The following is a 57,671-nucleotide window of genomic DNA, read 5'->3' as shown; positions in this document are numbered from 1 at the left end:
CGCCCATACGCCCTTCGGATTACGCAGTATCGACACGTTTTTTGCATGCAAATCACCATTGCCAGTTAACCATGCAAATAGAAATTGAAGGTAAAGATTACGAGTTGCAATAACGGGTGCTTGCGTTCGGCTTGCTAGCGCAGTCACAACATCCTCAGAATCAACCGCATATTTACGCGCCGGTGAAATTTGTAGAATCTGCGATGCATCTTCTTGGGCTAGCCGCAACAACGTACCATCCTCATTCGTTACACGATCGAATCGGCGAACAAGCAGTCCTTCTACCCCTCGCCTATCTGTAACAATTTCGGCCTGAGCTACTGGTATTTTCAACCCGTTTGCACAACATAAATGAAGATACTCGTTTTGGACCAAGTGCGGAAAATTCGCAGGATCTATCTTCAGAATCGCATGATCTGTTCCAGTAGCGATCGGAGCACTCATCATTGAAGACGAGGCTTTGTTTTGCACCCCTGGCACTGCGTGCCGATCTACAGTATCGATTACGGTAGCAAAGTCCCAGTCTGCTACATCACCAATAAGCGGTGGTTGCTCAGCAGGAGTCACCCCGGCAGGAAAGACTCGGACATCTCCCGGTGTATCAGCACCGACCGCAAGGAGCATGGTCAATTCATCGTCCATTGAGGTTTTGGTGTATTGCTTTAATACTGTTAGCCGGTGGCCCTCTGGTAGCAGCCCGGCAAAGAATGCCGGAAGAGCTCCCCCCGGGCGCACAGTCTTTGCACCTAACGGCAACGAAAATGAAACCGGTTCGCCACTATAATCGGGAAGGTAGGAAAACTCGACATCTCCGTTAGGTAGCCGAGTTAGTGTTCCTGCATGCAGATCTCCTTTATATACATCTGCGTTTTCAACGAACCGTAAGTCAGCAAGTTCCATAGCCTGTGTTTGTTTCATGGTAGTACCACCTGAACCTCTAAACCAAGGGTTGCTGCAACAGCCAAAAGAGCTTTCAGACTCGGGCTTGTCTCGCCTTGTTCGAGCTTACGAACAGTCCGATCTGACACGCCCGCAAGATCGGCTACCTGTTGCTGAGTAAGTCCATATTCTTTACGAGTCGTTTTCAGTTTCTGGGCGATCGACGTCGGAGCACCAGCAGCACTGACAGCGGAAGCTTTTTTCGGAAGGATATTTCCGGTTAAGGTATTCATGACCATAAGAATACCCTAGGTTCACTACTTTCGGAACAATTTTTCCGAATTCCTATTTTTTATCAACATCGTGGACATACAGACAGTTTTTCGGAAGGATATTTCCGAAGTGGATCCACCCGGATGAGTAACGCTAGCCCAGCAACCGTGCGTAAGGAAAACTTGGCAATAGCGCAAACCTAGCTCATATACGCCTTGATTTGCGCTATTGCCCAGATTCGCGGACGCGGGTCACGAACCGATCGGCTTAGTAGCGATAACACCAACGGCACACAAGTTATCGGCATACTCGGTAAAGATTGCCCGCATCGCAAGCATACGTTTACGACCTGCCGGATTAGTGATCATGTTTTTAACGATCCGAAGCGCCCCTACTACCCCTTCGTCAGCAAGCAGGCGTTTGGGTTCCAGCAAGCTCATGGAGTTACTGTAGGTGAATTCGACGGCGAGCCCGGCTTCGGTCAGAAGTTGCTGCCATTCTGGCATTGTGAGCGGTCTAGCTCCAACCTTGATCGTACGTGAAATCTCTTTTTGTAGTTGCCCGGCTACTTCGGGAGCAATATCGTCCGGAGTCAGTCCCATTTCATGAATGACATATTTGCCACCCGGTTTCAGCAATCGCGCAGCCTCACGCATTGTCGCCATCTTGTCAACAGGCGACATCATGGTAAGCATTGCTTCACCCATCACCATATCTGCCACGCCGTCCTCAAGACCAGTATCCTTCGCATCGGCGGCCACTAAGCGACTAGCAACGTACGGATAGTTCTTGAGAACTCGGCTAACCTCCGAGGTACCTTCCGTGTGCGGATCTACTCCGATGTAACTGCTCGGCGGTGTTTGAAGCAACAAACTAGCAGTTTTCCCCACACCTGGCCCAAACTCTACAACTGTTTGCGTGGGTTGCAGATTGGCGTGCTTTAGCAAAGTGGTGGTCATCTCTAGCCCGCCAGGGCGTAGCACCCGCTTCCCCATTTTGGCTAGTAGCCAGTGGCCCTGTAGTCGATTTTCCTCTGGTCCACTGCGAGCACCTTTTATATCACCGCTCATGAAGTCTTCTCCGAGGTTGGTTGAACCACTAAAGTCAACGACATATAGGACGGTTCTACTGCTTCAACCGCATGGCGTTCATTCGGCGCAAGATAAATAACATCTCCACTGCTAACGGTTTGAGCCTCACCGGAAACTGTAAACAGCATTTTCCCAGAGAGAATATTGACGATCACTGCCCGCGAAGAGGAGTGCTCGGTTAACACTTGACCGGCATCCATCGAAAACATCACGTGACGCAGCAATTCGTTATTGACCACCACTCGCGACGTCGTCGAATTCTTTACTACTGGTAAATCGGCCAAAGTATCAGCTACCACAACTGATTCTGATAACGGGGTTGGCGGCATCTCACCCTCCTCAATATTTAGGTAAGGCTTACCTTAGCACATTCTCCTTGGATAGGGCTGAGAAATATGAGCAACTTCAGAGAACATCACCCTACACAATCACCTACCAACTACTGACACATGAGCCGAACCACCGCACTCGCTTCACCCCTCTTAGTCACTCAAGAAAAGGATCTAACCCCACTCCACTTCTGTTCTATCACTACCCATCGACACACAAAGAGGAATCACACACATCTGCCACTCCAGCAATTTCGTCGAACAAGAGGACTACACACGCAAAGCACACATTAAGCACAGTCACCACTCGACTCATCGGTCAACAATCGAACGTATAGAAAAACAATAGCTTTAACCATACCCATAAAATCAATAAAGACAAGACGTAGAGCCGGTTATATTTGTATACACCCCTGTTAACATCTATCATTATTCTGGGCAAACTACTAATAAGGGGCTTAAGACTAATGAATTGCGAAAATATACCTAGTTCGATCAAAAAGATGGACGACTACAAGAAATTTTTCTTAACATACCCTTCCACTACCGAAGGTAACGGAACAACTACAATGACTTCAACCGAGTCTTCGACAGAACAACAAAAACGCTTAGAAACTCTTTTACGCATAGCGCATGAAACACGAAATTTCGAGATAGGACTCTATTGGAAGCGAGCAAGCTACTATTGGGTTTTTGTTAGCGTTATCTTTATAGGCTACTATACAACTCTGTCTGGAGCCTCCACTAATAGTAGTATGCAAGCACCTAATAGTAGTATGCAAGCACTCTTCTCAATCCTATTTCCGGCACTAGGATTAATTTTTACACTAGGATGGTGCCTGGCCAACAAAGGTAGTAAATATTGGCAAGAAAACTGGGAAGAACATGTCAATATCCTCGAAATAATTGCTGGGATCCCGATTCATTCCGTCACAAAGACATCGGCAAAGCCTTGCCCTTTCTCTTTAAAGCCGTTCCCCTATTCTGTGTCTAAGATCAACCAACTTCTGAGTTTAGTGATACTTGCCTTCTGGGGCATCATTTACTTATATTCATTATGCGTAGTATTCCCACGTTATCCAAACCTGTCGAAACAGCAGTTTATGATCATAATGATCGTGGTTTTGTCTATGGTTTTCGCATATTTGTTACTTTCCACAACAAATTCTAGTGTAGCCAAAGAAAATACGGAGCATGATAACTCTGATCCGTTCAACTTTAATATCGGAAACTTAGCACAGAACTACTTAGCCACTTTCACTCAAGAAGATAAGAACAAGAGTCAAAACATGCAGCCTAATAGTCCTAGGTCTATCTTCAGCCTAATTTCCATAAATATTCATAGATGATTTCCAGCGACTTACCTCTAGACTCCGCGCGTCAAACCTCTACGCTTATCATTTTTGACGGCGGTAGCCTCCAGTGCCTAACACGACTCGTCTATATCTATCGATAGTGGGTTGGTTTTATAGACAAGGCCTTGTCTAGAAAACCAACCCACTATCAGCAGTTCTCAATTATTTGCCAGTAATCGTTCAACGTTTACGATGATACTTTCGATACCCAACAAAACCACCACCAGTAACAAGTAACATTCCTACTGCCCAGCCTAGTTGTTCAATACCAACCCCAGTATGAGCTAAGTCCAGCGTTGTCACATGAGGTTTTGTACTTGCAGTTTGCTCGCTTTGAGTGTCATTCTTAGGCTGTTCTTTCCCAATATTAACCGAATTATCAGTCCTTGGTTTATCCGTATCTGGCTTGCTAGGAGCATCCGGCTTATCTGGCACAACATGCCCGAGTGAACGTACCGCCGGCAACATAGCTAAGACGATGGAACCGCGTCCGGTTGGATTACCGGCCCGATCAGCGCCAGCAACCATAAGTGCACCACTATATTCATTGAAATCCTTAACAACACCAATTGCGCGTCCCAACCGGTCGTTGTTTCCTTGGAGTTCTACTTTGGAATCTGGACTGATCTTCGCGATGTCTACGATGCCACCTAACACTGGTTGAGCACGCGAATTATCCATGATCCCGGTTAGAACTGAGGTATCAAAAGCAACAGCCCGGGCAGCTTGCGACGATCCTAAAATAATCGTCCCAGTATTGCCATTGCGGGCAGGTACTGCAGACATCCCGTATCCCAAATATCCAGCTGGACGCGAATCCACGATCCACCAACCACGACTACCCTTTTTATCGGTTACTGGAAGCTGAGCCTCAGGATCAATGGTGACCATATTGTGTTCTGCGGCCCCTAGTACCACAGCAACCGAGCCATTTCCTTTAGTTGGATTGGCGCCGACCATTACGTCTGCATAACCGTCATTATTAATATCACCAAGTGGTGCAACGGCAATGCCTAACCGGTCACCACCGCGAAGTGGCCCTTGAATTGCGAAACCATCTAAGTCTTCAGACACATTTATCGTGCCACGTGATTTTCCAGAGATAACCCATGCCATTCCAGTCTTTGGACTCTGCGCTTGCGGAGCTGTTGCGTAGTAACCGCCAACAAGAAAATCGCTCACACCGTCACCGTCAACATCTCCCGCCTGAGTAAAATTAAAGACTGGCATGTCTGTATTTCCAACTATGCGAGCCAGTATCCGTTCGGAGTCTTGTAGCGTAACTGGTGAACTCGTGGCGGAACCTGCAATAATCGTAACTTCACCACGCTTGTCTTTTCCGCCGGCTTGAGAGACGACGGCGATATCGGCAAGCTTGTCGTCATTCAGGTCACCTGCACCGGTGACAATCCATCCAGCACCGATTTTTGAAGTTCGAGAAGAGATTTCGATTCCCTTGTCGCCTAGTTTATTAAGATGTATAGGCTCAATTTTATCGGTTCCAAAAACAACGTAGCCACGGTCAGCTTTATGGCTGGACACACCAATGTCAGCTTTTCCATCACCATTGACATCACCGACGCATGAGACATTAAACCCGGTGAGAGATGCAACCTGAGGACCGTATATTTTAATTGCACCAGTTGCCGGATCATCCAGATCACCTGGTTTAGCACCATTAGGAACGACGTATGCGACGCCAACCATTCCGGTTGTTTCTTCCTGATGAGCCCACGCGCCGACGACGATATCTTTCTTCCCGTCACCAGTAAAATCACACGATTGCTGTGCAATAGCAGATCCTGTTGCTGCACCAGGTGCTCCATACCATTGCACGACTGCTCCTTCTGGACTTTCAGGAACTGGAACCGGAGCTGGTTTATTTTGAATGTTGATTAATCCGTGTGCTTCGTTCGGATCGACCTTGGGATCCTTTGGATCGAATTTTAAGGAGTCTAGTACAGACGCATTCGCGATCGGGTTGTATGAAACATCTACCCGATATGGATGGACCAAATGTGCCAATGGGGAAATATCGGTAATCTTGTTTTCGCGCACCGAAATAGTGCGTAACTGCGTCGGCTCCCGCAATTCCTCGATCGAGTTGATTTTATTGGCGCCCAACTCAAGGTTTGTGAGTTTATTAAGGTTCTTAAGCCCTGCAATATCGTTAATATTATTATGATGAGCTCGGAGATCTTCAAGTTTTGTTATCTGGCTGACAGGTTTCAGCGAGGTGATCTGATTTTGCGCTACATTGACGAATGTTAATTCGGGGTACTTCTTGAGAACGTCGATCGTTGAAATCTTATTCTTCATCAACGAAATGTGGGTAAGCCGCGGGAAATTTCCAAGGCCATCGATAGATCGCAAATCATTGTTATAAAGGTACAGTTCCTTGAGATTTGGTAGCTCTTTGAGCGCAGAAAGATCTTTTACTTCAGCTTGATCTAATCGCAAGACTTCCAGTTTAGAAAGATTATTGAGCGGACTGAGATCCGACAAATGGTTTTGTGTAAGATCCAAGACACGCAGGTTTTTAGCGTGCTGTAAGCCTTCCAAGCTAGATATATTGCGACCGACACAACGCAATTCTGTAAGTTGCTCGACATGTCCCTTCGTTACTTCACCATGCCCACCAATGCGATGCTCTGGCACTAAGCGGATACACGACCGAAGCATCGGATCGGTAACTGGAGATTTACTATTATCTGGCTCAGTTTCTGGGGGCGACGAGATGGGCGATGGAGTCATCGAATCATCGTCGGCAGGTTTATCTCCCCTTGGCAAAACGTGTATAGTCATATTCCCATTGAACGTCTGATCAGCCCAGTAACGAGCTTTATACTCCATGCCCGTTTCAAATATCTGAGTAGCTTTTTGCGATTCTTCTTTTGGCGCAATAACCTTTCCAGTCCGATCTTTAACAACTGGCACTAGATCCCCTACGTACCGGGTCAACATCGGGCGTTGTAATTTTGCATCAATCTGTGCAGTGAGATCTTTCAACGGTGAAAGGTCAAATAAATAATTCTTTCTCAACTCTAGCTTTTGAAGTTTTGTCAGCTTTGCAAGTGGAGCGACATCTTCAATTTTATTTTCATTCAAAGAGAGGCTAGTTAGGTTTGTTAAGTTTTCAAGACGAGAAATATCATTAATATCCGCTTGATAGAGCGCCAACGATGTCAAGCTCGTTAATTTTTCTAGTCCCTCTAACGACTGAATTTTAACTCGTTGGAGATCGACAGACTCTAGTCTAGAGTACTGCTGCAATTTACTTAGATCGCTAAACTCTCCACCAGTAAAACGGCAACTCAACCTTGTAATGCTGTCTTCTGGAACATTTTCTTCTTTTGCCTGTGCGGTGACACAGCTCGCTAGCTGGGCTTCGGCTGTAATTTGAGCGCTCGCCGCGGGGGCAACACCAAGAGACAGTACCCCCAGTGTCGACACCAAAGTGATCACACGACGTCGTCGTAGATGATTACTCATTTTTCTCCCTGTATTATTGTCAATGACCATGCGGTCAGTTCTTTTACTACGGACCTCAGGTGTATTTCTGCACACCGCTGCTGGTCACCGTGGGAGCCTAGGTGCTAGCTAGGCTCCCACATTCATATCAGCGACACTAAAAGCAGACCTCGTCCCTAAAGTCTATTAGGTAAGGCTTACCTAATTTCTGTAATAAATACAGTATTCCAATTGATTTATTTTGAAAAGCGTTACGTTATTAAAAAACGCTCTTCGTGACTAGCACCACTACTTCTACTTCTATGCACACTTCTTTCCCTCCCCAAGCTCGCAATCCCCGCCTCAATCACCATTATGAATTGCCGTAAATACTCCCCGGCAAAGTCTAATGAACGAGTTCCTACCAGTTGTTCTCTCCACAACATACGAATAACGGGCACACTATGAACATCGAGAACCACTCATAGATGAACTCAGCCACCAACAAATCAGGCTGGCCAAACCTACGGTTTGCCCAGCCTGATCGTTTCAGTATTAGCAACAATTACGTGTGCTTCATCCCGGCACCAATCCCGCCAGCCTCGCGCGCCGCGGCCTTAGCCTCATGCTCCAGCGCGCCCAACTCCCCGGCAGTTCCGTCCGGATGGGTAGCCATGAGCCCCACGCCGAACGCGAGCCCGCCGCCAACAATTCCTAGATAAACGATCATCATTACTACGGCTGAAGCACTCATGCCCGGCCCCCTTCTGTTAGCTCTTCACTACTTTCACCACGAACGTCAACAGCAACCGGATGCGGCTGGTCGGCCGGCCGATCAACGTCAAAGTCGTACTCAACCGGAGCCTGCAACTCAGTTTTCTTAGCCCACGGCAATCGGCTCATCACAAAACCAATTACCCAAATCAACAGGGCTAATCCCCAGCCGAACACCAGCAGCTGCCCGGTGGCATAGCCACCATACGGGTTCGTCAACAGTTCACGAGTATCGCCAACCAAGGTCACCGCCAATACGAACGGGGTAAGCACGCCAACTGCAGCAACCCACCAGCCGCGCGTACGAATCGTTGAGATAGCATCCAAATGCCGGGAAAGCACTGGGAACATCTTCATGCCCCATCCCACGACCAGCAAGGTCACCAGAGCGATCATTACGATGCCGAATACGTTGATGAACTTATCCATGATGTCCAAGGTCGCAAGGCCCGTCGTCGTCGGCAATAACACTACGGAGATCGCGCCAGCCAAACCGCCAACAACCAGCACAGCCTTACGGCGTGCCCAACCGAACTTGTCCATCGCAGCCGAGATCGGAACCTCGATGATCGAAAACATTGATGTGAACCCGGCTAAGAACAGCGAACCAAAGAACAATGCGCCGAACAACGGACCGCCTGGCATCAGGGAAATGATCTTCGGGAAAGCGATGAACGCCAGCCCGATTCCAGACGAAACTACGTCACCAACTTCTTGACCCGACGTCGTTGCCATATATCCCAACACCGAGAACACGCCGATGCCAGCCAGCACCTCGAAGGAAGAATTCGCGAAGGCAACTGTCCAGGCCGTCGTCGTCACGTCAGTACGACGCTTCAAGTACGACGCCTGCGTCAACATGATGCCAAAACCAACCGCGAGCGAATAGAAGATCTGACCGTAACCAGCCATCCATACCGATGGCTTCAACAACGCCGACCAGTCCGGGGTAAACAGCGTATCCAAGCCAGCAGCCGCACCTGGCAAGAACAGCGCACGCACAGTAATCGCCAAAAACAGCACGATTAACAACGGCACAGCGACCTTCGAGACCTTGCCTACGCCGCGCTCCACACCATGGGACATGACATAGAGCAACGCCAGCCAGATCAGCGCCAAGCCGATGGTCAGACTCGGCAGATATCCGGCGCTGAAAACCCGCGAACCATCAACCTGCAAGAATTCCTTGACGAAGAACGCTTCGGGATCATCGCCCCACGCCAACGTCAGCGAATAGTAAGCATAGAAAGCCGACCACGCCAAAATTGCCATGTAGTAGACCGCGATAAAAAACGTCACCAAGGTTTGCACCCAGCCAAACATCTCGGCCCGGCGCGAAATCCGGCGGAACGCCAACGGCGGCGCACCGCGAAACCGGTGCCCGATCGCGTAGTCGAAGAACAGCATCGATACACCGCCCGTCACCAGCGCGATCACGTACGGAACAAGGAAAGACCCACCACCGTTCTCATAGGCGATATAGGGGAACCGCCAAATGTTCCCTAACCCAATCGCCGAGCCAATCGCGGCAGCAAGAAACACTGTCCGAGACGACCAGACTTCTCTACCTGTTGTTGTAGACATAAAAAGACACCTTTGCTGGAAATGGATTGACAATCAAAACGTGCGAATCACGATATAAAAAATCCCCGAACCTAGAAGGTTTCGGGGTGGGGTGCGCAGGACTGCGGATGGCGGCTTCTCTAGCCTGCACACCCGCTAATAATCTCTAAACTCTTACGCAACATGGTGTTTACAGTATCATTACTATTTCTATAACGTCAAGCTGAGTGTCCTACGCCACGTAGACACTCAGCTTGACGCTTCGATTGTCGGCCATCACGGCTGTGCTGCGCCGGCATAGCCGCGCGACAGCCGCCGTTAAGACAACACGCGATTAAGACAGCACGCGATCATTCTCCATAATCACTGGCTGGCCATAGTCTTGATCTGGCCCGTCATCGTACATCGAGCGCAGATATGTCACCAGTTGGTCGCGCGATTCAAACCAGCTCGCCCGATACGGCTGATCGAACGCCAGCTTCTCCACGAACAACAACTTGCCCGGCTCGTTTTCCACCAGCACACCCACGTGCCCAACAAACATCGCCGCGCGCTCTGGATCGATATTGTCGTGCATAAACACCGACACCATCGACGCCTTACCCGGCGTAAACGTAATCTGGTGATCGGCAAAATACGCCGCAATATCCTTCGCATGCTGCGTCGAATCCTTCGCCGCCGCGGTCGGCACGCGCCCATATAGCGCCATGAACGCATCGCGCTCACCAGCATTAAACATTGCCGGCGGAGTATCGATAGACTCCGCGTCGAAGAACAGTTGCGAATCGTCCGCGCCGTCAGTCTTACCAACAGTCACCAGTTCCCGCCCCAGCGTAAACGTGGTGATTCGGCAATTCGTTAACGGGGCAGCTTTGTCTTGCGCAGCCTGAATAATCGCCAACTTATCGATCTTTTCCGCCGAATTCAGCGGCACGAAACCTTCTGAAATCAACGACGACGTCGGCACGTTCCCGTTGAACCGTTCCACCTGACCCGCAAACTCATCCAGCGCCGCCTGACTAATGCCAGCTTGACGCAGTTGGGCAAAAACTTCCTCGCGAGTCGCCGCATCGACCAAATTGCTGGTACGAACCGACGCAAGATCCGGGTTACTATCCGGCTGGCTCGCCTCGCTCTGGCTCTGCTCTGCTGGAGCAGAATCCGGGACAGACTCAACCGCTGGCGAACAGCCAGTAAGAACAATACTCACGGCCGCAACTACCGGCCACAGACGCATAAAACTTTTCATCTCTTAAGTTTACCCAATCGCGGCCGACCGTAGCGTTTGACAAGAATCACAAGGGCGATCACCCCAAACACACATTGCGGAATTAGCGATACCGCAGCAACAGCCACGTTGGACGTTGCGTCGTCGTCGACATTAATAACGACGACGGGCGCAATGTTCACTGTCCAATGCAACCCAGCCGCAAGCAAACCCCGCTGCCACCACGAACCAGCAACCATCATCTCCAAGACCAACGAGAGCGCCACACACGTCAACGCAAAAATTACAAACCCCGCCGGATCTAGCAACTGGTCGCCGTGCCATGCCGCCCAGATGATGCCAACCAGGCTCGCACCCCAGATCGCGCCGAAACGCTTCACAAACAACGGCTGCAAAAATCCACGCCAGCCGATCTCTTCAACCAACGCGCCCAAAAACTGCACCGTCAAGAAGCCGACCAAATGCCAATCCGTAAACATGGCACGATATGAACCCACCTGCAGTAACTCCGCGAGCGCCCAGGTAGCAAGAACATATCCGAGACACACCACAATAACTATGCGCGAACGTCTACCAAACTCCCCCACACCCGTTGGTGCCACCGGCAAGAACGGTGTCAGCCAACTACGATACAACAACCAGGTAGTGGCCAGACCCAACGTGGGACTCAGCTGCGGAAAAGCGATGTAGTCAAGACTCACGCCCAGCCATAACTGCAGAGCAATCAACCACAGCGAATGAAACAGCGTCGCGGCAAAGAACGTGACGATCGGGCGCCACGGCAATATCGGGCCCGATGACGTTTGCACCAAACTCACATCATTCATCGCCAACTCCTTTAGCCACTGCGTTTCATAAACATCTACACGGCAAACTTTACTCGGAAAAGCGGGCGAGGATTCTTCAATCAGGCAATCCAATATCTGCGCGTAGTCACTCCCGAATTTGATACCGTATTTTCCAGCACTCCGCCGCATGACTCGATCGTTTTTTGGGAGCCGATATTGGTTTGGGCGCACGTCACAAGCACCGGATCGATGCCTAGATTGTTCGCATACCTAACAGCCTGGCGCAAAATCTCAGTCGCATATCCACGGCGCCGATACTCTGGGCGCACCCCATAGCCAATATGTCCGCCATACTGGAGCAAATAGTCATTAAGCGCATGACGAATACTCACGCGCCCAACAAGGGTTTCCTCTACAAAAGCACCGAAAAATGTTGCGGGAACCCGCCCTTGGGGAAGATTCACTCCGGCACGCTCATCTGCAATCCGAGCCAAATAGTGCGACCACGTCTCATCATCGTACTTCAGTAAGAAATCGAAACCGCTGCCAGCGAACTCTGCGTTTGCTTCTAGCGCCTGAACTTCATCATCAGGACCAAGCGGTCGTAAAAATAAGGCTGACATCGGGCGCTTCCTTTCTGGGGTGTCGGCAAAACCGGGCAATAGCGCAAACTAAGGCCATATACGCCTCGGTTTGCGCTATTGCCGGGATTCTAGACCGCTACAAGTAGTAACAACAATCCCGCAACAACCACCCAACTACCGGCGAGCCAATCGTACGCTGGGTATATCACTTCTCACCGCGAGCTTGAGGATTGTCTCAACTCCTTCTAGACATATAAATCAAAACATCGCCCCTCTGGCCACGGGTCATCGACCAGTCTGACCATCGAACGTGCGTTGGTTACCAACGCAAACAATATTCAAAGCCCTTTCCATTGATTATTCGTCATAAGAAGTATCTTCTGAGTCTCCAAACCAAATGTTCTTCGTTGCTTTGATTTTCGACGTTGTCGAGGACATGAAGTCCTTCATAATGCTAGAGACATCATTACCTGTAGCAGACTCTTGTGGAGCTTTTTCTTGTTCCGCTATGATTTGGCGGAATTCCAGGGCATCCATAGTTGGAGCTGGCAATTCTCGAAGAGTCTCATGCAATCGGCGGGACTGGGTACTTAGCGACGCGAACGTCATCGAACCCGAGATCACACCACTAACAATCGGCACCACTTTAGTCACGGTACGAGCAAAAGAATCTTTCGTGACTTTAATACCAACGATGCGTAGAACCTGTTTCATTGGCCCGTACCAGACAGTTTTCGTGAGAGCCTTGTTCCTAATGTGCTTGCTAATAGCTGGCCGGGCGATATCTTTGGCAAAAACTGAAAGAGCACTAGCTGCGCCCTGGGCTCCAAACATAACGCCAAGGAACAACGCAAACTTACTCAAAGTCTCATCGTCAACCGCATCAAGATCACCAATGAAATCTTTCCAGCCATATACGTAGGCGAGCTTTTGCATGATGCGGAAGGCGTATACGAAATATTGCACAATATCGCCGGGGACGGTTGCCACCATCGCAAAGCCACCCGGTAGACCGCTAGCAAACGACAATGCCGTAGATTTATTGGTTTCGAATCGCATTACTCGTTGCGCGATCGCGTCCAAATCTTCAACTGTTACCCCTGCCTCCAGCGGCGTGGAGGCCAACGCATTTTCGATTATTTCATCCGAGTAACCGGAACGTCGGAGTTCCTGGCATAGAAAATCATCGCGAGTAATTTGGACACCACGAAGTCGAATTACCTTGAGGATAAAATCAATTGCAAATTGCTGAAGTTGGGCGTCTTGCTGATCAGCAGATGTTGCTAAAGCAGAAACATCAGACTCTTGCTCGCTAATGTCGGTAGCCGTGTCTTCTACTATTTCAACGGGGAGGTCTTTGTTTTCAATTTGCTCATCATTTTCGTTCATCGGACAAGGCCCTTACCTCTGAATATATTCAATATTTACGAAACACTTTAAGCATAAAATGTTCGTGGTGTCTCTACATAATTAAAACAAACTTTCGGTTTGAACGGCCGCCGAAATACAAGACGCGCCAGAATAGCTCGAGTTTTTGTGTATTTTCTGTATTTTAACTGCCTCCACAGACGATTTTGCTAAGCGTTTTCGTAACACAGCGTTTTACGAATGGACGCTGATTGTTTATACAGAGCTCGCAAATATTTATGTAGAGCTCGCAAACACAAGATCCTTCCGATCACAACACGTTATAAATCGGAATCTTGGCTCGTCTTGTAGTTGGGGTGTCGTCAAAACCCGGAAATAGCGCAAACCTAGCTCATATACGCCTAGGTTTGCGCTATTGCCGAGTTTTCCTACCGGCTAACTTCTTATAGATCCAATGGTTACTAATTATGTGGCTTGTTTCGATATAAAAACTGCGGGAGCCATAGGCTCCCGCAGTTTGTTTACGATCTAGAACAGCATCACACGTTAAACATGAACTCCACGACGTCACCATCGTTCATCACGTAGTCTTTGCCTTCCATCCGAACCTTGCCGTGAGCCTTGGCTTCTTGCATCGAGCCGTATTCCACGAGGTCCTCGAATGAAACAACCTGGGCCTTAATGAATCCGCGTTCGAAATCGGTGTGAATCACGCCGGCTGCCTGTGGTGCGGTCCACCCCTTGCGGATCGTCCATGCGCGGGCTTCTTTTGGTCCGGCGGTCAGGTAGGTCTGCAGACCGAGGGTGTCGAAACCAACGCGCGCAAGCTTGTCTAACCCAGCTTCGTCTTGTCCTGTTGATTCAAGCATTTCACGGGCTTCGTCTTCATCCAACTCGATAAGTTCGGCCTCAAACTTGGCGTCGAGAAAGATCGCTTCGGCAGGTGCCACGAGTTCACGGAGCTTGTCTTGCATCTCGGTGTTTGCCAGGCCTTCTTCGTCTGTGTTGAACACGTAGATGAATGGCTTGTTCGTCATGAGATGGAAGGTTTTGAGAATATCCGGGTCTAAATCACCACCGGCCGCGTACAGGGTTTTGCCTTCTTCTAGGATAGCGAGCGCGGCTTGCGCGGTTTCCACGGTTTCCTTTGATACCTTGCGGTTTGTCAGCTCTTTTTGTAGGCGTGGTAGTTGCTTTTCGAGAGTCTGAATATCGGCAAGGACAAGTTCGGTGGTGATGGTGTCAATGTCAGATGCAGGATCGACGCGGCCATCGACGTGGGTGACGTCTGGGTCTGCGAATGCACGGGTGACTTGGCAGATCGCGTCAGCTTCACGAATGTTTGCGAGGAACTGGTTGCCTAGGCCTTCGCCTTCGGACGCACCACGCACGATTCCTGCGATGTCCACGAATGAGACGGTTGCAGGGAGAATCTTTTGGGATTCGAAAATTTCTGCGAGCGTGTTGAGCCGCGGGTCTGGAAGCGGCACGATACCGACGTTCGGTTCGATCGTTGCGAACGGGTAGTTTGCCGCGAGTACGTTTGCGCGGGTGAGTGCGTTGAATAAGGTTGACTTACCGACGTTGGGCAGTCCTGCAATTCCGATTGTTAAAGCCACGGGTTTTATTTTAGTCCACGTCTTGCCGTGCGTCACTTTAGTTTGTTGTGGGGTTTGTTGCGGCGACGACGGCGATCTCACCTGGGTGTTACCCAAAGTATGTGGGAGGTAGCTTTTAGACTGTAAACATGACTATTGATCTGGGTGTATTTTTGATTTGCATCGTCGTCGCGTTGGCTAGTGGCGGAGCTATTGGCTGGTTCGCGGCGCTTAGTCGGGAGCGTGGGCGGGCTCAAGCTGTTCGTGATGAGCTCAGTCAGGCGCGTGCGGATGTACTTTTTGTGCGTGGTCAGGCAGAACAGCTTGAACGTGAAAATTCGTATCTTCACGAGCAAATACATGGTAAGAACTCTACGGCTCAAGCCCTTGCTCCGATTTCTCAGCAGCTAGGGACAGTGGATTCGTTTGTTCGTGCGTTGGAATCAAAAACGGCTCAGCAGTTTTCTGCGTTGACTAATCAATTGCAGGCAGAGGCGCGGGTGTCGGCGCAGCTTTCGCGCACTACAGAATCATTGAATGCTGCGCTGCGAAATTCGGCTGTTCGCGGTTCGTGGGGTGAAGTTCAGCTTCGGCGAATCATCGAAGTTGCAGGAATGTTAGAGCGCGTTGATTTTGATGAACAGCGTGCAAACTCGCAGTTCTCTGATTCGGGTCAAGGCAAGGGTCGTCCTGATGTCACTGTTCATCTTCCTAATGGCGCACATATCGCAATTGATGCCAAGGTTCCGATGGCATCTTATCTTGCCGCTCATGACATATCGGAAACAGATCTGGAAGCTGCCAGCGAGCGTGCGGAGTTACTTCGTGCGCATGCAAAAGCTGTAAAGAATCATGTCGCTGCGTTGAAGAAACGAAACTATCCGGCTGATTTTCCGCATTCCCCGCAACTAACGATTATGTTTTTGCCATCTGAAGCGTTGTTGTCTGAAGCTTTGGAAGCTGATTCCCAGCTCTTAGAGTATGCGCTAGCAGATGGAATTATTTTGGCTTCGCCTGTTTCTTTGCTAGCTCTCCTGCGTTCAGTTGCCGCGGTTTGGCGTTCTGCCCAAGCTAGTGAGCAGGCCCAAGAGATCGTGATAGTTGGCAAACAACTTGTTGATCGCCTCTCAGTGTTCGTTGGGCATCTGAGCAAGCTTGGAAGCAGTCTGTCTTCCAGCGTCACGTCCTACAATAAGGCAATGTCGTCGCTTGAATCTCGCGTTCTTGTCACCTATCGCAAATTCGATTCGCTGGGAGATAAGGCCACAGAGCTGACTGCCGCTACAGCCGTGCTCTCTTCCGATCAGACAGCGATTCGTGAACTGACCGCTACCGAATTCGATGATGTCTTGGACGACAACACTGAGTTGGATGGCGGCAAGCAGCCTTAGTCCGACGAACCCTGCACCAGCTATTCGCCGGCAAGTCTACCCGTGCTACGTGCCGTTGATCGTCGCCGGGCCGTACCGGTGCCACGTGCCTTATGTGGCCGATCAACGTCAACGCCGGTTGCTTTCAACTCGCCACGCAGATTCTTAGGTAGCGAGAAATGTACGTCCTCTTGCACGGTAGACACCGGCTCAACAGACGTGAAACCCCATGTTTTTAGTTGCTCCACAACATCGCGCACCAAAATTTCTGGGACTGACGCGCCAGAGGTAACACCAATGGTTTGCGCATCTTTCAGCCATGCCTGATCGAGTTCAGCTGCCTTATCAACCCGATAAGCCGAACCAGCCCCGGCTTCCAAAGCAACCTCAACCAGACGAACCGAGTTAGACGAATTAGCCGAGCCCACCACAATAACAACATCGCATTCGGGAGCCATCTTCTTCACTGATCCCTGGCGATTCTGCGTGGCATAGCAAATGTCATCACTTGGCGGATTAATCAAATTCGGGAACCGCTTGCGCAGCAAATCCACCGTCTTCATCGTTTCATCAACAGACAACGTCGTCTGCGAAATCCACACCACCCGGTCTGGATCACGAACGTCAACATTCGCAACGTCCTCTGGGCCATTAACAACCTGGATGTGACTAGGAGCCTCGCCTTGAGTTCCTTCAACCTCTTCATGGCCAGAATGGCCAATCAACAAAATGTCATAATCCTGATCCGCAAAACGTACCGCCTGCTTATGTACCTTCGTCACTAGCGGACACGTCGCATCGATGGTCTGCAACATGCGTTGCTCAGCCGCCTCATGAACAGCCGGCGCCACCCCATGAGCCGAAAAAACAACCCGAGCACCAACCGGAACATCATCCGTATCATGCACAAAAATAGCGCCACGCTTCGTCAACGTCTCAACCACAAACTTGTTGTGCACAATCTCTTTACGCACATAGACCGGCGGACCATACAACTCAAGCGCTTTTTCTACCGTATCTACAGCCCGGTCAACCCCCGCACAATACCCGCGCGGAGTCGCAATCAAAATACGTTTACCGTCCGAATTAGGAGCAGAAGAAATCTCCGTTGGAAAAGCCGAAGCACCCGCCAACGACACAGCATCAGTCTCTACAGAATTATCAACGTTCGTCACGCCTCAAGACTAACAGCTCCCCCGAATCATTGCTCATCACCTCTGCACATCCGACCACAACCCGCTGGGACTTTCGCCCAAAATTTCAAAGCGGCACTGCACGTAAGATAAATTACAGTGAAAATTTGCTAGAAAACCACAGTAAAACCGGAGAATAGGGCTAAATATGGCAGCACATGAACCCGTTGCCGTGCCGGCTACCTTGCCGCAGATGGCACGTGAAACCTCTCCGGAATCACCATGGCCATTGCGTTTGCTTAACGCGAAAATAGCTGAATATATCGCCAGAATGTCACGGCTATGGGTCGAGGGCGAAATTATTACGCTCACGCGCCGCCCCGGTGCCAAAGTTCAATTCTTCACCCTTGCTGACCTAGAAGAAAAATCGTCTATCACCTGCAAAATTTTCAGCCATGCCCTACCCGAAGGAATCCAGTCCGGATCCCGCGTAATCGTGTGCGCAAAGCCAGATTTTTGGGCCGGCAACGGTAGCCTGTCACTTCATGTTGATGAAGTGCGCGCGGTTGGACTAGGAGATATTCTTGCTCGGATCGAAGCACTGAAAAACAAGCTCGCCGCCGAAGGTCTCTTCGCAAGTAGCCGAAAGAAACCGCTTCCTTTTCTTCCCAGATCTATCGGCTTGATCGTTGGCCGAAACACCAAGGCGCGTCACGACGTCGAAGTCAATGCCCGCGCCCGCTGGGCAAGCGCCCAATTCGACGTCCGCGAAGTCGTTGTTCAAGGGCCAACCGCCGTATCAGAGATGATTCCAGCGCTCGAAGAACTCGACGCAATCGCCGACGTCGATGTGATCGTTATTGCTCGCGGTGGTGGGTCAGTAGAGGATCTCCTCCCTTTCTCAGACGAACGCCTACTTCGGGCGGTAGCCGCCGCAAAGACTCCAGTTGTTTCCGCTATCGGCCACGAGACCGACAATCCGTTGCTAGACTACGTAGCCGACTTTCGTGCCTCAACCCCCACCGATGCCGCCCGGTCCATCGTCCCAGACGTCACTGAAGAATACACCAACTTAGTGCACGCACTGCGCCGAGGCCGAATCGCCGTCGAAGCACTGCTGTCCCGAGCTCGCACGGATCTAGATACTCAACGATCCCGGCCCGCACTGGCTCATCCCGAAACACTCATCGAAAGCCGCGAACTCGATTTAGAACAACTTCAGCAGTGGCTTCACAACAACCTCGATCGGCAACTTACCCGTCACACTGCCACCATCGACGCCACACTGGCTCGCTTGCGCGCACTCTCTCCTTTAGCCACGCTCAAACGCGGGTATGCTGTACTACGCAACGACTCCGGCGTCGTCACTTCTGTCAACAATGTCGCCACCGGGCAACCGCTCACCGCCCAACTCTCCGATGGAATCCTGAGTGCAACCATCACTGCGTCAGAAAGGACTGACTCATGAACCCACAAACCGCCGAGGAACTCGACGCCGCCGTAGCCGCTTACTCCTATGAAGAAGCTCGCTCACAACTGGTCGATATCGTTGCGCGCCTCGAACAAGGAAATATTCCCCTGGAAGAGGCACTCGAATTGTGGGAACGCGGTGAAGCCCTAGCCCGCCGCTGCGAAACCTGGCTGACAACCGCCCGCGAGCGCCTCGCGCAAGCACAGCAACGCACTGATGACGCACTCGCAACAAACCAAGGTGAGAACTGACATGTCCTTTATGGTTATCGGAGAATCGCTCCTCGACGACGTCCAACGGGACCACACCCACACCACTCATCCCGGTGGTTCGCCGCTGAACGTGGCCTTGGGGTTAGCTCGTCTGGAACGTAACGTCACCCTTGTGACTAGGATTGGGAACGACGACGCCGGCACGGACATCGTACATTTCCTTACTGCGGCAGGTGTAAAACTCTATCCTGGGTCAGTTGATAATCGGCCAACGTCAGTTGCACACGCACAGCTAGATGAATTCGGGAACGCCTCATATACGTTCGATCTGCTTTCGGACTATCCGATGCCACGATGCGATGCTGACGTGACAAAACCGCGGCTCGTACATATCGGGTCGATTGGTGCACATCAAGAACCGGGCGCAACCACGTTACGGAAGTGGTTGGAGTGCTTAGACGGCCACTCTACGGTTTCTTATGATCCGAACGTGCGTATGGCACTGATGGGGCCACGCGAAAAGCTGGTGGCAGAAGTCGATGAGCTTATGCCGTATATCGACGTCGTCAAGGCTTCTATCGAGGATATGAAAGAAATACTCGGGCCTACTACTCCAGAACAGAGTGCTGAATTCTTCTTAGAGCGCGGAGCTCAACTAGTTGTTATTACTCGTGGCGCAGAAGGGCTCAACCTTGCCACCCCCGAAGCCGATATTCATGTGCCAGCAGTTAATGTGGGCGTTGTTGATACGGTTGGTGCTGGCGATGCGCTAATGGCGGCACTTATTGACGGTCTTGCGCGTATGAGCGTTCTCGGCGACGAAGACGGCGAAGCGTTGCGCTCAATCTCGCGGCAAGGCTTGGCCTCGTTGGGTGCTTATGCGGCGGCAGCAGCAGGAATTACTGTTGGACAGCCTGGTTCACACCTGCCAAGCCGAGAAGAATTAGCAAAATCGACGGAGCTTTACTCGCCAGATAACGGCTTCTAAGGCTGACTATTTTCCTTTGCGACGCTCTCGAACCGAGAAATCGCGCAACGCACGCAAGAAGTCGATGCGCCGGAAGTCTGGCCAGTAGGTTTCACAGAAATAAAGTTCAGTGTGAACGGTCTGCCAGAGCATGAAGCCGCTCATACGCTGTTCACCAGAGGTACGGATGATGAGGTCAGGATCAGGCTGGCCTTTGGTGTAGATATGATTCGTGATCGCGTCAACGCTAATTGACTGTGCGACGTCTTCAAGGGAAGCGCCCGAAGCAGCTTGTTCGCGCAAATAATCTTGCACGGCGCGCGTGATTTCTTGACGGCCGCCATAACCAATCGCTACATTGACGACCATTCCGGTATGGCCTTCAGTTTTGCTTGCTGCAGTGCGTAACGCATGGGCAGCATCTTCTGGAAGAAGTTCCAGATCTCCAAGAATACGAATCTGCCACGATGGGTTCTTAGCTAGGTGTTCTACTGCTCCAACAATGATTGCGAGTAGTTCGCGAATTTCTTTCGCGGAACGTTGGAGATTCTCGGTACTGAGCATCCATAAAGTCACAATAGAAACGCCGGCCTCTTGTACCCAACCAAGGACTTCGGAGATATGGTCTGCGCCCCGCCGGTGACCATGAGCGGCAGATGTGCCTAACGCTTTCGCCCATCTGCGGTTTCCATCGAGGATGATACCAACATGATGCGGAATCTGATGCGGGTTGATTTCACGAAGCAATCGTCGTTCATAAATACGGTAAAGAAAATCGCTCGCGAACATGAGACCGCCACCTCCTTGAAAACTATGTTGATATGTTCTGGTCTCCATAGTAACCCGGTCACATAGTGTGTGCACCGTTAATCTGCATGGCGCGTGGAATAGGAATGTTGATAGGGAAGGTATAGCCTGAAGGTAAGAACTAGGAGAAATTAATCCATGCATAACGAAAAAGAATCGTCTACTCCCATCCCCCTCGAACCTTTGAAACCACGACTTCGGGGTTGGCTTCATGCTGTTACGGCGCCACTAGCGTTGGCAAACGGCATCGTATTGGCGGTTTTCGCTCCGGATGCGGGCGCCACTGTCGCCTGTTTAGTTTTCATGGCCGCTTCTTTTTTCTTGTTCGCCAATTCTGGCGTTTATCATATCGGCTCGTGGAGTCCTCGTGCGGACGCTGTTTTGCGGCGTATCGATCACTCTAATATTTTCTTCCTGATAGCTGGCACATATACGCCGCTGTCAGTCATGCTGTTGCGCCCGATGGAGCAATTAACAGTGCTCCTTATCGTCTGGGGCGGAGCTTTTATTGGCTCGCTATCACGAATTTTCTGGCTCGATGCACCACGTTTCCTCTATGTTTCGCTCTATATCGCACTGGGCTGGGTAGCAGTCTGGTATCTACCCCAGTTCTGGACGAATGGCAGCCCTGCCATCGTGTGGCTAGTGTTAGCCGGCGGTATTTCCTACACCGTAGGCGCAGTGTTTTATGCGTTCTCATGGCCCAATCCATGGCCACGAATGTGGGGATTCCACGAATTTTTCCATCTTGGTACGTTAGGTGGGTTTATATGCCACGTGGTTGCTGTTTGGCTGGCTATCTTCGCCTGACACACCTATCCGCTAGAGGCGAATCTAGGCCGTATTTATTGTCCTAGTGATCGTAAAGTGATACTGTCACATAAATATAGGGTCATGTCCACAGGCTGTGGACATGTCTTTTTTATCCAAGCTTCACAACATACAACCCACTTTGAAAAAATAAGGAGAATGCACATGGCTGAAAAAACATGGCTCTCACAAGAAACCTACGATCGTTTGAGCACCGAGCTGGAGTACTTGAAAACTACTGGCCGCACTGAAATTGCGACGAAGATCGAGGAAGCCCGTTCCGAGGGCGACCTTCGCGAAAACGGCGGTTACCATGCTGCACGCGAAGAGCAGTCCAAGATGGAAGGACGCATCCAAGAGCTTCAATATCTACTTGAGCATGCCGAAGTTGGCGATGCTCCGCAACAAGTTACGGAAGTTGCTCCGGGCCTAGTTATTACCGCTGAGGTCAATGGTCGGCAGAAGAAGTTCCTCCTCGGTTCGCGCGAAGCTGCTGATTTCGTTGACATTGATGTCTACCCAGAAACAGCTCCGCTTGGTTCTGCGATTATGGGCAAGAAGATTGGTGAGGAGACGTCCTACACTGCACCAAACGGTAAAGAATTTACTGTGAAAGTTCTCGGTATCGAAGCATTCCAAGGCTAGTTAATGATAACGAAAGATCAAGCATTACCAGATAACCCGAATCCGGTCCTTCCATCCCCAAAGCCACACACTGTGCTAGGTACGGACATCTTGGCCGAGCCATCAGCTGGCCAACAAGTTATTTACCTTGCTGGCGGTTGCTATTGGGGTGTGGAAGAGATCATGTGGCAACTGCCAGGCGTTGTCAGCACGGCAGTTGGCTTTATGGGTGGTTTTACTGCTAATCCCACATATCGTCAAACATGCACTGGGCTTACTGGTCATACCGAAACTGTGCGAGTAGTGTGCGAAGATGCCGCTCTCGGACAGGTCATTAAGACATTTTGGGAAATGCATGATCCGACGTCGTTGAACCGTCAGGGGAACGACGTCGGGACGCAGTATCGGTCCGCGATTTTTGTGACGACGGCGCAGCAGCAGGCCCTCGTGGAAGAATCGATTGCGCAATACAGTCGGGTGCTACACGATGCTGGAAAAGGCGAGATTGTTACCGAAGTACGAACAGCGCTGGATGCCGGACCGTTCTATCCTGCGGAGGATGAGCATCAGCAGTATTTGGATAAGAATCCGTTCGGGTACCGGTGTCATGCGGCCACGGGGATGCCCTGTCCTATGCCGGGTAGCGGTCCGTTAGCTACACCGTCAGCAACCGATTCTCCGTCTTTCATTAAACTTGATTAGAATACGTGTGTATTACTTAGACGAAAGGTGCAATGATGACAGTTGAACTTCCAGTCGTCTCCGGTTCTTTTGGAGACACACCAACTATCACGTATCCGACTCCCGAACCACCTCGCGGCTTGAAAGTTGTTCTTCTAGAAGAAGGAAACGGCAAGGTCGTACAGGCTGGCGACGAAGTCGAGGTGAACTACCACGGCCAAATCTGGAACGGAGAACTCTTCGACTCCTCGTATTTCCGTAGCGAACCTACCCGTTTCCCAATCGGCGTCGGCATGGTTATCAAGGGCTGGGATCAGGCTCTAGTCGGCAAGCAAGTTGGTTCTCGTGTCATGATCATAGTGCCACCAGAGAAGGGCTACGGACCTGCCGGTAATCCACGTGCAGGCATTAAGGGTGATGACGTTCTGGTGTTCGTCGTCGATATTCTCGGAGTAACGCAAACAGCTTTCTCCACGCATTTCACGCGCTGAACCAATAATCACGCGTTGAGCCAGTAGAATGTGGGGCCCGCATCATTGCAGATGCGGGCCCCACACTATGTCTGAGGTTAGCGGTTATCAGCTAAAATAGCGAGAATCCGAAGGACCTCAACGTAGATCCACAAGATCGTCATCACGATTGCTAGTGCGGTGGTCCAGGCAAAGTTAGCTGGGGCACCATTCTTGATTGCTTCGTTTACCTGCTCAAAATCAGCGATAAGCATGTATGCAGCAACAACAATCATCACTGCTCCAATGACCAACCCGAGGGTTCCAGAACGCAATCCAAAACCGTCGAGGAAACCAGTCCATACGAGAATCATATTGACGAAGGTGAAAACCAAGTAACCGATTGCTACGACGAACACCATCTTGCGTCCACGCGGAGTTGTGCGGACTGCACCAGAGTAGTGAAGACCTAACGTGACGGCAACAATCACTGCGGTAGCAAGGATTGCTTGGAATGCGATTCCAGGATAGAAAATATTAAATGCGGCAGTGATCGAACCGAGGGCCGCACCTTCGAGCGCTGCATAACCAATAGCCAATGCGGGCGAAACCATTGGCTTGAATGCGGCTACCATGCCGACGCCAAAAGCTGCCAGGCTAGAGATCAGTGCAACTGCCGGCATCGATGGAAGTGGGACGATGAATGCGGCAAGGATTCCAGCAACAACTGTTACACCGAGGAGTAACGCTGTTTTGTTCATGGCATCCGTGTATGTCATACGACCATCAGCCGGACGCGCATCGAATGCTGATACCGGCTGCGTAGGAACCTGCTGCTGAGCAAAACCAGCCTGATCGAACTGGTTCGGTCGCTGCGCCTGCCCGGTAAAATAAGGATTACGAGACATTACTGGGTTGCTCATAATTAGAACCTCCAAGTTTAGTGCGACGTGCGATCTGCACGTATAACTGACCTCAGTCTAACGGATGGCAATACTGATTCATCACGTGATTTCTCTCGCGGGCGAAAACTCACCATTTTTTCAGGCAATATCTAGCCCTGGGCGATATTTATCCACAGGCGTGATGGTGACCATCGTATCTCCGGTAGACTGGCACTAGATAGTCACACAATGAAAGGTTGTGATTGAGTGATAAAGGTGGAACATTTATCCAAGAGCTATGGGAAAGTTCAAGCCGTTCGCGACTTGTCCTTCTCTGTTCGCCAGGGCGCAGTGACTGGTTTTCTCGGCCCCAACGGTTCGGGGAAATCAACAACATTGCGATGCATGCTCGGATTGGACAATCCAACAACTGGTGGTGCAACAATTGATGGCCACTCCTACGCGTCTAACCCGGCACCGATAACGAAAGTCGGAGCTCTCCTTGACGGCAAGGCGTTCAATCCAAAAATTTCAGCACGTCGCCACTTAAGCATCGTCGCTGCTACCCACGGCATTCCTAGCAGCCAGGTAGATCATGTTTTGCAGGTTGCTGGTATCGCTTCGGTGGCGAAGAAGAAAATTGGCGGCTTCTCCCTTGGCATGAATCAACGCCTGGGTATCGCTACCGCGCTTCTTGGTGATCCAGAATATTTGATTTTTGACGAACCAGTGAACGGTCTTGATCCAGATGGCGTCAAATGGGTACGAAACCTCATGCGCAATCTGGCAGCCGAAGGACGCACCGTTCTAGTATCGTCGCATCTGATGGCAGAAATGGCGCTGACGGCTGACGACGTCGTCATTATCGGCCGTGGGCAACTCCTAGATTCCGGTCCGATGGAGAAATTCACTCATGCGAGCGCACACACAACGGTCAACATCGCAGGTCCTGACACCGATGCCCTGCATCGTGTCTTAACCAATGCCGGTGTCACGTTTGAGTTTTTACCAGCAACAGACGCGCACCCGTCCGGATTGTTCGTCACATCTGATATGGAGCGAGTCGAGGTTGGTCATCTGCTTCACCAAAACAATATTGAAATACACGAACTATCTGAAACCCACTCCTCCCTTGAGGACGTCTTTATGGAGCTAACTGATAGCACGCTCGATTACCGTATGGGGATCAACCAAGGAGGCGCCCAGTGACCACGCCACATTACACATCTAAATTTGCTACTGGCACCTACACCAATACGTTCCTGCGCGCGCTCAAGAGCGAGTTCCACAAACTTCGCCAGCGCTCTATGCGCCTAACAGTCGGTATTTTTGGGGTACTCATCGTTGCCAGTCTCGTCGTCGTAACTTCTATCCTGCGTTCGCAAGGAATAACGACGACGACGAACCTCAGCGCTGTTGTCCGGCAGGAGCCTTTCTTCACTCTATGTGCGGTGATCATCGGTGCTCTCGCTGTGACAAGCGAGTATTCTTCAAACACTATGCGAACCAGTACTCTTGCCACACCTAAGCGAGGCAAAGCTCTGGTAGCTAAAGTCCTCGCAACCGCCCTATATATGGGAATAGTTGCCGTCGTTATCGAAGCTTTGAGTGCCCTCGGGCTCGTGATTAGCTCTGGCGGCGAGTTGAAGGCTGATGGGCAGGCGGTTAGTACACTAGCATTACTGGTAGCGATCTCCATGATCGTCGCGGTGATGTCCTTAGGCATCGGCTATCTAGTACGCTCAATCGCGGCCACGATGGGGATCATGCTGTCCCTGATTCTTCTCTTGCCATTAGTAGGCCTAATATTTCTTCAGTTTGAGACCTACCGCACCCATATTCCACCGCTCTATCCGTCATCACTGATTTCCAGCGTGTTAGAGACAGACACATCCATAGTGATCGTTCCCGGAACTTCATATTCGCCAACAGCCGCTTTCGCTATTTTGTGCGGATACGCCTTAGCGGCAGTGTTCTTCGGATACCTGCGCTACCGCAAGTCGGACGTCTAGTAGACAACTGTAAAGGCCCGCAATACTTGGTATTGCGGGCCTTTAGTGCCTCCAGTGGGACTCGAACCCACACTGAACAGATTTTAAGTCTGCTGCCTCTGCCGATTGGGCTATGGAGGCACGGTAACGTAAGCTACCGAGACAATCCTAGTGGGTTAGGCACCGATTAAGCAAAATAAAAGACGTTATTCGTGTCATTATATGGTAATTTCCCACACTCTCCTCAAGGCTCCCACGGTAACAGCGTAAAATGATAACCGACTATGAGTAACTGAAGATAAACACAAGCTTCACCCAAAAGAAGAAATGGAGCTGGTAGATGCCACATCGCCAAAACCCAATTGCACGCTATCGCCGTGCCCTACATAACGAAGCGACAGCCGGAATCGTTCTGATCCTCGGCGCCGTCATCGCACTCATCTGGGCAAATTCACCGTTTCGGGAGTCGTACGCAACCCTATCGGAAACTGTTATCGGCCCACACTCACTCCACCTCGATATGCATGTCTCGCATTGGGCATCGGATGGTCTACTAGCGATCTTCTTCTTCGTCGTCGGACTGGAACTCAAACATGAGTTCGTTGCCGGATCACTCCGTGATGTCAAACAAGCTCTCGTACCTATTCTGGCGGCGGTATGCGGTATGGCCGGTCCAGTTTTCGTCTACGTACTTGTCCAAATCGTCACCGGTTCCCCGATCTACGACGGCTGGGCTGTTCCGGTGGCCACCGACATTGCGTTCGCGCTGGCAGTCCTCGGCGTCTTTGGTAAGGGCTTTCCGCCAGCCGTACGTACGTTCCTCATGACGCTCGCCGTCGTCGACGATCTGCTCGGCATCGTTATTATCGCTATTTTCTTCTCCGACGGCGTCGACTTCATTTTCTTAGGAGTCGCACTCCTCGTCGTTGCTCTTTTCGGAGTTCTAGTACAACGTCGAATCGTTCGCTGGTATCTGCTGTGGCCACTCGGCATCCTCGCCTGGTATTTCATGCACCTCTCTGGCGTACACGCAACTATTGCCGGTGTCGCATTGGGCTTAACCGTTCCAGTGTTACTCCAGCGTGGCGAACATGAACCAATGACGCAACGCTTAACCGACAAAATTGAATTCTATTCTGCAGGATTCATTCTCCCTATTTTCGCTTTCTTCGCTGCTGGTGTGAACGTCGTCGATTCCGGTGGCTTCGGTGAAATGCTGATAGATCCAGTTGCGGTAGGTATCTATCTAGGATTGCCTCTTGGTAAGTTCCTTGGCATTTTCGGTGGCGTCTTCCTCATGATCAAGGTTTTGGGGTTGAAACTCGGCCATGGTGTTGACCTTCCCGATATTTTTGCCGTCTCATGGGTTGCCGGAATTGGCTTCACAGTATCATTACTGATTGCAACATTGAGTTTCGACGAAAGCAGTCCGCACGGTCCACATGCGCGCGTTGCGGTTCTGCTCGGATCACTCTTAGCTTTAATAATCGGAGCAGTATTTCTCCGTTGGCGTGCTGCCCAGCATCAGCGTGGTGCGGCACTCAAGCGCCGTCTGGAATCAGAGTCCCGTTCAAAGCATGCAACTCCTAAGCCAAAGAAATCAAAGAAGCGCAAGAAGTAGGGTGCTATTTCTTAACGAGTGTGGGGAGCACGTCCGTTGCGACGTACTCCCCACACTTTTTATGTACCAAAAGCGCGACGTTAGAGGCCAGCCGCCATTAACGCAAGGCCATCTAAAATATCATGCTCGGAAATAGTAATGGACTCGAGCTGGTGTCCGGCTTCAGCGCTGCGCTGAGCAATACGATGAATGACTTCTTGCCACACCAGTGCCCCGGCTCCCATCACATCAGCACGGCGCGGATGTAAGAATGGAACCGCCTGCCGCTGCGCCAGCGTCGAGTCAATAAACCACTGTGTTGTCTCATCGATCTGCGCCACAGACATCTGGAGCCCATGGATCCGGTCCGAGTCATATTCAGTCAGATCCAATGCCAACGCGGCTACCGAGGTAATAGTGCCAGCCAAACCTAGCACAGTGCGCGCCTGGCTCAGATCAACCACACGTTCCGCCTCATCCAGTGCCTGCGCAATATCTTGCCGGGCAGCAGTGATTTCCTCCGCCGTCGCCGGATCGGACACCATCCGACGCTCTCGCATCCGGACCGATCCAACATCCATAGAGAAGGCACTCAGCACGTTTCCATCACTGTCACCAAGTACCAGCTCTGTTGAGCCACCACCAAGATCAACCGCAACTAGTGGACCAGCTGGATTACGCACCGCGCTCATTGCTCCCGCGAACGACGTGCGAGCTTCTTCTTCACCGCTCAACACCCGTGGCCGGACGCCGAGCCGGTCATAAACACCCTCGATAAAAATATCCCTGTTTGAGGCATCGCGGGTGGCAGAGGTCGCTGCAAAAACAACAGCTTCACACTGATGCTGCTTAATAAGCTGCGCATATTCATCAATTGCCGCAAACGTTCGCTCCAAAGCCTGCGGATCAAACCGACCGGTTCGGTCAACACCCTGCCCTAGTCGCACAATATGCATAGTGCGAACCACGTCAGCTAAAACACCATCGGCATCAACATCTGCAATCAGCAACCGGATGGAATTCGTACCACAATCAATTCCAGCAACTCGCACAAGAACCTCCCTCAGTGTTGTATCAGGCAGTGGCTTCGTCGTCGTCACTAGAACAATGGCACACGTTAGGATCCCAGCCCGCTTGTGCCAATGCTTCGTCTCCGGCCGGGCACACTCCAGGCCCAACAGCCAACGCATACCCAGCTAACGCATGCAAGCACTTCACGCGATCTGGCATTCCGCCGGCAGACTTCCCGGCGATCTCCGGCACTTCGTCCAACAAGTCACGACGAGCAACATACGATTCATGTGCCCGCACATGGCCAGCTGCAAACTCTGGATCAGCCGCGAGCCGATCGTTATATGCAACCATCTCCCCCGAACTTTCAATCCGGGAAATCTCACGAACCAGCCACGGATACGACAGATAAAACAACGTTGGAAACGGCGAACCATCCGGGAGCCGCGGGTATGTAATCGTCACGGCCGGAGCGCCGCACGCACATCGCGCGCCAATTCCGACGAGACCGCGTGGATCTCGCCCTAATTGCCGGGTAAGAATCTCCCGATCACCGGGGCGAATCTCCGTCGCGTTTGCAGCGACGCGCTGGAGTACATCAAGGGAAACAGATGTCATTTCTTCGTATCCTTCGTATCGGTGGAATCTTGTGATTCCGGTGGTAAATCATCATTCAAAATCGGGGTGTGCTGCGGGTTCTTGCGTTCTCCCACTTGGCCAGCGATATCGAGAGAATCCCAGCCGGTAACAAAGAACGGTGTTTGTTCACGACGCAACCGCACCACTTCCTCAGCGCGCGCATTCAAGCGTTCGGTTGCATCGCCCTTTTGCGGATCCGTCGTCGTATAAAGAGTTTGCCCAGGCATCACAAAACCGAGACGTTCGCGCGCTTTGGACTGAATATAGGCCGGGTCATTCCACAGCTCTTTTTCTTCTTCGAGCGATTTCACGCGGTCTTTGACCAGCGCTAACTCTGCTTTAGCCTGCCGAATATCTTCCTGTTGCGCCAAATACTGCGTGAGCGGATTCGCAACGATCAGCACAGCTAACAGTACGAATAACACAATCGACGCCAGACGCAACGAAATACGATGCGTTGTGTTTTGACCTTCGATTACTAAGTGATGTTCTTGAGTAAACCGGCTTCGTGCGCCTGGTTCTGTCTTTCGCGACGACGACGCTGTTGGCCGGGTCTTTCTTTTAACGTTATTACGCCCTGCCCCAGGTTTCATCGGCTGCGCCTGTTGTTTAGGCACACGAAAAGATCCGGGCTTGCCGGATGATGAACGATGAGAAGGACGACGAACCATGCTTATAAGTCTAGAGGTCTCGTAGCCGAAACGGGAGACGGCACTGGTGAGCCGCCCCACGCTCCACGTATTCGGTTAGCCTAAGGCCCGAATCGAATCGACAACTAGGTGTGCAAACCGCTCCCAATCTAACGTGGTAGCAACATTCGTACGGAACTGATCGTCGTCGAGAACCGGGAACGGATGAGTCATTGTTGGAATGTTGTTGAAAGCAGTAAACGTCATTCCACGAGTCCATGTTCCAGTTAACTCCACTGAAACAAATGCTTTACTGCATTGAATGATGCGCGGGTCAATCAGCGCTGCTACACACACCGCATCGTGGATTGGTGGCGCTTCAAAGCCGAACTCCTCACGATATCTCTGCCCAACAAAGCCCCAAATATCAAGAACGAACCGTGCCAAGTCAGTATCAATTGCACGCACCCGGTCTTGCAGCTCAGCAGTAGCTAAAGCTTGGTGAGTTAAATCCAAGCCGACCATAGTGACTGGCCATTCTTGTTCGAAAACTATCTGTGCAGCTTCCGGATCAGCATAAATATTGAACTCAGCTGCGGGAGTGGAATTACCGCGAGTATAGGCACCGCCCATCAGCACAACTGATTTCACTCGTTCACCGATCGCTGGTTCTTTGCGCACAGCTAGGGCAATATTCGTCAGCGGGCCAACTGGAACAAGATTGACAGTTTTTGCCGGTTCACGCATCACGGTGTCAATAATGAAATCGACTGCATGGCGTGGATCGAGGTCCGACTGCGGTTCTGGTAAAACTGGGCCGTCTAAACCGCTGGAGCCGTGGATTTCCGGGGCGATCACTTGTTTCTGTACGAGAGGCCCTGCGGCGCCTTTTGCTACTGGAACGGTGATTCCAGCGGCTGCACAAACAGCCAACGCGTTCCGAGTGACTTTTTCCAAAACCTGGTTGCCTGCCACCGTGGTGATTCCAAGAAGATCAATGTTGGGATTTCCGGCAGCCAGCAAAATCGCAATCGCATCATCGTGCCCCGGATCGCAGTCAAGAATTATTTTTTCCACCATTGGTTTTCCTTACAGTCCAGTGTGCTTCAGCTCTAGTTGGGGTGAGTACTTCCAGATATAAGAATACTCGTATTGAGTGACGACGACGATACACGTGTGGGGCTGTACCAGTTTGGTACAGCCCCACACGCTAGGTCTGACTATTCCTTAGCCGTTAAAGCGTGGGAATGCCGAAGCACCTGCGTAAACTGCAGCATCGCCGAGTTCTTCTTCGATACGAAGCAACTGGTTGTACTTGCTGACGCGCTCGCCACGGGCTGGAGCACCAGTCTTGATCTGACCGGAGTTGGTTGCAACTGCGAGATCAGCAATGGTGGTGTCCTCAGTCTCACCGGAACGGTGAGACGTCATTGACTTGTAGCCTGCACGGTGAGCAGCCTCAACTGCTTCGAGTGTTTCGGTGAGGGTACCAATTTGGTTGACCTTCACGAGAAGAGCGTTAGCTGCGCCGAGCTTGATGCCCTTGTTGAGGCGCTCTGGGTTGGTGACGAAGAGATCGTCGCCAACGAGCTGGACGCGATCGCCAACGTGCTCGGTGAGAGCCTTCCATGCATCCCACTCATCTTCAGAGAGCGGATCTTCGATGGAAACGATTGGGTACTTAGCAACGAGCTCATCGTAGTACTTAACCATGTACTCGGTGTCGCGCATTTCGCCTTCGAACTTGTACTTGCCATCCTCGAAGAATTCGGTCGAAGCAACGTCAAGTGCGAGTGCAACGTCCTTGCCTGGCTCCAAGCCGACCTTCTTGATTGCTTCAACAATCAGGTCAAGAGCTTCAGCGTTTGAACCAAGGTTTGGTGCGAAGCCACCTTCGTCACCAAGACCGGTGTTCAAGCCACGATCCTTGAGGACGGACTTGAGAGCGTGGTAAACCTCAGCACCCCAGCGCAGAGCTTCCTTGAAGGTGGAAGCGCCGATTGGAGCAATCATGAACTCCTGAATGTCAACATTGGAATCTGCATGGGATCCACCGTTGAGGATGTTCATCATTGGGACTGGGAGAACGTGAGCGTTCGGGCCACCTAGGTATGCGTAAAGTGGAAGACCAGCAGACTCAGCAGCAGCCTTAGCAACTGCGAGGGAAACGCCGAGAATAGCGTTAGCGCCAATCTTACCCTTGTTGTGGGTGCCATCAAGATCGATCAGAGCTTGATCGAGGTAACGCTGATCGGATGCCGAAAGGCCAACGATCTCTGGCTCAATCACTTCGGACACTGCAGCAACAGCGTCAGCTACACCCTTACCACCGTAACGGGACTTGTCACCGTCGCGACGCTCAACAGCTTCGAACGCACCAGTGGAAGCTCCGGATGGAACTTCAGCGCGAGCGAAAACACCGTTATCTAATAGAACCTCAACTTCGACGGTTGGGTTGCCGCGAGAATCAAGAATTTCACGGGCAGCAATTGCCTCAATAAGTGCCACAAGGACTCCTTTAAATTGTTATTTTTGGTCTTGCAGTCTCGTACCAGGCTAGGCCCAGCACGTACTCTTCTATTGTCCTACGTTTTGAGCCATTTGGGTATCCCGATCGCGATACTGATGAATTTTACTCAATCTTTTTACATCTCTAGCCACATATTTTCCACGGAATCACGGCTAAAAGTCCTATTTATTGAAAATTACGCGGGTGGCATATATTTTGCGATTCGCTCCGCTAGCGCATCACCAAACAGGTGAACTCGGTGCCTGTTCATCGGCACCTTCACGGTGTTATTCATAACCAGTTCACGAAATACCGCTAGTGTCAGTGTTCCTACGAGAATAACTGATCCATTATTGTTGCAACGGCATCAATAATGTCTTCGTTTTCCAACGCTGTCTCACTGCCCAAAACTGCGCGCTGACTGTTTTTGCGTTGGACATCCGCTAACGGAACAAGCACCGTTCGTATCGCTGCTTTGGCAATACCTTTTGGATACAACCGGCGCATTCGAGCTTGGCGGGAATCAGTGAGGACCACTGGCGCAAAGCGAATATTCTTCCCCATCACCGTAATTTCTTCGATACCATATCCGCGAGCGCGTTCCCGGAGAGCGGCCAATGCGAACAACCGATCTACTTCTACTGGAATCGGACCGTAGCGGTCGATTAATTCAACCCTCACATCATTCCGCTGTTGTTGATTAACCGATGCTGCGATCTTGGTATAGATTTCAAGACGCAACCGCTCAGACGATACCCACTTCTCTGGCACATAGGCTTCTACCGGCAGCTCAATACGCATCTCGGCTTGCTGTTCAGCTTCGGTGCGTTTGTCTTGCCCGGTGAGCTGTGCAACTGCTTCAGACACCATTCGCAAATAGAGATCAAACCCTACTCCCGCAATATGCCCGGACTGTTCACCACCTAAAATATTTCCTGCACCGCGAATTTCCAGATCTTTCATAGCAACCTGGATCCCAGCACCCAGCTCGGAATGGGCAGCTATTGTACGCAACCGTTCGATGGCGGTTTCTGTCATTGCCTTATCTTGCGGGTATAGGAAGTAGGCGTATGCTCGTTCGCGGCTTCTGCCAACTCGTCCGCGTAGCTGATGAAGTTGGGAAAGTCCAAGCTTGTGCGCATCTTCCACAATGAGCGTGTTGGCATTCGATATATCAAGTCCCGTTTCGACGATTGTCGTACACACTAGTACGTCAATGTCTTTATCCCAGAATGCTTGAATAACATCTTCGAGCTGGTTCTCCGTCATCTTTCCGTGCGCCACCCCAACTCGCGCTTGCGGAACAAGTTCGGCAAGTTGAGCAGCTACTCGATGAATCGATTGGGTGCGATTGTGGATATAGAACACTTGTCCATCGCGTAGCAGTTCGCGCTTGATGGCTGCCGCTACTTGTTTCGATTCGTGCGGTCCAACATACGTCAAGATTGGGTGCCGTTCTTCTGGCGGAGTTGCCAGGGTAGACATTTGGCGAATACCTGTTACCGCCATTTCCAATGTTCGCGGAATCGGCGTTGCAGACATGGAAAGCACGTCTACTGTTGGGTAGAGCTGTTTCAGCATTTCCTTATGTTCCACACCAAACCGTTGCTCTTCGTCAATAATGACAAGTCCTAGATTCTTAAACCGCACGTCACCAGTGATAAGCCGGTGAGTGCCGATGACGATGTCGATACTTCCATCGCGCACACCTTTGCGAATCTCATCGGCTTCTTTGGCGGTTTGGAACCGAGATAGGCTCGCGACTTTAACGGGGAATCCCGCGTATCTTTCGGTGAATGTTTCCGCGTGTTGTTGAACCAAAATTGTGGTTGGTACGAGCACCGCGACCTGCATATTGTCTTGGACCGCTTTGAAAGCTGCGCGCACTGCAATCTCGGTTTTTCCATATCCGACGTCTCCCGAAATAAGACGATCCATCGGTTCCGGAGATTCCATATCCCGTTTGACTTCTTCGATCGTGGTGAGCTGATCGGGAGTTTCAACATACGAAAATGCATCTTCGAGTTCGCGCTGCCACGGAGTATCTGGTGAAAATGCGTGACCTTTTGTGGCTCGACGTTTAGCGTAAAGCCGGATGAGCTCTTTCGCGATTTGCTTGACGGCTGCGCGTGCTTTCGCCTTTGTTTTGTCCCAATCTGCGCCGCCCATTTTATTTAACGACGGCGAATCCCCACCAGAGTATTTTGATACCTGATCGAGCTGATCTGTTGGAACCCAGAGCTGATCGCGTGGCGCACCGCGTTTCGACGGCGAATACTCCAAAACAACGTATTCGCGCTGGTTGCTGTTGTTGGCTCCTAACGAACGTTTCGCTAGTTTGACGAACTGAGCTACACCGTGGCGCTGATGGACAACATAATCGCCAGGCTTCAGTTGCAGTGGATCTACCGCATTCTTGCGCCGTTTAGGCATGGCTTGCTGATTGGCGAAATTAGCTTTCTTGCGGTGCATAAAATCATTAACACCGTAGACTGCTATCTGGCGTGCCGGATCAACGAAACCAGTAGGCATAGCAGCTGGCGTTACGTAAACAATGCCACTCGTGATATCGGCTGGCAGATCCTCAACGAATCGCGAAGGAAACCCCGCGCTTTCTATTTGTTCGGCTAATCTTCTGCCTAAACCTGCACCTTGCGTGGCAATGACAACTTGCCAATCTTTTTTAGCTAGGCCGCCCAGGTAATCGATCGAGGCATCAACGTTGCCACTGAAATTTTGTGGTTCGTGGATACCGAAGTCGATGGCAGCCGGAGACGGCAAACCACCAATCGTCCACCATTCTTTTCCGCTTTCGATCACTGCAACGCGAATATCTGCCGCCGAAATAAATGATGCTCGGCCAACATTGAGTGGAACTGCACCACCAGAAGCCGCCGCGCTCCATGCTGCTTCTAAGAACTCTTCAGTTGTTTCAATCAACGATTCGGCACGGGCTGTGACCCGTTCTGGTTCAACAACGATAAAACGCGACTGTGTGGGCAGATCATCATGCACCGGATGCATACTTGGCACCAAAATCGGAATCAGTGATTCCATTCCTTCAACCGCGATGCCATTTGCGATTTTTTCGAGCATATCGGTTGCTCCGGGTAGCTGAGCCATGACCTGACTAGCACGCGACCGCACGTCAGCTGTCAAAAGTAATTCGCGACACGGCGGTGCATAAACCTGAGCGCGAGCATGCAATGAACGCTGGTCTCCCACTGCGAAGGAACGAATCTCATCAACTTCATCGCCAAATAATTCCACACGCAACGGATGGGGTTCAGTGGGCGGGAAAATATCGATAATTCCGCCTCTGATTGCAAACTCACCGCGCGACTCAATCATATCTACGCGGGTATACGCCGCCGACACGAGCTGCTCTTGCAACTCGTTCATATCAATTACGTCCCCAACACGAATCCGTACTGGTTTTCGTTCCCCTAAACCTTCAATAACTGGTTGCAATAGTGCACGGATCGGAATAATAACCACGAGCAGTGGTGGAAATTCTTCCGGATGTGCCAGCCTGCGGAAAGTGAGCATTCGGCGCGCAACCGTATCAGAACGCGGTGAAAGCCGTTCATGAGGCAGCGTCTCCCAAGCAGGTAGCACCGCAATAGAATCCGGTGGCAGATACGGTCCAAGCAAGGTTGCCATATCGTCTGCTTCCCGCCCACTTGCAGTAATAACCACATGCGTTTTCTTGATATCGCGTTCGCTGAGGCTTGCCAATAACGGGGCAACAGCACCGCGGGGAACCGAAATATCTGCATTCGTTCCGTTAAGAGCATCGAAAGACGGCGATGCAGTAAATACGTCAAGTAAGGGGTGAAGATCCATAATGGCTTTCTTTGTGTCAGTTAGGAGGCAGTGTGCAATCGCATGGTGGCTTTATCGAGGCCATGATCAATAACATCGAGAACTGCGTCCGCGGCTAGTTCCAGCATAAGATCTAGTTCTTTGCGTTCACTTGCCGAAAACTGCGACAAGACGAAATCAGCCGGATCTTGCCGTCCCGGTGGACGCCCAATACCGCAACGCAACCGGATATAGTTTTTTGAGCCGAGAGATTGGGAAATAGATTTGAGACCATTATGGCCCCCTTCGCCACCGCCACGCTTAAGTTTCAACGTACCAAATGGCAAATCTAATTCATCATGAATAACAATGAGATTCTCGGTATCCCCATGATAGTAGGACATCAGCGAGCTTACTGGCCCACCTGAAGTGTTCATATATCCCATTGATACGCCAAGGATGACCTGTTCACCCGGCACTCCTGGTGCTATTCCGTAACGAACAGATGCCGATTGCGTGTTGCTCTGTTTATGGACACTCAACCGGCTTCCCAGCCGGTCAGCCACAATATCAACCACCATATGCCCAATATTGTGGCGCGTAGTAGCGTATTTGGCTCCTGGATTACCTAATCCAAAAATAGTGTACACAATCAGTTCCCTCCCAAATCAATGAGCTTACTTATCCTTTATAGCGGACAGCTCCACCACAATTATGAAACACACCAACTAAATGAGCGTGAGGCCCGTCCCCACCAGGGCCGGGCCTCACATTCAAGCAAATGAATCACTCAGCGTCAGCAGCTTCGTCTTCGGTGCCTTCTTCTGGAGCTTCCATTGCAGGAACTGCGATCACAACAACAACTGCTTCTGGATCGAGCTCAACCTCAACGCCTTCTGGCAATACAAGATCAGCAACGGTAACGTGCTTGCCATCTTCGAGGCCATCAACGTTAACAACGATCTGCTCTGGAATTGCGGTAGCGTCAGCCTTCGCCATAACCTGAAGCATTTCGAGTGTTGCAGCAGCTTCGCCAGCTGGCTCGCCTTCGATCACGACTGGAATTTCAGCGTCGACCTTTTCGCCCTTCTTCACGCGGAGGAAATCGACGTGTTCGATCAAACGGGAAAGGGCGTTACGCTGAACATCCTTGACAATAGCGAGTTCTTTTTCGCCATCAATTTCGATGCTCAACAAAGCGTTTGCATTGCCACGAACAGCCATGAATGTTGAGTGGTAATCGAGTTCGAGGTGGACTGGGTTTTCACCGTGACCGTAAAGAACGCCTGGAAGCTTTTCTTCACGACGTAGACGACGAGCTGCGCCCTTGCCAAATTCGGAACGAACGGAAGCCTTCAAAACTTCAACCATGATATGTACTCCTTGTTATTTTATGGACAGCCTCGATACCGGAGGCTACATCCCTCAGGAGTGTAGACACCGCGTCGATAACGGAACTCCAAAAAATGATGGGGTTCCCTCGCCGAGGCAACCCCATCATTATATCCGTCTTTATGAACGAGATAAAAGTATATGTGTCAAAATCACATCTGATACTGGACTAGAACGCACCGTCGAACATCGAGGTGACCGAACCGTCGTCGAAAACCTCGCGAATCGCACGTGCCAGCACAGGCGCAATCGACAATACTGTTAGACCATCGAAACGCTTCTCTGGCGCAATTGGCAACGTATCGGTCACGATGATCTCGCATGCGCCCGATTCCATCAACCGTTCCCGTGCCGGGCCGGACATCGGCGCGTGGGTAGCAGCAACGATAACGTCTTTCGCTCCGGCTTCAAGAACAACACGAGCAGCGCCCGCAATAGTACCAGCGGTGTCGATAAGGTCGTCAACAATGATCGCGGTACGGCCAGCAACATCGCCCACCACACGATTAGCGGTAGCTTGATTTGGTCGCGAAATATCGCGCGTCTTGTGAACGAATGCCAACGGCACACCGCCCAATCGGTTACCCCACTGCTCAGCAACCTTGATACGTCCAGCATCCGGAGAAACGATGACAGATTCTTCCGGACTGACCCGGGTACGCACATAATCAACAAGAGTTGGCATAGCCCACAAGTGATCGACTGGACCATCAAAGAAGCCCTGAGTTTGCGCAGCGTGCAAGTCAACCGACATGATGCGCTCAGCACCAGCGGCCTTGAACAGGTCCGCCATCAAACGCGCCGAAATAGGTTCGCGACCCTTGTGCTTCTTATCCTGACGGGCGTATGGGAACGACGGCAAGACCACCGAAATACGCTTGGCCGACGCGCGCTTAGCCGCATCAACCATAATAAGTGCTTCCATAATCCACTTGTTCACTGGAACATCGATGGATTGAATAATGAACACGTCCGAACCACGAACTGATTCATCGAAACGAACATAGATTTCCGAGTTAGCAAATTCGTACGACGTCGTTGGCGACAATTCAATGCCAAGTTCTTTCGCTACCGCTTTTGCCAATTCTGGATGTGCGCGCCCAGTGGCGACAACGAGGTGCTTTTCACCGCTTGTGTGGATGCCTGTCATGCCCGACCATTCTTTGTGTTGTCCAGTTTCAGTAATGGCCAGCTGGCCACCACTCCAGCTTGTTACCCTTCGCGTATCACCGTAAATGGGGAAATACACGTATCGTGTGCTATCGACGTCGACGAAGCAACCGTATGCGGAACTACTGCCCGCTCACCCACGGAAACATCAACAAGTTCCGTGTTGGGCCCGACGACGGCGAATGCGTCAATACGCGTATTGCCGCGAAGAATTGTACCTGGGTGAACAATAGCGTCCGGCGCAAGCTGAACATCTACCTCAATATGGGTAGAAGCCGGATCGATAATTGATACTCCACTGCGCATCCAGTGTTCCAAGAGACGACGGTTCTTTTCTGCCCGCAACGTTGTCAGCTGAACCAAATCGTTCACTCCCTCAGCCTGAACTGAATCTGCTAAGACGTATGATGCCACGCTCTTGCCTTCGTCAACTGCGCGGGCAATAACATCAGTTAAATACATTTCGCCTTGAGCATTGTCAGTGCCGAGCGTGCCAAGCACCGAACGCAGGAAGTCTGCATCGAAAATATATGTTGAAGTGCCGATCTCTTTAATCGTGCGTTGTAAGTCAGTGGCATCTTTCTCTTCAACAATGCCAACAACTGGGCCAGTAGCCTGCGGAGTCTGCGCAACTTCGTCCGAGCCAGGCGCCGCGGCACGCAAAATGCGACCGTATCCGAAAGAATCTTCAAGAACAGTGGAAAGAACTGTGACTGCCGCGCCGGATTCACAGTGAACCCGGTTAAGTTCTGCGAGTGTTTCAGCCTCGAACATTGGTGAATCGCCAGCAATAACAAGCACAGAACCGTGGAGGTCTTCGGGTAGAACATTCATGCCACACCATGCTGCTCGGCCAGTACCTTTAATATCGTCCTGATCCGCAATCAGTACATGTGGCGCAATCTGGCTCAAGTGTTCAACCACACGGTCACGTTCATGCCGTACCACCGCAACAATATTTTCCGCCCCAGCTTCAGTTACTGCGGCAACCGCGTGCCCAACAAGGGAGCGACCACACATAGACAAGAGAACTTTAGGGGTTTGCGATTTAATACGGGTTCCTTTACCAGCAGCAAGAATAATAGCTGCGGCGAGTTTCTGACTCACTGGTGCCTCCTCGGCTAGCCGAACTCAAGAACACAACGCTTCGCATGCATTGTTTCGCTCCGCCACTAGGATTCGAACCTAGACAAGCGGTTCCAAAGACCGCTGTGCTGCCATTACACCATGGCGGATTACTTGTTTTATTGTGCCAGCTTATCCGTTCGGTTTCCACTCACGCGGGCAATTAACCCGATATGGCGTTCCCCACCCCAGAATTTGTGCGCACACATAGCCATTATCTACCACCTCATGGTAGTGAACCAAACGCCGTCGTCGTCATTGGTTTCGCAACTGTAGGTATGCGAGAATAGCGTTATGGCACGTACTGCTAAATCACCTACTGATCCGCCAAAACGCCAACGTATGACGCGCGTTGAGCGGCGCACTCAGCTTATTGGAATTGCGCGTCAGCTGTTCGCTGCACGCGGCTATGATGCGGTGTCTATTGAAGAAATCGCGAACGCTGCCGACGTCTCAAAACCCGTTGTTTATGAACATTTTGGCGGCAAAGAAGGCCTCTACCAGGTTATCGTTGACCGGGAGACAACCGCCGTCAACACGATTCTGGATCAGGCGTTATCGGCAGGGAAGGGACCGCGTGAGTCACTCGAAGCCGTCGTCCTCGGATTGCTGGACTATATCGAAGAGAATCCAGATGGTTTCGGACTGATGGTTCACCAGAGCCCTGGCGTGCTCGCCGGCGGTGAATTCTCTACTATCATTTCCGATATGAGCGACCACCTCAATGAACTACTGGCTACCTACGTTGAAAAACTTCAGTTCCCAGCTGACGCTATTTCGCTCTATGCACACATGCTGTCCGGGCTGATGGGAATCGTTGGCCAATCGTGGGCCATTAACCGGCAACTAGACAAGCATGTTATGGCAGCTCATCTTGTTAACCTTATGTGGAACGGTTTGCATCGGCTCGAAGCAGAGCCAAAGCTTGTCACTCCACTGCCCTAACAACCCAGCTTGGCAACAGTTAGATACTTGACTTATATAAGAAAAATCAGAAAGGAGAACTGGTGAATTTACACATCAGTAATCTTCACAAGCGCTTCGGGGATACCGTCGCACTCGATGGCATGGAGTTCACGGTACAACCGGGCGAACTCTACGGCTTTGTTGGTTCGAACGGAGCCGGCAAGACGACGACGATGCGCATTGCGCTCGGCGTATTGTCTGCAGATTCCGGCACAGTGACGCTCGATGGCAAAGAACTTGATTTCGCTACTCGTAAAACCTTCGGCTATATGCCTGCCGAACGCGGACTATATCCGAAGATGAAGGTTGGCGCGCAACTAGTTTATTTGGCTCAGCTCCAGGGCTTATCTAAGAAAGATGCCACTCGCGCCATGTTGTATTGGACCGAACGGCTCAGTATTGATAAGCGCCGTGACGATGAGGTCCAGGCACTGTCCTTAGGTAATCAGCAGCGAGTTCAGCTTGCCGCTGCGCTCATTCACGATCCGGCGGTTCTTGTTCTGGACGAACCGTTCTCCGGCCTGGATCCGGTCGCGGTTGACGTGATGAGTTCAGTGCTGCGCGAAAAGGCCGATGCTGGAGCCACTGTGGTTTTCTCGTCGCATCAGCTTGATCTAGTGGAACGTATGTGTGAACGAGTCGGTATTTGCGCCGAAGGCAAGATCGTTGCTGAAGGCAAGATCGACGATTTACGCGCCAGCGCCGAGAGCAACCTTATTGTGCGCACCGGTGGAGACGTGAATACCCTCGCAGATGCGGTACGTTCACAGGGGTTCTCTGTTATTCACACGTCACACAACATGCTCGAGATCGCGATGCATGCTGGTGACGATTCTCAACGGATTCTGCAAGCTGCGCTAGCTGCTGGCCCGCTCCTGGAGTTCGCCCCGCAGCGCCCGCATCTTCAAGATATTTTCAAAGGTGTGGTTTCGGCCCCGACTATTGATGAGGCAGAAGAAGAGACTCCAGCAAAGAAGCGCGGCTTAGCTGCCCTATTTGGAAAGAAGAAGTGACATGCTAGGACTGATTATTAAGCGGGAAATGACCGCGCTACTCCAGACCCGATCAAATCAGATTTCCTTCGTGGTTATGCTCGTTCTTATTTTCGGCGGCGGCATTATTGCCAACCTTGTGATGAGCGGTGACGACGATTCTGCAGCCCCAGAAACATCGTATGTTGTGGGCGTTGAGAAATCTGCCGCCGATGCTGCCGAATTTATTCAAGCTGCGCTACCTGCTACCAGCACCGAAAGTATTGGTGATGGCGAAGGCGAAGAATGGCTGACTGATGCGGTCGAAGCCCAGGCTGATGACGAAAACACTGATATCACCTACGCTGTTGTTGGCGGAACTCCGGCTGAACCGACCGTGATTTTCCCTAATTCGAGCGCTATCAGTGGCGACTTCGGCGAAGGAGTGAATCGTGGCGTGACATTCTGGATTGCCAGCGAAAACTCCACCCTGACTCCGGATGAAGCCGCTTCAGCGATTACCGGTGCTGACGGCGCAAATGTACGGGTCTTGGATTTAGCATCTGACGATAACCTCATCGCTTCTAACCCGGTTGGCTACTTCACCGCACTCGGTGTTGTGATTCTGCTTGCCACCGTTATCTTGGGAGGTCTAGCAACAATCTCAACTGGAGTTGTCGAAGAAAAGTCCTCGCGCGTCGTCGAAATTATTTTGACCTCCGTCAAACCACGGACGTTACTACTTGGAAAGATCCTCGGAATCGGCACAGTGATTATTGGCCAAGTCGCCTGCTATATTGTAGCCACGTTTATTTCACTGAAAATTGCGGGAGTGACGTTGCCGCTACTGAATCTTTCGTCACTCGCGGTATGGACGATTCTGTGGTCTATCGTCGGCTTCTTCACCTTCTCATTGATTGCAGGGGCACTAGCAGCAACCGTCTCTCGCCAAGAAGATCTTGCTCCGATCACCGGTACGCTCACGATGCTCACCTTCATCCCGATCTATGGCGGATTCTTCCTCATCTCGGCAATGCCTGATGCACTCATCACGAAAGTCTTGTCATATATTCCATTCATGTCATCCTTCATGATGCCAATCCGACAGTCCTTCGGAATCTCTTCACCCACTGAACAAATCATCGCATTTGTGCTGGGCGTAGCAGCTATCCCGCTGTTGGCAGCATTTGCCGGCAAGCTTTACCGCAATTCGGTTTTGCATTCAGGTAAGCGCATGTCTATCAAGCAGGCATGGAAACAGAGCAAGTAACGTTACTCGAACGAATGGAGCAGCCGTCTCATGTAGGCGGCTGCTTCGTCATTTTCAGCCACACTAAACTGTTCTAAAATCTGCGCTTCAGCGTGGAGCAGATCCTCAACTGCGCCGTCGATCAGCGACAGCCCCAACTCAGTAGCTTGCACATAAACAACACGCCCGTCATGTTCGCCCGATTGACGAACCAATAATTCTTTAGCCGCCATTCGATCGAGCCGGTTCGTCACCGTTCCGGAAGACACCAATGTTTCTTTCATCAGTTGCCCAGCAGTCAAGGTGTGGTTTTTGGTTCGCCGCAATGCCGCCAACATTTCAAATTCCCACGTTTCCAGCCCATTGCGCGCGAACACAGTTTTCCGCATCCGCTCAATATGCCGTGTCAGGCGCAATAACCGCGAAAAAATAGCGAAAGGAGCTGTGTCTAACTCTGGGCATTGATCCTGCCATGCAGTAATAATCGCATCAACGTCATCGCGAATTGAATTGTCGGAGGGCATGGGGTCATCAGTCATAGAAGGCTCCGGTTGAGTGTGCAGGATATAGGGTGTGCGTTAAGCGCCGTTGCTTGACGCACACCCTTACCATACCTTGACGTCAAAATATAGTCTACGGACTTTAGGCCGTATCGCTATCTCCATAACACTGCAATAGCAACAGCAATAAGCATAAGCGCTGCTGCTAAGGCGAAAAATAGGAGGTTTTGAACAGTACCATCAGGCAACTCGCCCGAATCCGCTTTCTCACGCATGACTCCACCGGCACCCATGATTACCAGTGCCATTATCGCTTGAATAACAACCTTCGTGATGTTATTCGCCAGCGCAGTGCCAATTCCTACACCATCAAGCAAATCAGGACTCATCACAATAAAAGAATTGACGATAGCCAAAAGCACGCCAGCACTCAAGTATTTCGTTAACCGACTCATGACAGGCTCCTATCTACAAATGTTATTCCATGGCAACCATGTAGAAGCCGCACTACCAGCAGCCCCACAAAGGAAACCCCCAAAGCCAGTAGCAACAGAAACCGGCGCACAAACCAATCCGCCCCACGCCACCGACCATATGAAATTACCCCAACGTGCTCTTGAACATCCTTCTTTAGGCGATACTCGTGGGTACGACGCTCCCCCTCCCCCAATATCTACTGAAGGGATGATTGCATACGGAGAAATATCATGCAATCTTGGGGAATTTGGCAAGATGGGCTGAAATTTATTGGATGGGGTATCACTAAAGGTGTCCAATTCACCATTTGACGCTCCAAAATTATCAGGGTAAATCAAGACTTGACGACCACTATCACCAATTTCTCCACCATTATCAACGGAATTTGACGTCAATTCTAAATCCCCGAACTGAGCACTCAAGACTAGACTAAACGATAAAAAAATGCAGAAATTTTCATCTTTGAAACCTTCCATGTTATTTTTGCTAGCTACATTACTAGCTTACCTAAATCATACCATATCACATCAATACATTTACTATTTCTATAAAAATTCTACTTCTTCGGCAGCCACTATCCATTCATCTTCCAAGGAATCCAGTTCGCCCTGAGCCGCAGCCGCCTCTTTCCCAAGATCTATCAAAACCGCAAAATCACCGCTCGCTGCCGCATCAGCCTGCTTCAACCCAATCTGGTCAATCTGCTGGCGAATCTTATCCATCTTGCGTTCAATACGTGCCATATTTTTACGCACTAACCGCTCTTTGGCCGCATCCTTCGTCTTGGTAGGTGCTGCCACGTGCGGGCCGGCATCGCCGTCGTCGGAACGTTCCTTACGAAGCTGAGCCGCCAACTGCACGTACTCATCCACCCCACCAGGCAAATCGCGCACGTGACCATCAAGCACCGCAACCTGGTGATCGGTAATCCGCTCCAACAGGTAACGATCGTGCGAGACCACAACCAAGGTACCCGGCCACGAATCAAGCATATCCTCAATCGCCGCCAACGTATCGGTATCCAAATCATTGGTAGGCTCATCAAGAAGCAACACATTTGGTTCCCCAACCAGCAACCGCAAAAGTTGCAACCGGCGCCGCTCCCCACCGGAGAGATCCCCCACCTGCGTCCATGCCCGCTCCCGGGTAAAACCAAGTTTCTCCACTAACTGCGCGGCAGTCATTTCCTTCTTGCCTACCATAACGTGGGTAGCAATATCATGAACGGCCTCAACCACTCGCCGAGTCGCAATATCCTCAAGCTCTTTAGTTTCCTGGGTTAGCACCGCCAAGTTCACTGTTTTGCCACGCTTAACCCGGCCCGTAGTCGGCGCTAAAACACCACTAATCAGCCCAAGTAACGAGGACTTTCCAGCACCGTTACCGCCCACGATTCCCAGGCGCTCACCCGGGGCTAACCGCAATGTCACGTCATCGAGGACCGGCTTTTGGGCATCCGCATTACCCGCCGTATCATACGAAAAAGACACGTCAATCAGATCAATAACATCCTTACCTAACCGGCTCGTAGCCATCTTGGCAAGCTCGACCGAATCACGCGGTGGCGGTTCGTTCGCAATCAACTCATTGGCAGCCTCAATACGGAATTTCGGCTTAGAGGTACGTGCCGGTGCACCACGCCGCAACCACGCCAATTCCTTACGCAAAATATTATTGCGCTTTTCCGCAGTTTGTTGCGCAATCCGAGCACGCTCAGCACGCTGCAAAATATATGCGGCATAGCCACCCTCATAGGTTTCCACCCGGCCCGGCTGCGGATTATGCCCACCAGCGCCATCATTACCGGGAACGACTTCCCACAACCGGTCGCATACCGCATCCAAGAACCAGCGGTCGTGGGTGACGACGATAAGTGCGCCCTCGCCCCGGCCAAAACGTTCATTGAGATATTTAGCAAGGAAGGTAACGCCTTCGATATCCAGGTGGTTGGTTGGTTCGTCAAGCACAACCACGTTCGCATCTGCTGCCAAGGTTGCCGCGAGCGCAACCCGGCGTCGTTGCCCACCAGAGAGCTCAGTCACCCGCCGATCAAGCGGAACATCAGGCAACAACCCCTCATGTAAATACCGGATGGCTGAATCCGACGCCCACACGTATTCCTCAGTATTACCGTGGATCGCTTGGATAACCGTCACATCGGGAGCAAACGAAATCGCCTGGGAAAGAACCGAAAACCGGGTTCCATTCATCATGGTAACTTGCCCGCTATCCGGTTCTAAAGCACGGGTCAACAGCTTCAGCAAGGTGGACTTGCCGCCACCGTTAGGGCCAACAATCCCAATCTTGGCACCGTCTTCGATAGAGACGTTAATATTGCCCAAAATTGGGCGCGATCCTAACGCAATCGAAACGTCTTCAACACCCAAAATATGCGCCATCAACCCGGCCTTTCTTTAATGATCACAATGCGTGCACAAAGTTAGGGAATTTGAGCTTTTCTTCGAAAAACTGAGCTGAAATATCCATATATGCAAACTGTATGCACGCACTGGGTTTTATCTTACTAGATAAGTTCCACGAGCTGGCCCGGTGGCAACCACCGCCGTTAAGTCCGGGAACAACTGTTCAAGACGAGCCGCCAACGAATCCATCCGGCTTGGTTCAGCTAGCACAGCGATAGTAGGCCCCGAACCAGACAGAATCACCGCATGTGCCCCCAGAACGCCCGCCGTGATATGGGCGCGTATCGTGTCGATAATATGTGCCACATCCGGCCGTAGTGAGCGAGCCGGCTCTTCTAAATCATTGCCGACAGCACGGCCAAGCAGTCCCCGATGCTCGCTACCGCGGGTTGGCCCGGATATCACGGCGCGCACATCATCAGTAGTTTCCGGCGTTGCGCGCCCTAATCCGAGCTTATCGAATTCACGAAATACCGCCGGAGTGGATAGCCCCTGCTGGTTAAGGAGCATGACCCAGCCGTGGCTTTCTGACGACGGCAGCTGCGTCAATTGCTCTCCACGGCCAATCCCGTGCGCTATTCCCCCCATCAGGGAAAACGGCACATCGGAACCGAGTTCGGCAGCACACTCATAGAGCTGTTCGGGTTCAAGACTCAGTTGCCACAATTCGTTCAGCGCCACCAGTGTTGCCGCAGCGTCGGCGGACCCGCCAGCCATACCACCAGCAACCGGGATACGTTTTGTTACCGCCAGGTGCGCTCCTAAGTCAGCTGGCGCAATATCGAGGCTCGTACGGTGTCCAAACCGATCCCGCAACAACCGTGCCGCCCGAATCACCAGATTAGAATCATCAACCGGCAGATCTTCCCCGATTCCGCTAATACTCATCGTTAGGTCCGGCGCGAGCTGAGCTACGACGTCGTCACGCACATCCAACGCCTCAAACACCGTATCTAACGGGTGAAAACCATCTGGGCGCGGCGTACCTACTCGCAACGCAATATTGACTTTCCCCGGTGCAGACGCATGCACTACCCTATCTATATTCATGCTTCTATTATTCCCTGTTACCAACCGCAAACAACAAATTGGGCGGTCCGGAATCTCTCCGAACCGCCCAATCTAGTCAGTTTTTATCTAGGCAAGCGTGACCGTTGCAGCCACATCTTCGAGCATGGCATCACCTTCATGCACATCCACTGATTTCACTTGAACTTTTTCTGTGAAAACTACTGGAGTAATGAGGTTCTTTCCTGCAACACGCAGAGCTTTTGCATCCAGTCGCATAACTGGAGTACCTGCACTCACATGCGTTCCCGTTTCCACAAGAGCGGTGAAGCCTTCGCCATGAAGTTCAACCGTGTCAAGTCCGATATGAACCAAGAAATCCACGCCGGAATCAACATGCATTGTGAACGCATGCAAGGTTTTAAACATCTTGCCAATTGTGCCATCAATCGGTGCACACACAACGAGTTCATCCGCTTGAGGGTCCGGATTAACTGCGTATCCCGTACCGAGCATACCTTGCGAGAATACCGGGTCGGGCACCTCAGTTACGGGCACTACAGCGCCGGGGAAAACCGGGTGAAATTCGACTTTTTTCTTGCCTAAACCAAACATTAGATCTCCTGCTCGCCGTTCAGTGATACTTCCGAAGCGCGTAATAAATCTGCAACCTCGTCATATACAAACTGTACCTGCGGGCCAACCACAACCTGAACTGATCTTTGCGATGGGCGAATGACTCCCGCCACACCAGCAGACTTGATGGTCTTTTCACTAACCTTGACGTAATCTTTGACGACGGTGCGTAGCCGCGTAGCGCAGTAGTCGATGGACTCGATGTTCTCGATACCGCCCAAGCCTTCAATAACGGTGCCAGCAACGCCGGAGAACTCGGTGTCGCCAGCAAGTTGAACGTTCTGCTCCTCGGCATCGTCAGCACGTCCTGGGGTCTTGAGGTTCAACGCACCAATCAAGAAGTAGAATACGACGAAGTAAATCGCAGCGAATACCAAGCCCTGAACCAGCAACATGTACCACTCGTTTGCCAACGGGTTACGAGCCGACAGAACCATATCGACCAAACCAGCGGAGAAGCCGAAGCCGGCCGTCCAGTGGAACATTGCAGCCAAGAATACCGAAATACCAGTGAGGACTGCGTGGACGAGGTAAAGAACTGGAGCAACGAACATGAATGCGAATTCGAGAGGTTCGGTAACACCGGTAAAGAAGGATGCAAGAGCGCCAGCCATCATGAGCGAGCCGACTGCCTTCTGCGACTTAGTGTTTGCGCGCAGGTACATTGCCAATGCCGCAGCTGGCAAACCGAACATCATTACTGGGAAGAAGCCAGCCTGGTAACGGCCGATTTCACCGATAACAGTACACGTTCCGTTAGCCCATACGCCAACGCCTGGGCAGGAAGCCGCATCGGTTGCTGCTGCAGCAGCTGCGATGGTCTTACCACCGCCGAGGAAGTTACCGATATCGTCAATTCCGATAACATCGAACCAGAAGATCGAGTTCAATGCGTGGTGCAAACCGGTTGGGATGAGCAAACGGTTAGCGAATGCGTAAATACCTGCACCGAGTGCGCCCATGCCCTGGATGGACTGGCCAAAGTGGAACAAAGCCGAGTACACAAATGGCCAAGCAAAATAGAGAACGCCAGCCATGACGATAGCGAGCAACGAAGTGAGGATTGGAACCAGACGTCGGCCGGAGAAGAAGGCCAAGAATGGTGGAAGCTTGGTGCGGGAGAACCGGTTGTAAACCCAAGCCGCAAGAATACCGACGAAGATACCAACAAGGACGTTCTTGTCGCCCATTGCGCCCCATCCCTGGGATGCCCAATCGAGCTTGGCAGCGCCGTCGAGCTTATCTAGGTCAATTCCTTGGAAACCCGCAACTGACTTTTCATTCAAAAGCATTTTGATCGTTGCGAAGCCGATAAAGCCGGACAGCGCAGCAGCACCGTTGTTGTCGCGCGAAAGGCCAAAAGCTAGCGCGATCGCGAACAGCCATCCAAGATTATCCAGAACTGCCGCACCTGACTTGATAAGGACAGCAGCGACTACGCTGTTCGAACCCCAGCCAGTAGGATCGAACCAGTAGCCGATACCCATCAGGATTGCAGCTACTGGCATGACAGCAACTGCGCCCATCAGCGCTTTACCGAGCCGTTGTAGGCTCTCCATAATTTTTCCGTTCACAGTAGTGTGTCCTTCTTATGTATGTTGTGTGCCTGAAACTTGCCGCCACCCGTGCAAAAATACCGCCAAATAGGCGGATTCGTTCGCAATATGGGTAGCGTGAGCATCTGGCCCTGCAATATGTGTAATGATCTGGCGCGCTAGTCCAAATTCCTCCGGCAATAACCGTTCCACCATTGCCGTGGTGGTATTAGAGCGCCATATATCATGCTGAATGCGGGTAATGAACCCGTTAACGGTGAGTAACAATTCTGCCATGTCGCCAGGCTTGTCGTCGCCAATGGAACGATTGACAAGATCTACGATGCTTCCTAGCTGGTTAGCTTCAGATAAGGGCTGTTTGACTGTTGCTCCGGTACGTGCCGCATTGAGATGCAATGCGATGTAGGCTGCTTCGTCAGTGGGAAGTTCGACGTCGAGCTTCTGATTAACGTAGTGAACCATGATTTCGGCTGCGGTAAATTCCGCTGAAAAAGCGACTTTGACTTCTTCTACGAGCTTGTTGCGAATGGTGAGCCCACTGCGGTGCCGTTGCACAGCAAAAGCCATGTGGTCTACCAACACAACATAGACTGACGGATCAAGGTCTTTGATCATGCTTGTTGCGAGTTCGACCGCTTCCGTAACGGTGTCAACTAGTTGCGGATCGAGCGCGTTAGCCGAGGTGAGGAAATCAATTTTGTCCGGGCTAGCTTCAATAAATTGGCGCTGTGCATCGCCGGCTGGGATAAGATCTCCCGGTCGCTTCCCAAAACCAATTCCTCGCCCAGCAAGAACTCTCTCTACTCCATCGATACTGACAAGTACCGCATTGTTATTGAAAATTCTCATCACGCGAGCAGCAGACTGAACCATATCGCTCCTCGTTGAGCGCACCGTATTTCGGCGCCCGTCTGGTCATGCCTGCTTACCAGTAACACCCAGGATTTTTACTCTTTAAATATAAGACACCCTGGAGCGTTTCGCAAGATCTTTCGTAAGCTACGCCACTTTTTTGGCTTGGCAAGCAATTGCGATAAATTGGTCAACCGTAAGTTTTTCTCCGCGAAGCGACGGGTCGACGTCGGCCGCACGCAAAATTTCTTCGGCACGCGCTGGGCTGCCCGCCCAAGTGGAGAGTGCGGCGCGTAAAGTTTTGCGACGCTGCGCAAAAGCGGCATCGACGACGGCGAACACGTCACGTCGATCCACGCCTTCTGGTTCTGGGTGGCGGCGCATATGCACTAATGCCGAATCAACATTGGGTACTGGCCAAAAAACATTGCGGGAGATTTTTGCGCCTCGCCACACATCGGCATACCAGTTCGCTTTCACTGATGGCACTCCGTACGTTTTGGAGCCCGGCTGAGCTGCCAACCGATCAGCTACTTCAAGCTGAACCATTACAGTTACTGTTTCTAATGTGGGCAGCGATTGAAGCAGCGTCAGAAGCACTGGCACAGCCACGTTATACGGCAGATTCGCTACTAAATGCTTAGGCATAAAATCTGTACTTGCGATTACATCTGGTACGGCAAGATCAGCCACAGACAAAATATCCATCGCGTCTCGGTTGGTGACCGCGAAGTTAGCTACCGACTCCGGCTGGACCTCGGCAATGGTAGCCGGCAACGCATTAGCTAAAGGCGGGTCTATCTCGATTGCTGAAAGGATAGCGCCTGTTTCTAAAATGGCCAACGTGAGAGAGCCAAGCCCTGGTCCAACTTCAACAACATGGTCTCCAGCTACTACTCCGGCATCGCGAACTATGCGCCGCACTGTTCCAGCGTCGTGAACAAAGTTCTGCCCCAGAGTTTTCGTTGGACGAATATTTAGTTGCTCAGCAAGTTGGCGAATCTTCACCGGTCCAAGAAGAGGAACGGGGTGGTGGCTCATTTTTTCCTCACTGTACTGGGTTTAATACCAGCCGACAGAATGTGAATGGTTCAGCGCGCCGCACGGTGTTCCGTAACGACCCGAAATATATCCTAGACCCCAAGTGATCTGTGTTGCCGGGTTAGTCTGCCAATCAGCACCTGCAGAAGCCATCTTTGACCCCGGCAGAGCTTGTGGAATACCGTAGGCGCCTGAGGATGGATTGTTTGCCAAGTGGTTCCATCCTGACTCGCGCTGCCATAGTTGATCGAGGCAAGCGAATTCTGCTTCCGACCAGCCACGTGCCGCAACCATGTCAGCCGCGATTGAACGCGCAGTTCCAGGTGCAACTGGCGCTGCATTAACTGGCACTGCGACAGCTGACTTAGCGCTATCTTTAGTACCGACCTTGATGACGGTCGGTTCAGCTGGGGTAGTTATCGCATCAACACTAACTGCACGGCTTGTTTCCTTACCATCATGCTTAGTAATCACAACGGTCCGAGTTCCCTGGCCAGCTTTACCTTCGCTGACTTTCTTCTCTTGTCCCTTTGGCAAAGTTGGATCGTCTTCACGCTGGGTTTCTGGTTCAACATCGTACGTTTCCGATACCGTCTCAGTGGTTACGCGAGTAATGGTAACTTGAGCGCCGGCTTTAATCGGTTTATCTAATGGAGCCGAAACAATATCTGCTTCGTTAATCTCAATGCCTGCAGCAGTTAGCGCGTCTGCCAAGCTGGCACGCGCAGAAGTATTAATCTTTCGAGTCTTACCATCAACGCTCACCATAAAATGCGACGTAACGCCATCGATCACTGGAGTATGCTCCCCCAGCGAAACAGAAGCGACCGCCAGCTCAGCTGCTGACGGACCACTCGCCATCGCCATATGTTTAGGCACATTATCGACGGCGATTCCTAAACCAATTCCAGCAACCAAAGCTACTGCAGAGCTGATCCCCACACCTTGCATCATGGTTGCTTTACGAGATTTACGGACGACGGCGTTATCCTCGTCCACTTGTGCAATAACCAGATCATGGTTCATCTGCTCCGCAAATGGAATCGAAGGAGCTAGTGAAACTGGACGAGTACGTGGCAATGCAAACGTTTGCGGAGCAATCGCTGGAGTCTCCCTAATCGCCGGGATTTCCCCGGTAGTTGCGGTACTACGCTTGGCTGCCTCAGCTGCTGCGGCTGCGGCCGCTGCTGCTCGTTCTGCCGCTCGCCGCGCCCGGCGCGAGCCTGGCTTTGGCGGAGTCATCGCAGACAGTTGAGTTTCATCCATTGGTTTTCTCCACGTCTAACATTGGTTAGTTATCTGATGTATACCCATCGTAATCAAATTGTAACAATTAGTCACGCCAGGGTGCGACGACTAACAAATAAGATCCGACAAATTCTATATCCCATATACATTTCGGGTGTTGTTATCTATTATCGAGCACCAATCCTCGAGGCGCATGCCACGCCGCTGAGCCATAAATCGCACGGTATATCCTACGCCCCAAGCAACGTTCGGATGCCCCCTAAACGGAACTGGTGTCAAATAGGGCGCGTCAGTTTCTACCAAAATTAAGTTATCTGGCATGGCATCAAATGCTTCCTGTAACTCTACGTTCGGGCCATACGTCAACGGCCCAGCAAACGAGGCATACCATCCGTGTTCGGCACATAGCTGAGCCATTTCGCGATCACCCGAGAAACAATGGAATACCGTCCGCTCCGGTGCACCGTCAGCTAATAAAATATCAATCACATCAGCATGCGCATCTCGATCATGAATCTGCAACGGCTTACCGAGCTCTTTCGCTAGCGCAATATGCGCACGGAACGCATCCTGCTGTGCCTGCTTACCATTGTCACCAGTACGGAAATAATCCAAACCAGTCTCACCTATCGCAACCACACACGGATCTGCGCTCAGTTGCGCAACTTTCGCTACGGCGTCGTCCAACGATAATTCATCATGCCACGGATCCACATGCGGTTCTAGACCGTCAGGGGCGACCTCACGCACTCCCGCATGCAACGCAGCGTCGTTAGGATGAATCGCTAACGCCGCCCAAATCTCAGGAACATCACGGGCAAGATCGTGGGTAAACTCCAGCATCGGCACTTCGCAGCCTGAAGAAATCCCCGCCCGTACCCCGGCCTTCGCCATTCCATCACGCAACGTTGCCAGCAAAACAGGCATTCGCAAATTTCCGGCGTCGTCCGTATTCTGAACCGGTGCATCCCCGTCAAGACCCACTGCCGGATCTGGGGAAATATGCGTATGGTTATCAACAATAGGAACCGGCAGCCGGTCCGGAATATCCAGGACCAGCCGCCGACGTTCTTTCTTAGCTTTCGAGCTACTCATCTACCTGCCAATTACTCTGCGATTCCAAGTCGCTCAAGCTCTTCAGCAATGACCGATTCATCAAGCTTGGCAAACACTGGTTTCGGCTTAGCGATCGGGGTGCCCGGAACAACTTCGCGTGGTTCCCACGGACGAACCTGAGAATAGTCACCGGTAATAATCGGATATGGATAATCGGTATCCAAATCAGTCACTTCTTCGACACGTGGCATCGGCGCGATATCACCGGTACCACCTAAGATCTTGTCGATCTGGTTCGAGGAGTGCGGCAAGAATACGCTCATCATAGTGTTCAGGTCAGACACCGCCTGCACTAACGTGTTCAGCACAGTTGCCAGACGTTCGCGCTGCTCGGGAGCCTTCAACTTGAACGGCTCAGTACGAGTGACGTAGGTGTTAGCCTCGCCAACGAGACGCATAATCTCGCTGAGCGCAGCGCGCTGCTGGTGCGAGCCAATGAGCTGACCAACCGTATCAAAACCGGTGCGGATGGTATCGAGCAGAGCATTATCAATCTCTTCACGCTGAGCTGGCGTTGGAACTTCGCCGAAATTCTTCGCGATCATAGCACCGGTGCGGTTCACCAAATTACCCCAGCCAGCAACCAATTCCGAATTATTACGGCGCACAAACTCCGCCCACGTAAAGTCCGAATCCGATGTTTCTGGGCCTGCAATAGAAATGAAGTAACGCAACGCATCTGGCTGATAGCGAGACAATACGTCACGCACATAGATAACCACGTTCTTCGACGACGAGAACTTCTTCCCCTCCATCGTCAAGAACTCCGAAGCAACAACCTGGGTAGGCAAATTGAGCTTTCCGAAATCGCGTGCTTGCCCACCTTTGGAACCAGCACCGTTATAGGCCAACAGCTCCGCCGGCCAAATCTGAGAATGGAAAACAATATTATCTTTGCCCATGAAGTAGTAGGACAACGCCTGTGGGTTCGTCCACCATTCGCGCCAGTCCTCTGGGCTTCCCTGGCCGTTAGCCGCCCGGCGGCGAGCCCACTCAATCGATGCTGAAAGATACCCAACTACCGCATCAAACCACACGTAAAGGCGCTTGTTTGGCTTGTCTTCCCAGCCTGGGACTGGGATACCCCACGAGATATCGCGGCTCATCGCACGCGGGCGAACGTCGTCGAGAAGATGCTTCGAGAACGAAATAACGTTCGGACGCCACGATCCATCGCGTTCCACCTCATCCAGCCACTCCCCGAGTGCTCCAGCAAGCGCTGGCAGATCAAGGAAATAGTGCTCAGTGGACGTAAAGTTTGGTGTTAAACCGGAAACCTTGGAGATCGGATCAATCAAATCCTGCGGATCAAGCTGGTTACCGCAGGTATCACATTGGTCACCGCGAGCCCCGGCAGCGCCACAAATCGGGCACGTTCCCTCAATGAAACGATCCGGCAATGTGTTACCGGTCTTCGGATCGATAGCCACCAGTTGCTCTTGTACAATCATGTAGCCGTTATCGCGACATCCTTCAAACAAATGCTGGACAACATCAACATGGTTCTGGGTTGTGGTACGGGTAAACAGATCGTAGGACAATCCGAGGTTAACAAGATCCTCGGCAATAATGCGGTTATTCTTGTCCGCTAATTGTTGCGGAGTAACACCTTCATTATCCGCAGCAACCAGAATTGGAGTTCCGTGTTCGTCAGTTCCAGACACCATGAGAACATCGTGTCCAGCCATTCGCATGTAACGCGAAAAAACATCAGAAGGGACACCAAAACCAGCAACGTGACCGATATGGCGAGGACCGTTGGCGTATGGCCAAGCTACAGCAGACAAAATCTTCATACCTATAGATTACGCGCCTATTGCTGTGATACGAAACTCCATGTGCCTATCTCACGTTCGCCACGTATGCTTAGAATATAGTCAAAGATGACAAACATTTGGAGGGGTAATGGAAGTTCAACGCGCACTTCTTATCGTCGATGTTCAGCCCACCTTCTGCGAAGGTGGCGCCCTAGGAGTTGAAGGAGGCAACGCGGTTGCAGAACGCATTGCTGATTTCGTCACTGAGCACGCCGATGATTACGAATATATTGTTACCACTCAAGACTGGCACATCACCCCGGGTGAGCATTTTTCTGATACTCCAGATTTTGTTGATTCTTGGCCGCCACATGGTGTTGCCGGGACTGCTGAGGCCGAGTTACATGAAGCCATTGCCGCTTTGCCTTTTGACGATTCAGTTAAAAAAGGCGAACTCACCGCGGCATATTCTGGATTTGAGGGCAAAAATGCAGATGGTGAGCCGCTGGAGGTTCTTTTGCGTGAGCACGAGATTTCCGCAGTTGACATCGTTGGTCTCGCAGAATCTCATTGCGTAAAAGATACAGCGTTAGATGCGGTACGTTCTGGGTTTACGGCGCGAGTTTTTTCGGACCTCACGGTGCCAGTATCAGAAGATCTTGGGCTCGCCGCACGCAAGGAAATGGACGAAGCCGGCGTTGAACAGCTTCCTTCTTCGGAGGCGTTCGGTTTTTATGAAGACGATGACGACGACGTTCCACTCCTCGCTGATGAATGGAAACAGGTTCGCTCACACGACGACGATGAGTGGGCCGGAGATTCATCAACCGATTGGGATGAAGATACGTGGAATGACACGGACGGCGACGGCATCCCCGATGATCTTGAAGACGACGAATATGGCGCTGCTGACTACCGCGATTTCGAACTTCCGGATTCCAGCAATGGCGGCGTGATCCGTGAGGCCCCAGTCTATGACGATTTTGCAGATGAAGACGGGTCTGAATTTAATGAAACGGATCGATTCGATGCTCTCGAGTCGCGGCTATCTACCGACGAAGATATCCCCGATCTCGGATTGGACGACTTCGACATTGATATCGATGACGATATTGATTTCTCGGATGAAGCTGATGAATCTGATTTCGATTTCTCAGATATCGATTACAAGCCTGGGCTATAAAAGCTGAAGCAGCTACAGTGGTGGGGGGGGGGGGGGGGGGGGGCCCCCCCCCCCCGGAGGGGGGGTTGAAAAAAAAAATAAAAAAATATAAGGAAAAATTAATAAAAAAAAACAACACCCACAGACACAA

Annotated in this window: 53 protein-coding genes and 2 tRNA genes (1 of these 55 running past the window's edge); 16 read left to right on the top strand and 39 right to left on the bottom strand. The window is 51.4% G+C overall.

All coding sequences use genetic code 11. The features are described 5' to 3' along the window. The 4 genes from KSO86_RS08060 to KSO86_RS08045 all read right to left on the bottom strand — a co-directional run. Positions 1–918, bottom strand: partial view of a type II toxin-antitoxin system HipA family toxin gene (locus KSO86_RS08060; RefSeq protein ID WP_253280686.1) — the 5' portion only. It extends 282 nt beyond the left edge of the window; only the first 918 of its 1,200 coding nucleotides appear in the window; it begins with the start codon at positions 916–918; the stop codon falls past the left edge of the window. Beyond that, the gene (locus tag KSO86_RS08055) at positions 915–1,172 is read right to left on the bottom strand and encodes a helix-turn-helix transcriptional regulator (protein WP_216379634.1); all 258 of its coding nucleotides are present in this window, start codon (positions 1,170–1,172) and stop codon (positions 915–917) included. Before KSO86_RS08055 ends, KSO86_RS08060 begins: the two co-directional genes overlap by 4 nt. Positions 1,173–1,403: 231 nt before the next feature. Beyond that, positions 1,404–2,222 carry a class I SAM-dependent methyltransferase gene (locus tag KSO86_RS08050; protein WP_216379630.1) on the bottom strand — a complete coding sequence of 273 codons (819 nt, stop codon included), beginning with the start codon at positions 2,220–2,222 and terminating at the stop codon, positions 1,404–1,406. Continuing rightward, positions 2,219–2,572, bottom strand: a complete 354-nt coding sequence (locus KSO86_RS08045; RefSeq protein ID WP_216379628.1) for a cupin domain-containing protein — start codon at positions 2,570–2,572, stop codon at positions 2,219–2,221. The genes KSO86_RS08050 and KSO86_RS08045 overlap by 4 nt, the downstream gene beginning before the upstream one ends. A gap of 503 nt (positions 2,573–3,075) precedes the next feature. Here KSO86_RS08045 and KSO86_RS08040 point away from each other — a divergent pair. Next, positions 3,076–3,921: a RipA family octameric membrane protein gene (locus tag KSO86_RS08040; protein WP_216379626.1), complete on the top strand. Its 846-nt coding sequence runs from the start codon at positions 3,076–3,078 to the stop codon at positions 3,919–3,921. Positions 3,922–4,107: 186 nt separating this feature from the next. On the opposite strand, the gene KSO86_RS08035 is transcribed toward KSO86_RS08040, so the two are convergent. The 8 genes from KSO86_RS08035 to ychF all read right to left on the bottom strand — a co-directional run bounded on the left by KSO86_RS08035 (position 4,108) and on the right by ychF (position 15,301). Then, positions 4,108–7,419 (bottom strand): leucine-rich repeat domain-containing protein, encoded by a 3,312-nt coding sequence (locus KSO86_RS08035; protein WP_216379624.1) that lies wholly within the window; start codon positions 7,417–7,419, stop codon positions 4,108–4,110. Between the two features lie 523 nt (positions 7,420–7,942). Further along, positions 7,943–8,131 (bottom strand): methionine/alanine import family NSS transporter small subunit, encoded by a 189-nt coding sequence (locus KSO86_RS08030; RefSeq protein WP_216379621.1) that lies wholly within the window; start codon positions 8,129–8,131, stop codon positions 7,943–7,945. Continuing rightward, positions 8,128–9,735: a sodium-dependent transporter gene (locus KSO86_RS08025; RefSeq protein WP_216379619.1), complete on the bottom strand. Its 1,608-nt coding sequence runs from the start codon at positions 9,733–9,735 to the stop codon at positions 8,128–8,130. The genes KSO86_RS08030 and KSO86_RS08025 overlap by 4 nt, the downstream gene beginning before the upstream one ends. A 313-nt stretch (positions 9,736–10,048) precedes the next feature. Beyond that, positions 10,049–10,963, bottom strand: coding sequence for a DUF4300 family protein (locus tag KSO86_RS08020; protein ID WP_216379617.1), 915 nt, complete (start codon positions 10,961–10,963; stop codon positions 10,049–10,051). Then, complete coding sequence (locus KSO86_RS08015) at positions 10,960–11,769, bottom strand: CPBP family intramembrane glutamic endopeptidase (protein WP_216379615.1); 810 nt, start codon at positions 11,767–11,769, stop codon at positions 10,960–10,962. Before KSO86_RS08015 ends, KSO86_RS08020 begins: the two co-directional genes overlap by 4 nt. An 80-nt stretch (positions 11,770–11,849) precedes the next feature. Continuing rightward, positions 11,850–12,353: a GNAT family N-acetyltransferase gene (locus KSO86_RS08010; RefSeq protein ID WP_216379613.1), complete on the bottom strand. Its 504-nt coding sequence runs from the start codon at positions 12,351–12,353 to the stop codon at positions 11,850–11,852. A gap of 318 nt (positions 12,354–12,671) precedes the next feature. Next, entirely contained in the window at positions 12,672–13,703 is a 1,032-nt protein-coding gene (locus KSO86_RS08005; protein ID WP_216379611.1) for a hypothetical protein, read from the bottom strand. Between the two features lie 518 nt (positions 13,704–14,221). Beyond that, entirely contained in the window at positions 14,222–15,301 is a 1,080-nt protein-coding gene (ychF, locus tag KSO86_RS08000; RefSeq protein ID WP_216379609.1) for a redox-regulated ATPase YchF, read from the bottom strand. Between the two features lie 128 nt (positions 15,302–15,429). Between ychF and KSO86_RS07995 the strand changes: the two genes are divergently transcribed. Further along, positions 15,430–16,671 (top strand): DNA recombination protein RmuC, encoded by a 1,242-nt coding sequence (locus KSO86_RS07995; protein ID WP_216379607.1) that lies wholly within the window; start codon positions 15,430–15,432, stop codon positions 16,669–16,671. A gap of 20 nt (positions 16,672–16,691) precedes the next feature. Here KSO86_RS07995 and KSO86_RS07990 read toward each other — a convergent pair whose 3' ends face one another. After that, positions 16,692–17,783, bottom strand: coding sequence for a 4-hydroxy-3-methylbut-2-enyl diphosphate reductase (locus tag KSO86_RS07990; RefSeq protein ID WP_253280691.1), 1,092 nt, complete (start codon positions 17,781–17,783; stop codon positions 16,692–16,694). 208 nt (positions 17,784–17,991) lie between these two features. On the opposite strand from KSO86_RS07990, the gene xseA reads away from it, so the two are divergent. From xseA to KSO86_RS07975, 3 genes are read left to right on the top strand one after another with little or no spacing between them, the layout of a single operon-like run. Continuing rightward, entirely contained in the window at positions 17,992–19,251 is a 1,260-nt protein-coding gene (gene xseA, locus KSO86_RS07985; protein WP_216379604.1) for an exodeoxyribonuclease VII large subunit, read from the top strand. Then, positions 19,248–19,505 (top strand): exodeoxyribonuclease VII small subunit, encoded by a 258-nt coding sequence (locus tag KSO86_RS07980; protein ID WP_216379602.1) that lies wholly within the window; start codon positions 19,248–19,250, stop codon positions 19,503–19,505. The genes xseA and KSO86_RS07980 overlap by 4 nt, the downstream gene beginning before the upstream one ends. A gap of 1 nt (position 19,506) precedes the next feature. Continuing rightward, a complete protein-coding gene (locus tag KSO86_RS07975) occupies positions 19,507–20,454 on the top strand; it encodes a carbohydrate kinase family protein (protein WP_216379601.1) in 948 nt (315 codons plus the stop codon). A gap of 6 nt (positions 20,455–20,460) precedes the next feature. Here the strand turns inward: KSO86_RS07975 and KSO86_RS07970 are convergent, their stop codons facing one another. Beyond that, a complete protein-coding gene (locus KSO86_RS07970; protein ID WP_216379599.1) occupies positions 20,461–21,222 on the bottom strand; it encodes an isoprenyl transferase in 762 nt (253 codons plus the stop codon). Between the two features lie 156 nt (positions 21,223–21,378). Between KSO86_RS07970 and trhA the strand changes: the two genes are divergently transcribed. The 4 genes from trhA to KSO86_RS07950 all read left to right on the top strand — a co-directional run bounded on the left by trhA (position 21,379) and on the right by KSO86_RS07950 (position 23,846). Further along, a complete protein-coding gene (gene trhA / locus KSO86_RS07965) occupies positions 21,379–22,050 on the top strand; it encodes a PAQR family membrane homeostasis protein TrhA (protein WP_216379597.1) in 672 nt (223 codons plus the stop codon). Between the two features lie 165 nt (positions 22,051–22,215). Continuing rightward, positions 22,216–22,695, top strand: coding sequence for a transcription elongation factor GreA (greA, locus tag KSO86_RS07960; protein WP_216379590.1), 480 nt, complete (start codon positions 22,216–22,218; stop codon positions 22,693–22,695). Positions 22,696–22,698: 3 nt separating this feature from the next. Then, positions 22,699–23,376: a peptide-methionine (S)-S-oxide reductase MsrA gene (gene msrA, locus KSO86_RS07955; protein ID WP_216379589.1), complete on the top strand. Its 678-nt coding sequence runs from the start codon at positions 22,699–22,701 to the stop codon at positions 23,374–23,376. A 32-nt stretch (positions 23,377–23,408) separates the two neighbouring features. Then, on the top strand, positions 23,409–23,846 hold the full coding sequence (locus tag KSO86_RS07950) for an FKBP-type peptidyl-prolyl cis-trans isomerase (RefSeq protein WP_253281457.1): 438 nt from the start codon (positions 23,409–23,411) through the stop codon (positions 23,844–23,846). A gap of 77 nt (positions 23,847–23,923) precedes the next feature. On the opposite strand, the gene KSO86_RS07945 is transcribed toward KSO86_RS07950, so the two are convergent. Next, positions 23,924–24,727, bottom strand: a complete 804-nt coding sequence (locus tag KSO86_RS07945) for a Bax inhibitor-1/YccA family protein (RefSeq protein ID WP_216432056.1) — start codon at positions 24,725–24,727, stop codon at positions 23,924–23,926. Between the two features lie 237 nt (positions 24,728–24,964). Here KSO86_RS07945 and KSO86_RS07940 point away from each other — a divergent pair, with 237 nt between their 5' ends. Continuing rightward, on the top strand, positions 24,965–25,897 hold the full coding sequence (locus KSO86_RS07940) for an ABC transporter ATP-binding protein (protein WP_366504511.1): 933 nt from the start codon (positions 24,965–24,967) through the stop codon (positions 25,895–25,897). Next, positions 25,894–26,700: an ABC transporter permease subunit gene (locus KSO86_RS07935; RefSeq protein ID WP_216432052.1), complete on the top strand. Its 807-nt coding sequence runs from the start codon at positions 25,894–25,896 to the stop codon at positions 26,698–26,700. Before KSO86_RS07940 ends, KSO86_RS07935 begins: the two co-directional genes overlap by 4 nt. Before the next feature lie 46 nt (positions 26,701–26,746). Here KSO86_RS07935 and KSO86_RS07930 read toward each other — a convergent pair. Continuing rightward, positions 26,747–26,820: transfer RNA gene (locus tag KSO86_RS07930), tRNA-Leu, on the bottom strand. A gap of 199 nt (positions 26,821–27,019) precedes the next feature. Here KSO86_RS07930 and nhaA point away from each other — a divergent pair. Next, positions 27,020–28,300, top strand: coding sequence for a Na+/H+ antiporter NhaA (gene nhaA, locus KSO86_RS07925; protein ID WP_216432050.1), 1,281 nt, complete (start codon positions 27,020–27,022; stop codon positions 28,298–28,300). Positions 28,301–28,380: 80 nt separating this feature from the next. Here nhaA and KSO86_RS07920 read toward each other — a convergent pair whose 3' ends face one another. The 11 genes from KSO86_RS07920 to KSO86_RS07870 all read right to left on the bottom strand — a co-directional run bounded on the left by KSO86_RS07920 (position 28,381) and on the right by KSO86_RS07870 (position 40,668). After that, complete coding sequence (locus KSO86_RS07920) at positions 28,381–29,331, bottom strand: Ppx/GppA phosphatase family protein (protein WP_216432048.1); 951 nt, start codon at positions 29,329–29,331, stop codon at positions 28,381–28,383. A 22-nt stretch (positions 29,332–29,353) separates the two neighbouring features. Then, entirely contained in the window at positions 29,354–29,908 is a 555-nt protein-coding gene (locus KSO86_RS07915; protein ID WP_091280004.1) for a DUF501 domain-containing protein, read from the bottom strand. Further along, positions 29,905–30,600: an FtsB family cell division protein gene (locus KSO86_RS07910; RefSeq protein WP_216432046.1), complete on the bottom strand. Its 696-nt coding sequence runs from the start codon at positions 30,598–30,600 to the stop codon at positions 29,905–29,907. The genes KSO86_RS07915 and KSO86_RS07910 overlap by 4 nt, the downstream gene beginning before the upstream one ends. 75 nt (positions 30,601–30,675) lie before the next feature. Next, positions 30,676–31,638, bottom strand: coding sequence for a nucleoside hydrolase (locus KSO86_RS07905; RefSeq protein ID WP_216432044.1), 963 nt, complete (start codon positions 31,636–31,638; stop codon positions 30,676–30,678). Positions 31,639–31,785: 147 nt separating this feature from the next. Next, a complete protein-coding gene (eno, locus tag KSO86_RS07900) occupies positions 31,786–33,066 on the bottom strand; it encodes a phosphopyruvate hydratase (RefSeq protein WP_216379578.1) in 1,281 nt (426 codons plus the stop codon). A 331-nt stretch (positions 33,067–33,397) separates the two neighbouring features. Then, entirely contained in the window at positions 33,398–36,913 is a 3,516-nt protein-coding gene (gene mfd, locus KSO86_RS07895; protein WP_216432042.1) for a transcription-repair coupling factor, read from the bottom strand. Between the two features lie 20 nt (positions 36,914–36,933). Beyond that, positions 36,934–37,521: an aminoacyl-tRNA hydrolase gene (gene pth / locus KSO86_RS07890; RefSeq protein ID WP_216432040.1), complete on the bottom strand. Its 588-nt coding sequence runs from the start codon at positions 37,519–37,521 to the stop codon at positions 36,934–36,936. 136 nt (positions 37,522–37,657) lie between these two features. Beyond that, on the bottom strand, positions 37,658–38,242 hold the full coding sequence (locus KSO86_RS07885; protein ID WP_091279994.1) for a 50S ribosomal protein L25/general stress protein Ctc: 585 nt from the start codon (positions 38,240–38,242) through the stop codon (positions 37,658–37,660). Between the two features lie 190 nt (positions 38,243–38,432). Next, positions 38,433–39,413, bottom strand: a complete 981-nt coding sequence (locus tag KSO86_RS07880; protein ID WP_216379575.1) for a ribose-phosphate diphosphokinase — start codon at positions 39,411–39,413, stop codon at positions 38,433–38,435. Between the two features lie 62 nt (positions 39,414–39,475). After that, a complete protein-coding gene (locus tag KSO86_RS07875; protein ID WP_216432038.1) occupies positions 39,476–40,540 on the bottom strand; it encodes an NTP transferase domain-containing protein in 1,065 nt (354 codons plus the stop codon). 57 nt (positions 40,541–40,597) lie between these two features. Then, positions 40,598–40,668 (bottom strand) — tRNA-Gln (locus KSO86_RS07870). Positions 40,669–40,852: 184 nt separating this feature from the next. Here KSO86_RS07870 and KSO86_RS07865 point away from each other — a divergent pair. The 3 genes from KSO86_RS07865 (at position 40,853) to KSO86_RS07855 (ending at position 43,765) form a co-directional block, all read left to right on the top strand. Next, positions 40,853–41,503, top strand: coding sequence for a TetR/AcrR family transcriptional regulator (locus KSO86_RS07865; protein ID WP_231943982.1), 651 nt, complete (start codon positions 40,853–40,855; stop codon positions 41,501–41,503). Between the two features lie 62 nt (positions 41,504–41,565). After that, positions 41,566–42,537: an ABC transporter ATP-binding protein gene (locus KSO86_RS07860; protein WP_366504510.1), complete on the top strand. Its 972-nt coding sequence runs from the start codon at positions 41,566–41,568 to the stop codon at positions 42,535–42,537. Position 42,538: 1 nt separating this feature from the next. Continuing rightward, the gene (locus KSO86_RS07855; RefSeq protein ID WP_216379573.1) at positions 42,539–43,765 is read left to right on the top strand and encodes an ABC transporter permease; all 1,227 of its coding nucleotides are present in this window, start codon (positions 42,539–42,541) and stop codon (positions 43,763–43,765) included. A 2-nt stretch (positions 43,766–43,767) separates the two neighbouring features. On the opposite strand, the gene KSO86_RS07850 is transcribed toward KSO86_RS07855, so the two are convergent. The 12 genes from KSO86_RS07850 to metG all read right to left on the bottom strand — a co-directional run bounded on the left by KSO86_RS07850 (position 43,768) and on the right by metG (position 56,397). After that, positions 43,768–44,283, bottom strand: a complete 516-nt coding sequence (locus KSO86_RS07850; protein WP_216379572.1) for a MarR family winged helix-turn-helix transcriptional regulator — start codon at positions 44,281–44,283, stop codon at positions 43,768–43,770. 116 nt (positions 44,284–44,399) lie between these two features. Next, entirely contained in the window at positions 44,400–44,699 is a 300-nt protein-coding gene (locus KSO86_RS07845) for a hypothetical protein (protein ID WP_216379571.1), read from the bottom strand. A gap of 9 nt (positions 44,700–44,708) precedes the next feature. Continuing rightward, on the bottom strand, positions 44,709–45,197 hold the full coding sequence (locus tag KSO86_RS07840; protein ID WP_216379570.1) for a hypothetical protein: 489 nt from the start codon (positions 45,195–45,197) through the stop codon (positions 44,709–44,711). 69 nt (positions 45,198–45,266) lie between these two features. Continuing rightward, positions 45,267–47,120 (bottom strand): ABC-F family ATP-binding cassette domain-containing protein, encoded by a 1,854-nt coding sequence (locus KSO86_RS07835; RefSeq protein WP_216379569.1) that lies wholly within the window; start codon positions 47,118–47,120, stop codon positions 45,267–45,269. A gap of 117 nt (positions 47,121–47,237) precedes the next feature. Next, on the bottom strand, positions 47,238–48,194 hold the full coding sequence (locus tag KSO86_RS07830; RefSeq protein ID WP_216432036.1) for a 4-(cytidine 5'-diphospho)-2-C-methyl-D-erythritol kinase: 957 nt from the start codon (positions 48,192–48,194) through the stop codon (positions 47,238–47,240). 87 nt (positions 48,195–48,281) lie between these two features. Then, positions 48,282–48,767, bottom strand: a complete 486-nt coding sequence (locus KSO86_RS07825; protein WP_216379567.1) for a PTS sugar transporter subunit IIA — start codon at positions 48,765–48,767, stop codon at positions 48,282–48,284. After that, on the bottom strand, positions 48,767–50,362 hold the full coding sequence (nagE, locus tag KSO86_RS07820) for an N-acetylglucosamine-specific PTS transporter subunit IIBC (protein ID WP_366504509.1): 1,596 nt from the start codon (positions 50,360–50,362) through the stop codon (positions 48,767–48,769). Before nagE ends, KSO86_RS07825 begins: the two co-directional genes overlap by 1 nt. 15 nt (positions 50,363–50,377) lie before the next feature. Beyond that, positions 50,378–51,217, bottom strand: coding sequence for a PRD domain-containing protein (locus tag KSO86_RS07815; RefSeq protein WP_216432034.1), 840 nt, complete (start codon positions 51,215–51,217; stop codon positions 50,378–50,380). Between the two features lie 126 nt (positions 51,218–51,343). Continuing rightward, positions 51,344–52,237, bottom strand: a complete 894-nt coding sequence (gene rsmA, locus KSO86_RS07810; protein ID WP_216379565.1) for a 16S rRNA (adenine(1518)-N(6)/adenine(1519)-N(6))-dimethyltransferase RsmA — start codon at positions 52,235–52,237, stop codon at positions 51,344–51,346. A 21-nt stretch (positions 52,238–52,258) separates the two neighbouring features. Next, positions 52,259–53,503, bottom strand: a complete 1,245-nt coding sequence (locus KSO86_RS07805) for a resuscitation-promoting factor (protein WP_216379564.1) — start codon at positions 53,501–53,503, stop codon at positions 52,259–52,261. A 114-nt stretch (positions 53,504–53,617) separates the two neighbouring features. Continuing rightward, the gene (locus KSO86_RS07800; RefSeq protein ID WP_216379563.1) at positions 53,618–54,580 is read right to left on the bottom strand and encodes a TatD family hydrolase; all 963 of its coding nucleotides are present in this window, start codon (positions 54,578–54,580) and stop codon (positions 53,618–53,620) included. 11 nt (positions 54,581–54,591) lie between these two features. Continuing rightward, positions 54,592–56,397: a methionine--tRNA ligase gene (gene metG / locus KSO86_RS07795; protein WP_216379562.1), complete on the bottom strand. Its 1,806-nt coding sequence runs from the start codon at positions 56,395–56,397 to the stop codon at positions 54,592–54,594. A 109-nt stretch (positions 56,398–56,506) separates the two neighbouring features. On the opposite strand from metG, the gene KSO86_RS07790 reads away from it, so the two are divergent. Beyond that, a complete protein-coding gene (locus tag KSO86_RS07790; RefSeq protein WP_216379561.1) occupies positions 56,507–57,541 on the top strand; it encodes an isochorismatase family protein in 1,035 nt (344 codons plus the stop codon). Positions 57,542–57,671 lie beyond the last annotated feature (130 nt).

Source organism: Arcanobacterium phocae, from assembly GCF_018913465.1.
Lineage (GTDB): Bacteria > Actinomycetota > Actinomycetes > Actinomycetales > Actinomycetaceae > Arcanobacterium > Arcanobacterium phocae_A.
This window is presented reverse-complemented; position numbering and strand designations above follow the sequence as displayed.

Bases quoted from the DNA above. Each gene is read 5' to 3' on its own strand.
- KSO86_RS08055 (WP_216379634.1), bottom strand. From the start codon at position 1,172: ATGAATACCTTAACCGGAAATATCCTTCCGAAAAAAGCTTCCGCTGTC.
- KSO86_RS08050 (WP_216379630.1), bottom strand. From the start codon at position 2,222: ATGAGCGGTGATATAAAAGGTGCTCGCAGTGGACCAGAGGAAAATCGA.
- KSO86_RS08045 (WP_216379628.1), bottom strand. From the start codon at position 2,572: ATGCCGCCAACCCCGTTATCAGAATCAGTTGTGGTAGCTGATACTTTG.
- KSO86_RS08040 (WP_216379626.1), top strand. From the start codon at position 3,076: ATGGACGACTACAAGAAATTTTTCTTAACATACCCTTCCACTACCGAA.
- KSO86_RS08035 (WP_216379624.1), bottom strand. From the start codon at position 7,419: ATGAGTAATCATCTACGACGACGTCGTGTGATCACTTTGGTGTCGACA.
- KSO86_RS08030 (WP_216379621.1), bottom strand. From the start codon at position 8,131: ATGAGTGCTTCAGCCGTAGTAATGATGATCGTTTATCTAGGAATTGTT.
- KSO86_RS08025 (WP_216379619.1), bottom strand. From the start codon at position 9,735: ATGTCTACAACAACAGGTAGAGAAGTCTGGTCGTCTCGGACAGTGTTT.
- KSO86_RS08020 (WP_216379617.1), bottom strand. From the start codon at position 10,963: ATGAAAAGTTTTATGCGTCTGTGGCCGGTAGTTGCGGCCGTGAGTATT.
- KSO86_RS08015 (WP_216379615.1), bottom strand. From the start codon at position 11,769: ATGAATGATGTGAGTTTGGTGCAAACGTCATCGGGCCCGATATTGCCG.
- KSO86_RS08010 (WP_216379613.1), bottom strand. From the start codon at position 12,353: ATGTCAGCCTTATTTTTACGACCGCTTGGTCCTGATGATGAAGTTCAG.
- KSO86_RS08005 (WP_216379611.1), bottom strand. From the start codon at position 13,703: ATGAACGAAAATGATGAGCAAATTGAAAACAAAGACCTCCCCGTTGAA.
- KSO86_RS07995 (WP_216379607.1), top strand. From the start codon at position 15,430: ATGACTATTGATCTGGGTGTATTTTTGATTTGCATCGTCGTCGCGTTG.
- xseA (WP_216379604.1), top strand. From the start codon at position 17,992: ATGGCAGCACATGAACCCGTTGCCGTGCCGGCTACCTTGCCGCAGATG.
- KSO86_RS07980 (WP_216379602.1), top strand. From the start codon at position 19,248: ATGAACCCACAAACCGCCGAGGAACTCGACGCCGCCGTAGCCGCTTAC.
- KSO86_RS07975 (WP_216379601.1), top strand. From the start codon at position 19,507: ATGTCCTTTATGGTTATCGGAGAATCGCTCCTCGACGACGTCCAACGG.
- KSO86_RS07970 (WP_216379599.1), bottom strand. From the start codon at position 21,222: ATGTTCGCGAGCGATTTTCTTTACCGTATTTATGAACGACGATTGCTT.
- trhA (WP_216379597.1), top strand. From the start codon at position 21,379: ATGCATAACGAAAAAGAATCGTCTACTCCCATCCCCCTCGAACCTTTG.
- greA (WP_216379590.1), top strand. From the start codon at position 22,216: ATGGCTGAAAAAACATGGCTCTCACAAGAAACCTACGATCGTTTGAGC.
- msrA (WP_216379589.1), top strand. From the start codon at position 22,699: ATGATAACGAAAGATCAAGCATTACCAGATAACCCGAATCCGGTCCTT.
- KSO86_RS07950 (WP_253281457.1), top strand. From the start codon at position 23,409: ATGATGACAGTTGAACTTCCAGTCGTCTCCGGTTCTTTTGGAGACACA.
- KSO86_RS07945 (WP_216432056.1), bottom strand. From the start codon at position 24,727: ATGAGCAACCCAGTAATGTCTCGTAATCCTTATTTTACCGGGCAGGCG.
- nhaA (WP_216432050.1), top strand. From the start codon at position 27,020: ATGCCACATCGCCAAAACCCAATTGCACGCTATCGCCGTGCCCTACAT.
- KSO86_RS07915 (WP_091280004.1), bottom strand. From the start codon at position 29,908: ATGACATCTGTTTCCCTTGATGTACTCCAGCGCGTCGCTGCAAACGCG.
- KSO86_RS07910 (WP_216432046.1), bottom strand. From the start codon at position 30,600: ATGGTTCGTCGTCCTTCTCATCGTTCATCATCCGGCAAGCCCGGATCT.
- KSO86_RS07905 (WP_216432044.1), bottom strand. From the start codon at position 31,638: ATGGTGGAAAAAATAATTCTTGACTGCGATCCGGGGCACGATGATGCG.
- mfd (WP_216432042.1), bottom strand. From the start codon at position 36,913: ATGGATCTTCACCCCTTACTTGACGTATTTACTGCATCGCCGTCTTTC.
- KSO86_RS07885 (WP_091279994.1), bottom strand. From the start codon at position 38,242: ATGGTTGAAGTTTTGAAGGCTTCCGTTCGTTCCGAATTTGGCAAGGGC.
- KSO86_RS07880 (WP_216379575.1), bottom strand. From the start codon at position 39,413: ATGACAGGCATCCACACAAGCGGTGAAAAGCACCTCGTTGTCGCCACT.
- KSO86_RS07865 (WP_231943982.1), top strand. From the start codon at position 40,853: ATGGCACGTACTGCTAAATCACCTACTGATCCGCCAAAACGCCAACGT.
- KSO86_RS07855 (WP_216379573.1), top strand. From the start codon at position 42,539: ATGCTAGGACTGATTATTAAGCGGGAAATGACCGCGCTACTCCAGACC.
- KSO86_RS07850 (WP_216379572.1), bottom strand. From the start codon at position 44,283: ATGACTGATGACCCCATGCCCTCCGACAATTCAATTCGCGATGACGTT.
- KSO86_RS07845 (WP_216379571.1), bottom strand. From the start codon at position 44,699: ATGAGTCGGTTAACGAAATACTTGAGTGCTGGCGTGCTTTTGGCTATC.
- KSO86_RS07840 (WP_216379570.1), bottom strand. From the start codon at position 45,197: ATGGAAGGTTTCAAAGATGAAAATTTCTGCATTTTTTTATCGTTTAGT.
- KSO86_RS07835 (WP_216379569.1), bottom strand. From the start codon at position 47,120: ATGGCGCATATTTTGGGTGTTGAAGACGTTTCGATTGCGTTAGGATCG.
- KSO86_RS07830 (WP_216432036.1), bottom strand. From the start codon at position 48,194: ATGAATATAGATAGGGTAGTGCATGCGTCTGCACCGGGGAAAGTCAAT.
- KSO86_RS07825 (WP_216379567.1), bottom strand. From the start codon at position 48,767: ATGTTTGGTTTAGGCAAGAAAAAAGTCGAATTTCACCCGGTTTTCCCC.
- KSO86_RS07815 (WP_216432034.1), bottom strand. From the start codon at position 51,217: ATGGTTCAGTCTGCTGCTCGCGTGATGAGAATTTTCAATAACAATGCG.
- rsmA (WP_216379565.1), bottom strand. From the start codon at position 52,237: ATGAGCCACCACCCCGTTCCTCTTCTTGGACCGGTGAAGATTCGCCAA.
- KSO86_RS07805 (WP_216379564.1), bottom strand. From the start codon at position 53,503: ATGGATGAAACTCAACTGTCTGCGATGACTCCGCCAAAGCCAGGCTCG.
- KSO86_RS07800 (WP_216379563.1), bottom strand. From the start codon at position 54,580: ATGAGTAGCTCGAAAGCTAAGAAAGAACGTCGGCGGCTGGTCCTGGAT.
- metG (WP_216379562.1), bottom strand. From the start codon at position 56,397: ATGAAGATTTTGTCTGCTGTAGCTTGGCCATACGCCAACGGTCCTCGC.
- KSO86_RS07790 (WP_216379561.1), top strand. From the start codon at position 56,507: ATGGAAGTTCAACGCGCACTTCTTATCGTCGATGTTCAGCCCACCTTC.